At 72.5% G+C, this 56664-nt stretch carries 50 protein-coding genes (2 of these 50 running past the window's edge); 25 read left to right on the plus strand and 25 right to left on the minus strand.

Annotated features, from left to right (window positions below; translation table 11 throughout):
• The 4 genes from ABZY20_RS05610 to ABZY20_RS05625 form a co-directional block, all read right to left on the minus strand.
• Positions 1–433, minus strand: the 5' end (the start) of a protein-coding gene (locus ABZY20_RS05610) for a glycosyltransferase family 2 protein (protein ID WP_356436969.1). It extends 761 nt beyond the left edge of the window; 433 of the gene's 1194 nt are visible here — the first part of the coding sequence; its start codon is at positions 431–433; its stop codon lies off the left edge, out of view.
• Positions 430–2079, minus strand: coding sequence for a phospholipid carrier-dependent glycosyltransferase (locus ABZY20_RS05615; RefSeq protein WP_356436972.1), 1650 nt, complete (start codon positions 2077–2079; stop codon positions 430–432). The genes ABZY20_RS05610 and ABZY20_RS05615 overlap by 4 nt, the downstream gene beginning before the upstream one ends.
• Positions 2076–3359 (minus strand): glycosyltransferase, encoded by a 1284-nt coding sequence (locus ABZY20_RS05620; RefSeq protein WP_356436975.1) that lies wholly within the window; start codon positions 3357–3359, stop codon positions 2076–2078. Before ABZY20_RS05620 ends, ABZY20_RS05615 begins: the two co-directional genes overlap by 4 nt.
• Positions 3360–3505: 146 nt before the next feature.
• Positions 3506–5539 carry a thioredoxin domain-containing protein gene (locus tag ABZY20_RS05625; protein WP_356436978.1) on the minus strand — a complete coding sequence of 678 codons (2034 nt, stop codon included), beginning with the start codon at positions 5537–5539 and terminating at the stop codon, positions 3506–3508.
• A 248-nt stretch (positions 5540–5787) separates the two neighbouring features.
• Between ABZY20_RS05625 and ABZY20_RS05630 the strand changes: the two genes are divergently transcribed.
• Positions 5788–8985, plus strand: a complete 3198-nt coding sequence (locus tag ABZY20_RS05630) for a tetratricopeptide repeat protein (RefSeq protein ID WP_356436981.1) — start codon at positions 5788–5790, stop codon at positions 8983–8985.
• Between the two features lie 122 nt (positions 8986–9107).
• On the opposite strand, the gene ABZY20_RS05635 is transcribed toward ABZY20_RS05630, so the two are convergent.
• Both ABZY20_RS05635 and mca read right to left on the minus strand, forming a co-directional pair.
• Complete coding sequence (locus ABZY20_RS05635) at positions 9108–9356, minus strand: hypothetical protein (protein WP_356436984.1); 249 nt, start codon at positions 9354–9356, stop codon at positions 9108–9110.
• Positions 9349–10230, minus strand: coding sequence for a mycothiol conjugate amidase Mca (gene mca / locus ABZY20_RS05640; protein WP_356436987.1), 882 nt, complete (start codon positions 10228–10230; stop codon positions 9349–9351). The genes ABZY20_RS05635 and mca overlap by 8 nt, the downstream gene beginning before the upstream one ends.
• A gap of 147 nt (positions 10231–10377) precedes the next feature.
• On the opposite strand from mca, the gene ABZY20_RS05645 reads away from it, so the two are divergent.
• Positions 10378–10776: a DUF4307 domain-containing protein gene (locus ABZY20_RS05645; protein WP_356436990.1), complete on the plus strand. Its 399-nt coding sequence runs from the start codon at positions 10378–10380 to the stop codon at positions 10774–10776.
• A gap of 178 nt (positions 10777–10954) precedes the next feature.
• A complete protein-coding gene (gene greA / locus ABZY20_RS05650) occupies positions 10955–11452 on the plus strand; it encodes a transcription elongation factor GreA (protein ID WP_356436993.1) in 498 nt (165 codons plus the stop codon).
• A 58-nt stretch (positions 11453–11510) separates the two neighbouring features.
• On the opposite strand, the gene ABZY20_RS05655 is transcribed toward greA, so the two are convergent.
• The 3 genes from ABZY20_RS05655 to ilvA form a co-directional block, all read right to left on the minus strand.
• The gene (locus ABZY20_RS05655) at positions 11511–12368 is read right to left on the minus strand and encodes an ABC transporter permease (RefSeq protein ID WP_356436996.1); all 858 of its coding nucleotides are present in this window, start codon (positions 12366–12368) and stop codon (positions 11511–11513) included.
• Complete coding sequence (locus ABZY20_RS05660) at positions 12365–13342, minus strand: ATP-binding cassette domain-containing protein (RefSeq protein ID WP_356436999.1); 978 nt, start codon at positions 13340–13342, stop codon at positions 12365–12367. Before ABZY20_RS05660 ends, ABZY20_RS05655 begins: the two co-directional genes overlap by 4 nt.
• Before the next feature lie 150 nt (positions 13343–13492).
• Positions 13493–14722: a threonine ammonia-lyase gene (gene ilvA, locus ABZY20_RS05665; RefSeq protein WP_356437002.1), complete on the minus strand. Its 1230-nt coding sequence runs from the start codon at positions 14720–14722 to the stop codon at positions 13493–13495.
• Positions 14723–14885: 163 nt separating this feature from the next.
• On the opposite strand from ilvA, the gene ABZY20_RS05670 reads away from it, so the two are divergent.
• From ABZY20_RS05670 to ABZY20_RS05680, 3 genes are all read left to right on the plus strand, one after another.
• Positions 14886–15392, plus strand: coding sequence for a MarR family transcriptional regulator (locus ABZY20_RS05670; RefSeq protein ID WP_356437413.1), 507 nt, complete (start codon positions 14886–14888; stop codon positions 15390–15392).
• A gap of 165 nt (positions 15393–15557) precedes the next feature.
• Positions 15558–16061, plus strand: a complete 504-nt coding sequence (locus tag ABZY20_RS05675) for a sigma factor-like helix-turn-helix DNA-binding protein (protein WP_356437005.1) — start codon at positions 15558–15560, stop codon at positions 16059–16061.
• A gap of 267 nt (positions 16062–16328) precedes the next feature.
• The gene (locus ABZY20_RS05680; RefSeq protein WP_356437008.1) at positions 16329–16577 is read left to right on the plus strand and encodes a hypothetical protein; all 249 of its coding nucleotides are present in this window, start codon (positions 16329–16331) and stop codon (positions 16575–16577) included.
• A gap of 12 nt (positions 16578–16589) precedes the next feature.
• Here ABZY20_RS05680 and ABZY20_RS05685 read toward each other — a convergent pair whose 3' ends face one another.
• Positions 16590–17744, minus strand: a complete 1155-nt coding sequence (locus tag ABZY20_RS05685) for a cystathionine gamma-synthase (protein WP_356437011.1) — start codon at positions 17742–17744, stop codon at positions 16590–16592.
• A 199-nt stretch (positions 17745–17943) separates the two neighbouring features.
• Here ABZY20_RS05685 and ABZY20_RS05690 point away from each other — a divergent pair, with 199 nt between their 5' ends.
• From ABZY20_RS05690 to ABZY20_RS05725, 8 genes are all read left to right on the plus strand, one after another.
• Complete coding sequence (locus ABZY20_RS05690; protein ID WP_356437014.1) at positions 17944–19062, plus strand: hypothetical protein; 1119 nt, start codon at positions 17944–17946, stop codon at positions 19060–19062.
• 93 nt (positions 19063–19155) lie between these two features.
• The gene (gene msrA, locus ABZY20_RS05695) at positions 19156–19824 is read left to right on the plus strand and encodes a peptide-methionine (S)-S-oxide reductase MsrA (protein ID WP_356437017.1); all 669 of its coding nucleotides are present in this window, start codon (positions 19156–19158) and stop codon (positions 19822–19824) included.
• Positions 19825–20223: 399 nt separating this feature from the next.
• On the plus strand, positions 20224–21768 hold the full coding sequence (locus ABZY20_RS05700; protein WP_356437019.1) for an MFS transporter: 1545 nt from the start codon (positions 20224–20226) through the stop codon (positions 21766–21768).
• Positions 21769–21895: 127 nt separating this feature from the next.
• The gene (locus tag ABZY20_RS05705) at positions 21896–23362 is read left to right on the plus strand and encodes a hypothetical protein (protein WP_356437021.1); all 1467 of its coding nucleotides are present in this window, start codon (positions 21896–21898) and stop codon (positions 23360–23362) included.
• A 281-nt stretch (positions 23363–23643) separates the two neighbouring features.
• Positions 23644–24768, plus strand: a complete 1125-nt coding sequence (locus ABZY20_RS05710; protein ID WP_356437023.1) for an AI-2E family transporter — start codon at positions 23644–23646, stop codon at positions 24766–24768.
• A gap of 90 nt (positions 24769–24858) precedes the next feature.
• Positions 24859–26043 (plus strand): MFS transporter, encoded by a 1185-nt coding sequence (locus ABZY20_RS05715; protein ID WP_356437025.1) that lies wholly within the window; start codon positions 24859–24861, stop codon positions 26041–26043.
• Positions 26044–26157: 114 nt separating this feature from the next.
• Complete coding sequence (locus tag ABZY20_RS05720) at positions 26158–26865, plus strand: DUF4389 domain-containing protein (protein ID WP_356437028.1); 708 nt, start codon at positions 26158–26160, stop codon at positions 26863–26865.
• Between the two features lie 80 nt (positions 26866–26945).
• Positions 26946–27842: a DUF5829 family protein gene (locus ABZY20_RS05725; RefSeq protein ID WP_356437416.1), complete on the plus strand. Its 897-nt coding sequence runs from the start codon at positions 26946–26948 to the stop codon at positions 27840–27842.
• A 208-nt stretch (positions 27843–28050) separates the two neighbouring features.
• Here the strand turns inward: ABZY20_RS05725 and ABZY20_RS05730 are convergent, their stop codons facing one another.
• Positions 28051–28434, minus strand: a complete 384-nt coding sequence (locus ABZY20_RS05730) for a VOC family protein (RefSeq protein WP_356437031.1) — start codon at positions 28432–28434, stop codon at positions 28051–28053.
• Between the two features lie 143 nt (positions 28435–28577).
• Positions 28578–29618 (minus strand): NAD(P)-dependent alcohol dehydrogenase, encoded by a 1041-nt coding sequence (locus ABZY20_RS05735; protein WP_356437034.1) that lies wholly within the window; start codon positions 29616–29618, stop codon positions 28578–28580.
• Positions 29619–29798: 180 nt separating this feature from the next.
• Between ABZY20_RS05735 and ABZY20_RS05740 the strand changes: the two genes are divergently transcribed.
• A complete protein-coding gene (locus tag ABZY20_RS05740; RefSeq protein ID WP_356437037.1) occupies positions 29799–30710 on the plus strand; it encodes a helix-turn-helix transcriptional regulator in 912 nt (303 codons plus the stop codon).
• Between the two features lie 66 nt (positions 30711–30776).
• Here ABZY20_RS05740 and ABZY20_RS05745 read toward each other — a convergent pair whose 3' ends face one another.
• From ABZY20_RS05745 to ABZY20_RS05765, 5 genes are all read right to left on the minus strand, one after another.
• Positions 30777–34031: a S8 family serine peptidase gene (locus ABZY20_RS05745; RefSeq protein ID WP_356437419.1), complete on the minus strand. Its 3255-nt coding sequence runs from the start codon at positions 34029–34031 to the stop codon at positions 30777–30779.
• A gap of 267 nt (positions 34032–34298) precedes the next feature.
• Complete coding sequence (locus tag ABZY20_RS05750; protein ID WP_356437040.1) at positions 34299–34982, minus strand: ABC transporter ATP-binding protein; 684 nt, start codon at positions 34980–34982, stop codon at positions 34299–34301.
• A 79-nt stretch (positions 34983–35061) separates the two neighbouring features.
• Positions 35062–36510: an ABC transporter permease gene (locus ABZY20_RS05755; protein ID WP_356437043.1), complete on the minus strand. Its 1449-nt coding sequence runs from the start codon at positions 36508–36510 to the stop codon at positions 35062–35064.
• A gap of 135 nt (positions 36511–36645) precedes the next feature.
• The gene (locus tag ABZY20_RS05760) at positions 36646–37896 is read right to left on the minus strand and encodes an Ig-like domain-containing protein (RefSeq protein ID WP_356437046.1); all 1251 of its coding nucleotides are present in this window, start codon (positions 37894–37896) and stop codon (positions 36646–36648) included.
• Positions 37897–38161: 265 nt separating this feature from the next.
• A complete protein-coding gene (locus ABZY20_RS05765) occupies positions 38162–38494 on the minus strand; it encodes a hypothetical protein (RefSeq protein ID WP_356437049.1) in 333 nt (110 codons plus the stop codon).
• A gap of 109 nt (positions 38495–38603) precedes the next feature.
• Here ABZY20_RS05765 and ABZY20_RS05770 point away from each other — a divergent pair, with 109 nt between their 5' ends.
• The gene (locus tag ABZY20_RS05770; RefSeq protein ID WP_356437052.1) at positions 38604–38918 is read left to right on the plus strand and encodes a hypothetical protein; all 315 of its coding nucleotides are present in this window, start codon (positions 38604–38606) and stop codon (positions 38916–38918) included.
• 70 nt (positions 38919–38988) lie between these two features.
• Here the strand turns inward: ABZY20_RS05770 and hutH are convergent, their stop codons facing one another.
• The 3 genes from hutH to ABZY20_RS05785 all read right to left on the minus strand — a co-directional run bounded on the left by hutH (position 38989) and on the right by ABZY20_RS05785 (position 42716).
• The gene (hutH, locus tag ABZY20_RS05775) at positions 38989–40527 is read right to left on the minus strand and encodes a histidine ammonia-lyase (protein ID WP_356437422.1); all 1539 of its coding nucleotides are present in this window, start codon (positions 40525–40527) and stop codon (positions 38989–38991) included.
• A gap of 103 nt (positions 40528–40630) precedes the next feature.
• Positions 40631–41779: a sensor domain-containing diguanylate cyclase gene (locus tag ABZY20_RS05780; RefSeq protein WP_356437054.1), complete on the minus strand. Its 1149-nt coding sequence runs from the start codon at positions 41777–41779 to the stop codon at positions 40631–40633.
• Between the two features lie 136 nt (positions 41780–41915).
• Complete coding sequence (locus tag ABZY20_RS05785) at positions 41916–42716, minus strand: enoyl-CoA hydratase-related protein (protein WP_356437057.1); 801 nt, start codon at positions 42714–42716, stop codon at positions 41916–41918.
• Between the two features lie 215 nt (positions 42717–42931).
• Here ABZY20_RS05785 and ABZY20_RS05790 point away from each other — a divergent pair, with 215 nt between their 5' ends.
• A complete protein-coding gene (locus ABZY20_RS05790) occupies positions 42932–43615 on the plus strand; it encodes a hypothetical protein (protein ID WP_356437059.1) in 684 nt (227 codons plus the stop codon).
• Positions 43616–43651: 36 nt separating this feature from the next.
• On the opposite strand, the gene ABZY20_RS05795 is transcribed toward ABZY20_RS05790, so the two are convergent.
• Positions 43652–44758, minus strand: a complete 1107-nt coding sequence (locus ABZY20_RS05795; RefSeq protein ID WP_356437061.1) for an adenylate/guanylate cyclase domain-containing protein — start codon at positions 44756–44758, stop codon at positions 43652–43654.
• A gap of 304 nt (positions 44759–45062) precedes the next feature.
• Complete coding sequence (locus ABZY20_RS05800; protein WP_356437063.1) at positions 45063–45929, minus strand: biotin--[acetyl-CoA-carboxylase] ligase; 867 nt, start codon at positions 45927–45929, stop codon at positions 45063–45065.
• Positions 45930–46039: 110 nt separating this feature from the next.
• Between ABZY20_RS05800 and ABZY20_RS05805 the strand changes: the two genes are divergently transcribed.
• From ABZY20_RS05805 to ABZY20_RS05820, 4 genes are all read left to right on the plus strand, one after another.
• The gene (locus ABZY20_RS05805; protein WP_356437065.1) at positions 46040–47644 is read left to right on the plus strand and encodes an acyl-CoA carboxylase subunit beta; all 1605 of its coding nucleotides are present in this window, start codon (positions 46040–46042) and stop codon (positions 47642–47644) included.
• A 15-nt stretch (positions 47645–47659) separates the two neighbouring features.
• Positions 47660–47869, plus strand: a complete 210-nt coding sequence (locus ABZY20_RS05810) for an acyl-CoA carboxylase epsilon subunit (RefSeq protein ID WP_356437068.1) — start codon at positions 47660–47662, stop codon at positions 47867–47869.
• Between the two features lie 78 nt (positions 47870–47947).
• Positions 47948–48076 carry a hypothetical protein gene (locus ABZY20_RS05815; protein ID WP_356437071.1) on the plus strand — a complete coding sequence of 43 codons (129 nt, stop codon included), beginning with the start codon at positions 47948–47950 and terminating at the stop codon, positions 48074–48076.
• A gap of 32 nt (positions 48077–48108) precedes the next feature.
• On the plus strand, positions 48109–48729 hold the full coding sequence (locus ABZY20_RS05820; RefSeq protein ID WP_356437074.1) for a nucleoside triphosphate pyrophosphatase: 621 nt from the start codon (positions 48109–48111) through the stop codon (positions 48727–48729).
• On the opposite strand, the gene ABZY20_RS05825 is transcribed toward ABZY20_RS05820, so the two are convergent.
• The gene (locus ABZY20_RS05825; protein ID WP_356437425.1) at positions 48698–49162 is read right to left on the minus strand and encodes a hypothetical protein; all 465 of its coding nucleotides are present in this window, start codon (positions 49160–49162) and stop codon (positions 48698–48700) included. The two genes, ABZY20_RS05820 and ABZY20_RS05825, sit on opposite strands and share 32 nt — an antisense overlap.
• A gap of 337 nt (positions 49163–49499) precedes the next feature.
• On the opposite strand from ABZY20_RS05825, the gene ABZY20_RS05830 reads away from it, so the two are divergent.
• Entirely contained in the window at positions 49500–51275 is a 1776-nt protein-coding gene (locus tag ABZY20_RS05830; RefSeq protein WP_356437077.1) for a biotin carboxylase N-terminal domain-containing protein, read from the plus strand.
• 380 nt (positions 51276–51655) lie between these two features.
• On the opposite strand, the gene ABZY20_RS05835 is transcribed toward ABZY20_RS05830, so the two are convergent.
• Both ABZY20_RS05835 and ABZY20_RS05840 read right to left on the minus strand, forming a co-directional pair.
• The gene (locus tag ABZY20_RS05835) at positions 51656–52633 is read right to left on the minus strand and encodes a DeoR/GlpR family DNA-binding transcription regulator (RefSeq protein ID WP_356437079.1); all 978 of its coding nucleotides are present in this window, start codon (positions 52631–52633) and stop codon (positions 51656–51658) included.
• A 165-nt stretch (positions 52634–52798) separates the two neighbouring features.
• On the minus strand, positions 52799–54244 hold the full coding sequence (locus ABZY20_RS05840) for an NAD(P)H-quinone dehydrogenase (protein ID WP_356437082.1): 1446 nt from the start codon (positions 54242–54244) through the stop codon (positions 52799–52801).
• A 96-nt stretch (positions 54245–54340) separates the two neighbouring features.
• Here ABZY20_RS05840 and ABZY20_RS05845 point away from each other — a divergent pair, with 96 nt between their 5' ends.
• The 3 genes from ABZY20_RS05845 to ABZY20_RS05855 form a co-directional block, all read left to right on the plus strand.
• Positions 54341–54778, plus strand: coding sequence for a gamma-glutamylcyclotransferase (locus tag ABZY20_RS05845; RefSeq protein ID WP_356437085.1), 438 nt, complete (start codon positions 54341–54343; stop codon positions 54776–54778).
• A 95-nt stretch (positions 54779–54873) separates the two neighbouring features.
• Entirely contained in the window at positions 54874–55698 is an 825-nt protein-coding gene (locus ABZY20_RS05850) for a purine-nucleoside phosphorylase (protein ID WP_356437088.1), read from the plus strand.
• 241 nt (positions 55699–55939) lie between these two features.
• Positions 55940–56664, plus strand: partial view of a phospho-sugar mutase gene (locus ABZY20_RS05855; RefSeq protein WP_356437090.1) — the beginning only. 907 nt of this gene lie beyond the right edge of the window; only the first 725 of its 1632 coding nucleotides appear in the window; its start codon is at positions 55940–55942; its stop codon lies off the right edge, out of view.

The raw sequence follows: 56664 nt of genomic DNA on the forward strand, positions 1-56664 counted from the left end.
CCTTGATGTACCGGGAGGCCACGACCAGCCCGGCTCCCGCGCGTTCACCGGTGGCGACCAGGTCGGGCACGAGGGACGGCGGGTGCTGGCAGTCGCCGTCCATGACGACGATCCAGTCCGAGGTGGCCGCCTTCATGCCCTCGACGACCGCGCCGCCGAGCCCTCCCACCGGTTCCTGCCGGTGCAGCACGGTCACGGGGAACGGGCAGTCCTGCGCGGCCTTCTCGATGACCTCGGGCGTGTCGTCGGTGGAGTCGTCCACGAAGACGACCTCGCAGGGCAGCCTGGCCGGCACCGACTCGGTGATCAGGTGCAGCAACCGCCGTACGTTCGCCGACTCGTTGAAGGTCGGTACGACGAGGGTGACGGCGCCCGGTTCGGGGATCTGGGCGGGCTCGACGACCTCGGCGGGGACGGTGGACTCCTGGCTCATCGCGCGCCTCCGGCGGACGTCTGGATCTGGCGGATCTCGATGCGGTCCTCGCCGGTGCCGAAGGTGGCGACGGGGTCGGAATGCTCCATGGCGGCCCTGACGTTGGGCAAGTCGGCCGCGTCCCGCCGCACGGTCGGCGAGGCGACGACGTAGTCGAGGTCCTTCCAGCCGCGCGGCATCGTCTTCGTCACGGCCGGGTCGAGGTCGGCCTTGTAGAACCAGATGACGCCGAGGCCCGGCCGGTAGCCCTGGTGGACCAGGTCGAGCCAGAGCGCGTCGTCGACCAGCACCCGGGTGCGCTCCGGGTGGTCCACCTCGGTGGCCAGCCACCGCGCGGCAGCCCGGTAGGGGGCGTTGGCGTCGGTGGTGACGGCCGTGCGGGCACCGTCGTACCAGCGCGGGACGACCAGGGCGCAGGCCGCCAGGGCGAGGACCGCGACGAGCGCGTACCGGCCCGCGGCGATCCAGCCCCGCTCCGCGTCGGAGCGGCGGCGGCGCAGCACCGCGTGGGCGACGGAGGCGGTGCCGCCGGCGAGCACCAGCGCGAGGAACGGCAGGGCCTGGATGACGTACATCGCGGGCAGGTAGCCGTTCGGGCGCAGGGCGAGCGCGGCGAGGATGGCGACGGCCAGGGCCGGTCCGGCCAGGGCCCGGGCGGTGACCGACCAGCGCCAGGTGAGCAGCAGGAGCAGGGCGCCCGCGAGGCCGCCGAGGGGCAGGATCCGGTCGTAGTAGAGCCACGACTGGAGCACCTCCCAGGAGCCGGAGCCCCGGTCCAGGATGAAGCCCGAACCGGGCCGGGTCATCTGATAGGTGACGCCGTCCCAGAGGGAGACGTGCCCGGCGCCGGGCAGCAGTTCGCCCTTGAGCAGGGCGAACAGCGGGTACGAGAAGCCGATCAGCGCGCAGGCGGTGACGGCTCCGGTGAGGGCGAACTTGCGGGTGTCCCGGTGGCTGTGGCGCCACATGGTGAGGAACAGCGCGGGCAGGACGACGAGCATCGTCTCCTTGGTCAGGACGGCCGTGGCGGCGGCGATCCCCGCGCCGAAGTGGTGCCAGAGGTGGCGGCTCGGGGAGGCGGCCAGGGTGAAGGCCAGCAGCGTCCACATCACCGCGAGGTTGTCGAGGAAGATCTCCCGCTGGAGGATCACCGACAGCGGGGAGAGCCCGAACAGCGCCATGCCGAGTCCGGCCGCCCAGCGGGGCAGCGCCAGGCGGCGGCCCAGCACGAAGACCAGGACCGCGCTGACGCCGCTGATCACCAGCATCGCGGCGCGCATCGTGCCCACCGTCATGGACTCGGGGCTGATCAGCGCCGGGATCCAGGTCAGCAGGGCGATCTGCAGCCAGCCCAGCGGCGGGTGGTCGTACCAGTAGGTGTAGTGCGCCAGGCCGTCGCCCTGCTGGACCGACCAGGCCTGGGCGAGGTAGGTGCCCTCGTCGTCGCTGAGGGTCGGGTAGTCGGCGATGTTCCAGCCCTGGACGACGAGGATCGCCAGCAGGAGCGCGCCGCACAGGAGCAGGTCGGAGCGTGCGGAGCGCAGCCGGCCCGGCGGCTGCGGGCGTTGCCGCGATCCGGTGCCGGGCACGGCTGTGCGCTGCGCGGGGACCTTCGGGCCGGTCACCGCGGGGAGGGTGGAGGTCACGCGGGAACGTCCTCTCGGGTCACGGGAGCGTCCTGCCGGGCCGTGTCGTCGAGGTGCGCGCCCACGTGGGTCGTCAGCTCCCAGTCGTTGCGGCCGCGCTGCTCGCGCCAGACGGCCCGCACGGCCGCCCCGGCGAGCAGGACCTGGTAGAAGGGGCCGCCCAGCACGAGCTTCAGGTAGTGCGCGAACCGCACGCGCAGGCCGTACTGCCTCCCGAAGTCGTGCAGTCCGACGATCTCGAAGACGAAGGTGACCAGGGCGGTGACGGCCGGCAGGAAGGTGATGAACGCGATGCCGACGGGCACGTCGAGGAAGAGCGCGATCGCCACGTTGAGCGGGATGATCAGGCCGGTGAAGGCCTGCATGAACGGCGTCATCAGGGTGTAGCGGGCCAGCAGCCGCTGCCCGAGGGTGGGCAGCTGCTTCCAGTCGCCCTTCCGGTACACCTGGAGGAACCCCTGGTTCCAGCGGGTGCGCTGCTTCAGCAGGGACATCAGCGAGCCCGGGGTCTCCTCCCGGGTGACCATGTCGGAGTCGTAGGCGACGACGACCTTCTTGCCGACGCTGGAGAGCCTGACGCCCAGGTCGCAGTCCTCGGCGAGGCAGTCCGGGTCCCAGCCGTCCGCCTGCCGCAGGACGTCGGTGCGGACGAAGACGGTGTTGCCGCCCAGCGGAATGAAACCTTTCTGCGCGTGCAGGTGGAGCCGCGAGCGGAACCAGAAGAAGTACTCCAGGCAGTTGCGCAGGCTGTACCAGCTGGAGTGGAAGTTGATCAGCTGCACCCCGCCCTGCACGACGTCGGCGCCGGTGGTGCGGAAGGCGTGGTCCACGTGCGCGAGGAGCTCGGGGTGGACCTGGTCCTCCGCGTCGAACACGCCGACGACGTCACCGCGGCAGTGCGGCAGCGCCGTGTTCATGGCCTTCGGCTTGTTTTTCCTCTCGTGGGTGTCGACGACGACCCGGACCCGGGGATCACGCGCCGCGGCCCGCTCGGCCACGGCGGTGGTCTCCGGGTCGTCGTGGCCGACGATCACGATGATCTCGAAGTCGGTGTGGCCGGACTCCAGCAGCCGCTGGATCGTGTGGTCCAGCACCGCCTGTTCGTGCCGGGCGGGCAGCAGCAGCGAGAAGGAGACGTGCTCGTCCCCGTCCGGGCTGCTGAACCGCGTCGAGGCGAGCACTTCCGGCGTGCGCCAGGCGTGCATCTGCCACCACAGGGTGAACGCCGCCATCCAGAACAGGGCCAGTGACACGGCAGCGATGAAGACAGACGTCAGCAAGCAGATCCCCCCAGATCCGAAAACCCCCGGTCGTGACGGAGTGCCGGTGCGGCCCCATCCGTCACGTCACCGTGCAGAGATTAGGGGGGAACTGTGAAGCCCGGGGGCTGTTCCGATAAAGAGCGTGTTTCCGTTGATTTCCGACTTCAGTCGCCCAGCACCGCACGCAACCGTTCAACTTCCGTTGTCGGCGCGTCACATGTGAAGTTACGGCAGACGTACGCGGCTGGTTCACCGCCGACCAGCGGACGGTCCCTGAGCAGCGGGAACTCCTCGCTCTCCGGGGTGCCGGCGGCGACCACGGCACCGGGCGCGGTGCCCAGAAGTGCCGTGCGGTGCAAGGTTTTTGTGCCTTCGTGGTCGAGGGCCGGACCCACGATCGCGACCTCGCGCGGCCCGTCCAGCACGGCCTCGGCGACGGCCAGCCCCCAGCCGATGAAGCGGGGCACGCGCGGCCCGAGCGCCTTCACGACGCCCAGCGCCCGCTCGGCGGCGGTGCGGTGGGGCTCGGAGCCGGTGTGCGCGGCATAGCCCAGCAGGGCACCGGCCGCCGCCGTCCAGCCGGACGGGGCGGCGTTGTCGGTGGGGTCCTGCGGGCGCCGGATCAGCCGCTCGGCGTCGGCGGCGGTGTCGAACAGCGCGCCCGACGCGGGGTCGGTGAAGCGGGCCAGCACGTGGTCGAGCAGGAACCCGGCGAACTCCAGCCAGACGCCCTCCCCGGTGACGGACGCGAGCGCGAGGAAGCCCTCCGCGACGTCGGCGTAGTCCTCCAGCACCCCGGCGTTGGCGCCCGCGTGGCCGTCCTTGCTGGTCCGGGTGAGACGGGCCTGCTCGTCCAGGTGCAGCCGGACCAGCAGGTCGGCGGCGGCGACGGCGGCCTCCACCAGGTCGGGCCGGCCGAAGTAGGCGCCCGTCTCGGCGAGCGCGGCGATCGCCAGCCCGTTCCAGGCGGCCACCACCTTGTCGTCCCGGCCGGGCGCGGGCCGCTCGGACCGCACGCGCAGCAGGCGCTCCCGGATCGACGCGATCCTCTCCGCCTCGAACAGCCCTTCCTGCTGCGGCAGTTGCAGGACGGACGTGCCGTGTTCGAAGGTGCCCTCCTCGGTCACGCCGAAGTACTGCGCGGCGAGCTCGGCGTCCCGCTCGCCCAGCGCCTCGCGCAACTGCCCGGGCGTCCACGCGTAGTACGCGCCCTCGACGTGCCTGCCGGTGCCGTCGTCGCTGTCGGCGTCCAGCGCGGAGGCGAACCCGCCCTCGGCGGTGCGCAGTTCACGCACCATGAAGTCGGCGGTCTCCAGCGCCACCCGGCGCGCGAGCTCCGAGCCCGTGGAGCGCCACAGGTGGGCGTAGACCCGGCACAGCAGGGCGTTGTCGTACAGCATCTTCTCGAAGTGCGGCACGACCCAGTCGCGGTCCACGGAGTAGCGGGCGAAGCCGCCGCCGAGCTGGTCGTAGATGCCGCCGCGGGCCATCCGCTCGCAGGTGTCCCGCGCCATCTGCAGGGCGCCCTCGGCACCGGTGCGGGCGTGGTGGCGCAGCAGGAACTCCAGCACCATCGACGGCGGGAACTTCGGCGCCCCGCCGAACCCGCCGCGCTGCGGGTCGTACTCCCGGGTGAGCGCGAGCAGCGCCTGCGCCAGCTCCTGCTCGCCGGGGGTTTGGTCGTCGCCGTAGGAGATCTCCCGGCCCGCCAGGTCCCGGACGATCTTCCCGGCGACCTCGGTCACCTCGTCCCGCCGCTCCTGCCACGCCTGGTGCACGCCCTGGAGCACCTGCCGGAAGGACGGCATGCCCTGGCGCGGGGCGGGCGGGAAGTACGTGCCGAAGTAGAACGGCTCGGCCTCCGGCGTGAGGAACACGGTCATGGGCCAGCCGCCGTGCCCGGTCGCCGCCTGCACGGCCTCCATGTACACGGCGTCCACGTCGGGACGCTCCTCGCGGTCCACCTTGACGCTGACGAAGTGCGCGTTGAGGTACTCGGCGGTCTCCTGGTCCTCGAAGGACTCGTGGGCCATCACGTGGCACCAGTGGCAGCTGCTGTAACCGATGCTGAGCAGCACGGGCGCGTTCCGCTCGCGGGCCTCCTCGAAGGCCTCCGCCGACCAGGGCCACCAGTCGACGGGGTTGTCGGCGTGCTGAAGGAGGTAGGGGGACGTCTCGTGCGCCAGTCGGTTCGGCATGGTGTCCATCCTGCCGCAGTACCCGCTCCGGTACGCGTCAGGCGCCGCCCGGCACCGCCCGGGACGCACGTCCGCCGCACGCGCGGCACGCCAACGCGCCCTGGTCTTCACACAATCGGGCCGGGCACGCCCCCTCGCCCCGGTGCGCCGTCCGCAGCACACTTGACCAAGGAGACGAACGGGACGACGCGCGGGGGACGGACGAGAAGGCACCGGGGATCGCCGTTGCCGCCAAAGGGGGACATGACATGCGGGACGGTCATCGGGCGGAGGCCGAGCGGCTGTTGGCGCGGGCCGTGGAGGAGGAGGTGCGCCGGACGGGCGGGCGCACCGACGGCAAGGTGCTGCTCGCCCGGGCCCGCGGGGCGCTCGACGCGATGGCCCAGAGCGCGGCCGAGGAGTACCGGGCCTACACCGACGCGCTGGACGAGGCCGCGGCCGGGCAGCTGACCTTCGGGCAGCGCTACGCCCGGGAGGGCGCCGGCACACCGCTGCTGGTGGCGGGGGTCGCGGCGGTCGCGGCCGTGATCGCGGACATGGCGCTGGGCACCGGTACGGGCACGGCGCTGGGCGCGGGCGCCACCGTGGGTGTCGCGGGCGCCGCGGCGACCGTCGTGAAGGTGATGGGCTCCCATCTTCCGGCCGCGCACCACCGTGCCGGGGCGGTGAGCCAGCCGGGCGGGCCCGAGCAGCTGCGGCTGCAGTGGCTGACGGCCCTGGAGGTGCGCGGCATCCGGCCGTTCCTCGATCAGCAGCGGATGCTCGCCGCGTCCACCGGACCGGCCAGGACCGGACCGCGGCTGCGCGGCGCCGACAAGAGCGCGGCGGCCCGCGGGCGCAACGTGCTGACACAGTCCTTCGGGCAGTTGCCGGAGGCGGTGGAGCCGTTCGCGGGCCGACGGCGGGAACTGGCGCGGATCAGGCAGTGGGTGCAGGCGGCGCGCGCGGACACGGAGACCCGGCCCACGGTGGTCGTGCTGCACGGCCCGCCCGGCAGCGGCCGCACCACCCTCGCGGTGCGCGCCACGCACGATCTGCGGGACCACTTCCGCGGTGCCTGCGTCGTCGACCTGCGGGCCGAGAGCGCGGGCGGGTCCCCGCTGTCCACGCGCGACGCCCTGCTGCATCTGCTGAACCGGCTCGGCGCCCCCCGCGAGCAGCTGCTGTTCCGCGAGCGCTCCTCCCCCGACCAGCAGGTCAAGCGGCTCAGCGAGCTGTACCACCAGCATCTGACCGGCCTGCCGGTCACGATCGTCCTGGACGACGCCTCGGACGCCGGGCAGATCCGCGCGCTGGTCCCGGAGCGGTCGGACAGTCTGGTGCTGGTGACCGCGCGGGGTCCGCTCGAGCTGGACGGCCTGCCGGCGCGGGTGCACGAGCTGGCGGTGGACCCGCTGGACGCTGCGGGGGCGGAGGAACTGCTGGGCGCGGCGGCACAGGACCCTTCGGGGCCGTACGACGCCGAGTCCGCGGAGCGGGTGCGGGAGCTGTGCGGCGGGCTGCCGCTGGCGCTGCGGATCGCGGGCTCCTGCCTCGGCCCGCGTTCCCCGCGGGCACTGGCGGCGGATCTCGCGGCCTACGGCCCGGTCGAGCCGGTGGAACGCGCGCTGTGGCTGATGTACACCGACCAGAAGGAGACCGCGCGGCGGCTGCTGCGGCGGCTGGCGCTGGCCGGGCGCGCCTCGCTGGGCGCCGCAGCGGCGGCGGCGCTGCTGGCCACGGACGAGGCGGAGGCCAGGCGGCACCTGGCGGCGCTGGCCCGCTCGGGCCTGATCGACCATGTGCGCGGTGACCGCTACCGGCTGCACGACCTGGTCCGCTCCTTCGCCCACGCCCGGCTCCACGACGAGGAGGAGCCCACCGAGCGCACGGCGGCGCAGGAACGGCTGATCGTGAACTACGCCGAGCTGGCCGACTCGGTGCTGCGCATGGTCGACGGCAACATGTCGACCCGCACCAACCGCTTCAGCCCGTACGGCTTCACCTCGCTCGACGAGGCGCTGCGCTGGCTGGACGACGAGTCGAGCTTCATCACGGCGGCGCTGCGGCACGCCGAGGGTGTGAACCAGGCGGCAGTGCTGAACCTGCTGGGCGCGCTGTGCGACTACTGCCTGCTGCGCGGCGACCTCTACCGCCTCGGTGAGATCAGCGAACTGGCCCAGGCGGTGGACGAGGGCCTGCTGGTCCGCTCGGTGCAGTGGCGCACCGGCATCGCGGCCCGGCAGCTCGGCGAGCTGGACAAGGCCCGGACGACCCTCTCCTCGGTGGTCGACCTCTACCGGGAGGCGCATCACGACGCCGGGGCCGCCCGCGCCCTGTGCTCCCTCGGCATCACCCTGCACCACCAGGGCAATCTCACCGAGGCGTCGGCCAAGCTCCGCGAGGCCCTGGCCCTGCAGTCCTCCCCCGAGCTGGCGACGGACCGGGCCTGGACGATGCACGCCCTGGCGGCGGTGGAGCGGGACCGGGCGCGGCTGGGCGAGGCGCTGGAACTGCTGGGCGAGTCGCTGGTGCTGCACCGGGCGGGCGAGTCGGTGCACGGGCAGGCCTGGGCGCACTTCCAGCTCGGTCAGCTGGCGCTGCGCATGGGCGACGTCCCGCGCGCCGAGTCCGAGCTGCGCGCCGCCCTCGACCTGTACCGCCGCACCCGTGACGCCCGCGGTGAGGCCTGGGCCCTGACCCAGCTGGCCCGGGCGCTGCTGGTGGCCGGTGAGGCGTCAGCGGCGGTGGAGGAGCTGCGCGGCGCGGCGGCCCGCCACCGCGACAACGAGGACGCGCGCGGCGAGGCCTGGACGCTCTACTACCTCGGCCAGGCCCTGGAGGAGACGGGCACCCTGGACCAGGCGGTGCGCGAGCTGGAACGGGCCCGCACGATGTTCTCCCGGATGCGCGACGTCTACGGTCTGGCCTGCGCCCGCCACCACTCGGCCCGCGTCACCCGCGACCAGCGGGCGGCGCAGACGGGCTCCCTGCGCAACTCCGGCTTCGCCCGGCAGCTCCTGGTCGACGCGCGCGCCGACTTCCAGCGCATCGGCGTCGCCCACGGCGAGGCGTGGACCTGCCTGGAACTGGCCGTGGTGGACGCGGGCAACGCCCGCACGCAGCAGGCGCTGGCCCTGTGCGACGAGGCCGTGGACCTGTTCGCCTCCTACGGCGACCGCCGGGGCGAGGACTGGGCCCGCTTCCTGCGCTGCACGCTCCTGCCCTACGCGGCCCCCGGCGGCGCCGAGGTCGGCACCGCCGTGGCCCAGGAGGAGCTGACCCGGCTCGCCCGCGCCGCCCACGCCCTGCGGGACGAGAAGCTCGACGCGTACATCGACGCGTGGGCCCTGCTGCTGGAACGCGGGGTGAGCCTGGAGTCCGGATGGCAGGCCTGGGACCTGGGCATGACACCGAACCGCCACGCCCGCGAGGTGATGGGGGTGCCGGTGGACCCGAAGACGTGACGTCTGCGGGGCCGGGGCCTGCGCGCACGCAGGTGCTCGGGCCCGCCGGGCTCCGGCAGGCCCGCCGGTGGCGGTCCGTGTGGGGACCGCCACCGGCGGGTGCCGGCGGTCCGGCGCGGGCGTCAGCCCTGCTTCTGCTTGTTGTCCTGGGCCGGGTCGGCCTGCTCGGCCCCCGGCTCCGGGTCCTGCGGGAAGTCGACCTTGTTCATGTGCCTGTTCATCGACTTCATCAGGCCCCAGACGGCCAGGGCCATCACCGCGAACACGATGAATCCGAGGACGCCGGGGGTGACCTTGTCCTCGTCGACCTCCTTGGCCAGGGAGACCAGGTGCGTCATTGCCAGGCTTGCGCTTGCGCTCATGTCAGGCATTGTCGCGGATGCCCGCAAAGAGGTCGTCCTCGGGGAGGGAGGTATCGACGAGGGACTTCGCCAGCTCGTACTCCTCCGTCGGCCAGACCTCCTTCTGGATCTCCATCGGCACCCGGAACCAGCCCCCGTCCGGGTCGATCTGCGTGGCGTGCGCGATCAGCGCCTTGTCACGGATCTCGTAGAAGTCGGCGCACGGCACGTGCGTGGTCAGCGTGCGCTCGTTGCGGCCGAACTCGTCCCAGCGCTTGAGCCACTCCCCGTACGGCGATTCCAGGCCCCGGTCGAGCATGGCCTGGTGCAGCGCCTCGGTGCGCGGGCGGTTGAAGCCCTGGTTGTAGTAGAGCTTGAGCGGCTGGTAGGCGGGGCCGTACTCGGCCTCCGGGTAGCGCTGGGTGTCCACCGCCCCCTCGAACGCCACCATCGAGATCTTGTGGGTCATGATGTGGTCGGGGTGCGGGTAGCCGCCGTTCTCGTCGTAGGTGGTGATCACCTGCGGACGGAAGGAGCGGATCTTCCGCACGAGTTCGCCGGCCGCCTCGGCGACGTCCTGCAGGGCGAAGCAGCCCTCCGGCAGCGGCGGCAGCGGGTCGCCCTCGGGCAGGCCCGAGTCGACGAAGCCGAGCCACTCCTGCTTGACGCCGAGGATCTCCCGGGCCTCGTCCATCTCCTTCTTGCGTACCTCGTGGATGTGCTCCTCGATGTACTTGTCGCCCTGCAGCTTGGGATTGAGGATGGAGCCGCGTTCCCCGCCCGTGCAGGTCACGACCAGCACGTCCACCCCCTCGGACACGTACTTCGCCATGGTCGCCGCGCCCTTGCTCGACTCGTCGTCGGGGTGGGCGTGGACGGCCATCAGTCGCAACTGGTCAGTCAAGACTCAATCCTCAGTAAGTCGGCGCCCTGTGTGCGTCGGCGCAATCAGCGGCTTCTATAGTGACCGAATCGGGGGGCGAATAATTCCGGGACCGGGTCCCGGGGCCCCTTTCGGGACGTGTCGTCCCGGCCCTGTCTGGAGGCGATCATGACGACGGCGAGCACGCGACTGCCCGACGGCCGTTACGGCCGTTCCTCGGACGAGCGTGCCGACCGGGGACTCAAGGTCGTCGGTGCCGTCCTCGCGGTCGCCCTGCTCGCCCTGGTCGGCTGGTTCGGCTACCACTACGTCGCGCAGAACGAGATCAGCGCCGAGGTGATCCGCTTCGAGCCGGGCGAGAAGTCCGTGCGGGTGCATCTGGAGGTCCACAAGGACTCCGGCACCACGGGCTACTGCACCGTGCGTTCGCAGGCCGGGGACGGGGCCGAGGTGGGCCGGGCCGACTTCCGCTTCGACGGGGACGCGACCCGCGTCGACGAGGTCGTCACGCTGCGTACGACCTCCCCGGGGACGACCGCCGAGCTGCTGGGCTGCCACGCCGACTGACGGCGGCCGGTGTCACCTGGAATCCGTACCGCGTGACCTGCGTTGACGTGAATCTGGTGGCTTATGTCCTCCCCCTCGCGGCCCTGAATTGTTAGGCTCGTGGTTTCGCCCATCCATGAGGGAACATTCTTCTGGGTAGGGCGATGCTTTGTATTCCCAGTACCTACGAGGAGCACCTGTGACCCAGACCAGCGAGAACGTCACCTGGCTGACCCAGGAGGCGTACAACAAGCTCAAGGCTGAGCTTGAGTACCTTACTGGTCCCGCGCGGGCGGAGATCTCCGCGAAGATCGCCGCCGCGCGCGAGGAGGGCGACCTGCGTGAGAACGGCGGGTACCACGCGGCCAAGGAGGAGCAGGGCAAGCAGGAACTCCGCGTGCGCCAGCTCACCCAGCTCCTCGAGAGCGCCAAGGTGGGCGAGGCCCCCGCGGCGGACGGTGCGGTGGCTCCCGGCATGGTCGTCACGATCGCGTTCGACGGTGACGAGGACGACACCCTGACGTTCCTGCTCGCCTCGCGCGAGTACGCCAGCTCCGACATCGAGACGTACTCGCCGCAGTCCCCGCTGGGCACCGGCGTGATGGGCCACAAGGTCGGCGAGGACGCGGAGTACGAGCTGCCGAACGGCAAGAAGGCGTCGGTGAAGATCCTCAAGGCCGAGCCGTACGAGGGCTGAACGACCCTCGGCCAGACCGTGACGTGCCCCCGGCGTCCACGCGGCGCCGGGGGCATCGTCATGCCGTCGCGGAGCGGTACTTGCGCACCGCCAGTGTCCTGAACACCACCAGGATCACCACGGAGTAGATCAGCGAGGCCCACACGGGGTGCTGCATGGGCCAGGCGTCGGACTGCGACTGCCCGGGGTTGGCGAACAGCACGCGGCAGGCCTGGACCGTGGCACTGAAGGGGTTCCACTCGGCGATGTGGCGCAGCCACGGGGTCATGTTGCTGGTGTCGACGAACGCGTTCGAGATGAACGTGACCGGGAAGAGCCAGATCAGGCCGCTGGAGGTGGCCGCCTCGGGGGTGCGCACGGACATGCCGATCAGGGCGCCGATCCAGGTGAAGGCGTATCCGAGCAGGAGGAGCAGGCCGAAGGCGGCGAGGACCTTGGCGGCGTTGGTGTCGCCGTTCGACCCGACGCGCCAGCCGACCAGCAGGGCGACCACGGCGAGGACCACCAGGGTCAGGGCCGTCTGCACCGAGTCGGCGAGGGTGCGGCCGGTGAGCACCGCGCCGCGTGCCATGGGCAGGGAGCGGAAGCGGTCGATGAGGCCCTTGTGCATGTCGTCGGCGATGCCGGCGCCGGAGCTGGCGGTGGCGAACGTGACGGTCTGCGCGAAGATGCCGGCCATCAGGAAGTTCGTGTAGTCGGTGGCGCTGGTGCTGCCGCCGATCCGCATGGAGCCGCCGAAGACGTAGGTGAACAGCACCACGAACATGATCGGCTGGATCAGTCCGTAGATGATCATCTCGGGGATCCGGGACATGCGGATCAGATTGCGCTTGGCGACGACCAGCGAGTCGCGGACGGACTGGGTGACCGGGTTCGCGGCCGGCGCGACCCGGACGGTGTCGGTGACGGCGCTCACTTGGCGGCCTCCTCGTCGTCGGTCTCGTTCTTCGCCTCGGCGACGTGTCCCGTCAGGGACAGGAAGACGTCGTCGAGGGTCGGGCGGCGCAGGCCGATGTCGTCGATCTCGATGCCGCGGGTGTCCAGCTCCCGGATGACCTCGGCGAGGAGCTTGGCGCCGCCGGTCACGGGCGCGGTGAGCTTGCGCATGTGCTCCTCGACGGTGGTCTCGCCCTTGCCGAAGCCGGCGAGCACCTCGCGGGCCGCCTGGAGGTGCTCGCGTTCGTGGACCACGACCTCGACGCGCTCGCCGCCGGTGCGGGCCTTGAGCTGGTCGGAGGTGCCCTTGGCGATGACCCGGCCCTGGTCGACGACCGCGATGTCGTGCGCCAGGTGGTCGGCCTCCTCCAGGTACTGCGTGGTCAGCAGCAGCGTCGTACCGCCGGAGACCAGTTGCTTGATGACCTCCCACAGCTGCTGGCGGTTGCGCGGGTCGAGGCCGGTCGTCGGCTCGTCCATGAACATCACGGGCGGCGAGACGACCAGGGCGGCGGCGAGGTCGAGCCGGCGGCGCATGCCTCCGGAGTAGGTCTTGGTGGGGCGGTCGGCGGCGTCCGTGAGGTGGAACTGCTCCAGCAGCTCGGCCGCGCGCTGCTTCGCCGCCTTCGCCCGCATCTGGTAGAGCTGGCCCACCATCTGCAGGTTCTCGCGGCCGGTCAGGTATTCGTCGACCGCCGCGAACTGGCCCGACAGGCCGATGGAGCGGCGGACCGCGTCGGGCTGCTTCAGCACGTCGATGCCCGCGACGACCGCGCGTCCGCTGTCGGGCCGCAGCAGGGTGGTCAGGCAGCGGACGGTGGTCGTCTTGCCCGCGCCGTTCGGCCCGAGCAGGCCGAGGACCGTGCCCTCGGGCACGTCGAGGTCGACACCGTCCAAGGCCCTGACGTCACCGAAGGTCTTGACCAGACCTTCGGCGTAGATGGCGCCTGGCATTTGAGTCTCCACGTCTTCGGGGATGGCCGGACAGTCGTCCGGTGAGGCTTCTCACGCACACACCATAACGCGATGTATCGCGTCTCACAACGAGTTTTCCGGCGTCGCGTTCGGTGATCACGAAGGGCGCCCGGACGGCCCGGAGCCCGGTCAGTTCATGACCGTGTAGCCCGCCTCGCGCAGTGCCCGGCCCACCTCGGCACAGTGCGCCACGCCCTTCGTCTCCAGGTGCAGCTCGACCTCCGCCTCCGTGAGCCCGAGCCGTGGGTCGGTCCGTACATGGCTCACATCGAGGACGTTAGCGTCGGCCACTGACAACACCCCCAGAAGAGTGGCGAGAGCGCCCGGCCGGTCCGTCAGCCGCAGCCGGACCGCCAGGTAGCGGCCCTGCGCGGCCATGCCGTGCCGCAGCACCCGCTCCATCAGCACCGGATCGACGTTGCCGCCGGACAGCACCGCCACGACCGGGCCCTCGAAGGCACCCGGATCGCTCAGCAGGGCCGCCACCGGACTCGCCCCGGCCGGCTCCACGACCAGCTTGGCCCGCTCCAGGCACAGCAGCAGCGCGGCGGACAGCTCGTCCTCGCTGACCGTGCGCACCTCGTCGATCAGCTCCCCGATGATCCCGAACGGCACGTCGCCCGGACGTCCGACCTTGATGCCGTCGGCCATCGTCGCCGGGTTCTCGACCGTCACGGGCCGGCCCGCCGCCAGCGAGGGCGGATAGGCCGCCGCACCCGCCGCCTGCACGCCGACGATCCTGACGTCGGGCCGCAGGGCCTTCGCCGCCACCGCGAGCCCGGCGGCCAGCCCGCCCCCGCCGATGCCGACCACGATCGTGCGCACCTCGGGGCACTGCTCCAGGATCTCCAGGCCGACCGTGCCCTGACCGGCGATGATGTCGGGGTGGTCGAAGGGGTGGATGAACACCGCGCCCGTCTCGGCCGCGTACTCCTGCGCGGCGGCCAGGGTCTCGTCGACGACCTGGCCGTGCAGCCGCACCTCGGCCCCGTACTCGCGGGTGGCGCTGACCTTGGGCAGCGGGGCGCCCTTCGGCATGAACACCGTGGACCGCACCCCGAGCAGCGCGGACGCGAGGGCGACGCCCTGCGCGTGGTTCCCGGCGCTCGCGGCGACGACACCGGCCGCGCGCTCCTCCGGCAGCAGACCGGCGATGCGGACGTACGCGCCCCGCAGCTTGAACGAACCCGTCCGCTGGAGGTTCTCGCACTTGAGGTGCACCGGCGCGCCCACCATCTGGGAGAGGTGCCTGCTGCCCTCCATGGCGGTCACCCGTGCCACGCCCGAGAGCATCTTCTGGGCGCCTCGCACATCGTCGAGGGTGACGGGGCGCAAGGAGTCAGCCGTGCGGTAGCTCATGACACCAGCATCGCAGTTCACAGCCGCGACGGACTGTTGTGACCAACCTCCGAGACCCGCTTTGCGCAGCTCCGGTACGACCCGCCCCCGGGCCGCGTACCCTGTCCCCCAATCTGCCAGCCCTCCACGAAGTGAGCCCCCGGCCATGCCCACAACACCTGAAATGTCGATGGACATGTCGACCGTCGGTGACACCGGTCTTCTCGACACGCTGCAGCACGAGGTGGCGCTGTTCGCCCGCCGTGCCGAACAGACCCGGCTCGGCGGGGTCGGGCAGGTGCGCAACTCCATGGACCGCGCCGCGTACCTGCTGCTCAACCGGCTCGACAAAGAGGGGCCGATGGGCGTCAAGGCGCTCGCGGCGAGCATGGGCATCGACTCCTCGACGGTCACCCGGCAGGTGGCTCCACTCGTCGACACCGGCCTCGTCAAGCGCACCTCCCACCCCGAGGACGGGCGGGCCGTGGTGCTCCAGCTGTCCCCGCGCGGGCAGGCCCGGCTGGAGGAAGTGCGCTCCTCGCGGCGGCAGTTGATGGCCGAGCTGACCCACGACTGGGAGCCGGAGGAGCGCGAGGCGTTCTGCTCGCTCCTCACCCGCTTCAACACCGCGCTGTCGGCGCGGATGTCGGCGCACGGCGTGCCGGGCCCGGAAGCGCAGCCCGAGTCCTGAGCCGTCCGAGTGCCACGCGCGCGTGGCGCCGCCCGGGCCGTGCGCGGCTCTTGACCGCGGGGCCGACCCTGGCCTGATATGAGACCGGATCCTGTCGCGTGCGGTCCTCGCGGCCGCCCGGGGCCGGGTCCGTGTCCTCACGGTCGCCCTGAAGCGGGAGGCGCGGTGCGAGATCGGCATGCGTCCCGGGCGGCCCGCCGGGACCGGGAGTTCGAGGCGTTCGTCGCGGGCGCGGCGGGGCGGCTGCTGCACACCGCGACCCTGCTCACCGCGGAGGCGCCCGACGGCAACCCCCGCGCGCGGCGCCTGCTGACGCTGTCGCTGGCCCGCACGTACGCGTGCTGGGACCGGCTGCGCGGCGAGGATCCCTACGACCACACCCGCCAGCATCTGGCCACCCGCTTCGCGCGCGGCGCCTGGCACCACCACGGCGTCCTCGGCCGCTTCCGCCCGCACCCGGCCGGTCCCCTGGCCCCGCTCACCCCGCAGGAGCGGCTGATCCTGGTGCTCAGGCTCTACGAGGGGGTCGCCGAGCAGCAGACGGCGGCCCTGCTCGGCCTGTCCGAGGATCGCGTACGGGCGGTCTGCCACCGGGCGACGTCGGTCCTGCTGCACCGCGCGCGGGGCCCGGCCCCGTCGGTCACGGCCGCGAAGGTGGTGCCGTCGTGAGCGGCGCCTCAGGGGGTCCTGCCGTCGTGAGCCGCGTCTATGGGGGTGCTGCTGTCGTGGGCGGCGCCCCGGGGAGTGGTGCCGTCGTGAGCGGCGCTCCCCTCACGGCTGGTCAGGCCGCGGCGCGGCTAGGAGTCGTGCCGGCGTGGGCGGCGCCCCGGGGAGTGGTGCCGTCGTGAGCCGCGCTGTCAGGACGGGTGTGGTCGTGGGCGGTGCCGTCGGGAGAGGACGGCGGGGCGGGCGTCGGCGCGGCGAGCGGAGCCGGACATGAGAACGGGCGACCGGGAAGAGGCCGTGCGGCGGCTGCTGGAGCAGGCACCGCGGCCCGTGCCGCCGGAGCTGCACACCGAGGCGGTGCGCCGGGGCGCCCGCATGCTGCGGCGCAGGGCGCTGACCCGCCGCGTGCTGTGGCTGCTGCTGCTCACGGCGGCCGCGGCCTTCACGGTGTGGGCCCTGACGGTCCACCCGTGGGTGGAGCCGCCGTCGCGGACGACTCCACCGCTCAGCGGCTGGTAGGCCGGCGCCGGTCTAGCCGAGCGCCTGCTGCAGGTCCTCCAGCAGGTCGTCGGCGTTCTCGATGCCGACGGACAGCCGCACCAGGTCGGCGGGGACCTCCAGGGCCGAGCCGGCCGCGGAGGCGTGCGTCATGCGGCCCGGGTGCTCGATCAGCGACTCGACGCCGCCGAGCGACTCGCCGAGGGTGAACACCTTGGCGCGGTCGCACACCTCGACGGCCGCCTCCTCACCGCCCTCGACCCGGAACGAGACCATGCCGCCGAAGGACTTCATCTGCTTGGCGGCGACCTCGTGGCCGGGGTGCTCCGGCAGGCCCGGGTAGAGCACGCTCGTCACGCGCGCGTGCCGGGTGAGCATGTCGGCGACCTTGGAGGCGTTCTCGCTGTGCCGGTCCATGCGCACCGCGAGCGTCTTGGTGCCGCGCAGCACCAGCCAGGAGTCGAAGGGCCCGGCCACCGCGCCCATCGCGTTCTGGTGGAAGGCCAGTTCCTCGCCCAGGGCGGCGTCGGCGGTGATCAGGGCGCCGCCGACGACGTCGGAGTGGCCGCCCATGTACTTGGTCAGCGAGTGCACCACGACGTCCGCGCCGAGCGAGAGCGGCTGCTGGAGGTAGGGCGTGGCGAAGGTGTTGTCGACGACGAGGCGGGCGCCCGCGTCCCGGGCGACCTGGGCGACGGCGGCGATGTCGGTGATGCCGAGCAGCGGGTTGGAGGGGGTCTCCACCCACACGGCCTTGGTCCTGGGGGTCAGGGCGTCCCGGACGGCGGCCGGATCGGCGGTGTCGGCGACCGACCACTCCACGCCCCAGCGGGAGACGACCTTGGCGAACAGGCGGAACGTGCCGCCGTAGGCGTCGTTGGGGATGACCACGTGGTCGCCGGGGCTGAGCAGCGTGCGCAGCAGGCAGTCCTCGGCCGCCAGCCCGGACGCGAACGCGAGACCGCGGCTGCCGCCCTCCAGGGCGGCGAGGTTCTCCTCCAGCGCGGTCCTGGTCGGGTTGGCGCTGCGGCTGTACTCGTAGCCGCCGCGCAGGCCGCCGACACCGTCCTGCTTGTAGGTCGAGACCTGGTAGATCGGCGGGACGACCGCGCCCGTCAGGGGGTCGGCGGTGTTGCCCGCGTGGATCGCGAGCGTCTCGAAGTGCTGACTGATGTGCCTGTCGCTCATGGGCACCGAGGGTAGTGCGCCGACGCGGCGCGTGCCCCCGTACGGCGGGACGCGGGCCCGGCGGCGCCTCCCCCCGCCGCTCCCCCGGCCGCTCCCCCGGCCGGTCGTCCACAGGGCGGCGGGGGCCGCGCGTCCGGGTTTTCCACAGGTTCGGGGAGCAGGTTGGCCAATTGTCGGCGCGGTCTGGTTCGCTTGGTGCATGGAGATTCTCTGGGTCCTGATCGCACTGGTCATGCTGGGCTTCGTGCTGCTTCCCGTCCTGCGGCGCAGGCGCGGTGCGGTCGGGCTGGTCTCGCCCGACCACCCCGACGCGGCGGACCCGGCGAACTACGGCTTCGTCCGCGAGGAGGAGCTCGACATCCGCATGCCGGGGCCCGACCAGGACCTGCTGGACGTCCTGGACGTGGTGCAGCGCACGCAGGACTACCGCGCGGCGCAGCAGCTCCTCGCGGGTACGGAGACCGAGGGCGAGCGGCGCTGGCAGCGCGTGCAGGCCTTCGCCGGCGCGGCCTCGCTGGAGCTCGCGCAGCGGCCCGGCGGGGTGGGCGAGTCGCCCGGCGGGCAGTGGCTGCGGGTGTGGCGGGCCGAGGCGCCCAAGGACGCGGGCGGTGCGGCGGTGCACGCCGAGTTCCTGGTGCAGCAGGCCTGGCGCACGGCGACGCCCGGCACGGACGAGTTCCGCATCATCATGGAGGAGGCGAGATCGGCGTGCGCGGACGCGGCGCTGCTCGCCCCCGGCGATCCGATCCCGTACATCGTCGAGCTGTCGGTGGCCCGCGGGCTGGACTACTCGCAGAAGGACTTCGAGCAGCTCTGGCTGAAGATCCTGGACCGCGCCCCGGCCCACATGGGAGCCCATCTGGCCGCGCTGCACTACTGGTGCGAGAAGTGGCACGGCTCGCGTGACGAGGCGTACGCGTTCGCGGAGGCTGCCGCGGCCCGGGCCCCGCAGGGCTCCCTGCTGGCCGCGATGCCGCTGTTCGCGGTGTTCGAGCACCTCCCCGAGGTGACGCTGGTCAGCAGCTTCTGGCAGTCCGAGGTGGTCACGAAGGCGGTGCACGGCGCGCTGCACGCGGTGCACTCGGCCCGCCCCGACGACCCGATGCTCGCGCACGTGCGGCACATGCTGGTGTTCTTCCTGGTCCGCGGCGAGCGCTGGTCGGAGGCCATGAGCCAGCTGGTGCACATCGACGGGCACGTGGGCGCCCTGCCCTGGACGCTGTCCCCGGACCCGGCGGCGGAGTTCGCGGTCTTCCGGGCGCTGGCGGTGGCGGGCTACGAGGCGAACGGCGGCAGCCCGGCGAGCCTGCCGCACTGAACCGCGGCCGGAATTCCCGCCGGCCGTCGCGCGTTGTAAGGGGCGTCGCCCGCACATGGGCGCCGCCCCCCGACGGACACCGCTGGAGACCGCATGTTCCTGCACAGCCGTACGCCCCAGCTGCCGACCCCCGAGCAGGCCCTGCGGGGCCGCGCGGAGCCGGCGTTCACGGTCCCCGACCGGCACACCGTCCTGGGCAACCCGCTCATGGGCCCCTACCCCGAGGGCATGGAGATCGCCGACTTCGGCCTGGGCTGCTTCTGGGGCGCCGAGCGCAAGTTCTGGCAGCTCCCGGCGGGCGTCTGGACGACCCTGGCCGGCTACCAGGGCGGTTACACCGAGAACCCCACGTACGAGGAGGTCTGCTCGGGCCTGACCGGCCACACGGAGGTCGTGCGGGTGGTCTACGACCCGGCGCTGGTCTCGTACGAGCGCCTGCTGAAGACGTTCTGGGAGTCCCACGACCCCACGCAGGGCTTCCGCCAGGGCAACGACGTGGGCACGCAGTACCGCTCGGCGATCTACACCCACAGCCCCGAGCAGGAGGCCGCGGCCAAGTCCTCCCGCGAGGCCTACCAGCAGGTCCTCACGTCCGCGGGCCACGGCGGCATCACCACGGAGATCGTCTCCGCCGAGGGCCGCCCCTTCTACCCGGCGGAGGGCTACCACCAGCAGTACCTGGACAAGAACCCGGCGGGCTACTGCGGCATCGGCGGGACGGGCGTGTCCTGCCCGATCGGTGTGGCCCCGGCGGACGGCTGAGCGGCTGCCCGCTCGTGCCGGGGGCGGGCCGGTCGGCCGGCCCACTCCCTGGGCCACTCGGCCGGCCGGGGCGTCACACGGTGGCGACAGTCCGAGCCCGGCTGACCCGACGGTCCGGGCCCGGCTGACCCTGCGGCCCGAGCCCGGCTCACCCGACAACCCCACGCGGCTCACCCGACAATCCGAGCCCGGCTCACCCTGCGGTCCGAGCCCGGCTCACCCGACAACCCGAACCCGGCTCACCCGACAACCCACGCGGCTGACCCTGCGGCCCGAGCCCGAGCCCGGTTGACCCGAACGCCGGGCTTCGGTGCGCGTCGGGCCGGGTGAGGCCGGTGGGCCGTGAGGACCGGGTTAGCCTCGACCGGCACGCGTTCTGGGAGCCCCGGAGGTATCGCCGTGTCGGCAGCTGGGCCACGCACCGCCGCGATCCCCCTGCCGCTCGTCCTCGGGCTCGCCATCGCCTTCACGATCACGGTCCTCGACCCGCTGGTGCTCAGCCTGAACCTGCCGGAGGTGAGCCGGGCCCTCGATATGCCGTCGGAGTTCCTCGGGCTGATGGGGGGAGCGGCGACGCTGGTGATGGCCTCGCTCGTCCTGGCCGCGGGCAGGATCGGGGACTCCTTCGGGCTCAAGCGGCTGCTGATGCTGGGGCTGGCCGTCGTCGCGGCCGCGAACCTGCTGTCCATGCTGTCCCCCGGCTACGGCTTCCTGCTGGCGATGCGTTTCCTGGCCGGGCTGGGGATGACCCCGCTGCTGGGCGTGCCGCTGGCCCTGCTGAAGACGTCCGTGGCGCCCGAAAAGCGGCCTGCGGCCATCGGTGTGCTGATGTCCGTCGACGTGGTCCTGTGCGGCATGGTCCCCTCGGTCACGGGCTGGGTGATGTCGGCCGTGGGCTGGCGGTCGCTCTTCCTGATCACCCCCGTGCTGTCCCTGGTCTCGCTCTGGCTGACCGCCCGTCATGTCCCGGAGCCACCCCTGCGGCAGGGCGGTCGTCTCGACGTGGTCGGCATCTGCCTGATCGGGACGACCATGCTGGCCCTCGTCCTCGGCCTGTCCGCGGCGCAGAACGGCGTCTCGCGGCCCCAGACCTGGGTGCCGCTGGCGGTCGGCGCGGTCGGCGCCCTGCTCTTCGTGCTGCACGCGCGCCGTACCGCCGACCCCGTGCTGGACCTGGCGCTGTTCCGCAGCGCGCCGTTCAGCGTGGCCCTGGTGGCGACGCTCACGGTGAACTTCCTGATCGCCGGGCTCGGCATCGTGCTGGGGCAGTTCGGCAGCCGGGTGCTGTCCCTGTCGCCGGAGGAGATCGGCCTGCTGTACCTGCCCGGCACCGTGCTGATCGCCGGGGCCGTGATCCTGGCCGGGCGCCTGGTCGGGCGGTACACCCCGCGGCCGGTGATGGTGACCGGCCTGCTGGTGATGACGGCCAGCGCACTGCTGCTGGCGGGCACCGCCGGTCCCGCGATGGCGGTGTGGCTGCTGGTGCTGGTGACCTGGCTGTGCAACCTCGGGTCGGTGGTGGCGTCCGCCTCGGTGTCGGAGACGGTCCTCTCCCAGGCGCCGCCGGGGCAGTCCGGCACGGTGGCCTCGGTCCAGATGGGCTTCGCGGTGACCGGCGCCGCGTTCGGGCCCACCGTCTACCTCCTGCTGCTCGACTTCTTCTTCCAGCGGGAGTGGCTGGCCGACGCCGAGTCGCGCGACCTGTCGGCGACCGAGGCGGGGCAGGCCGTGGACGCCGTGCGCAGCGGGCTCGCGCAGAGTCCGGGGGCCGGTGTCTACGACCCGAATCTGCTCCGCCAGGCCTCGGGACTGGACCTCGGGCTGGACTTCGCCGACGGTCTGCGGCTCACCATGCTGATCATCAGCGTCCTGCCGCTCGCCGTGGCCCTGGCGGCTTTCGTGCTGATGCCCCACGGCAGGAAGCACCGGGCACCGGGCTCCTGATCCGCGCGGGGCTGCCCGTTCACCCGAGTGGTGATCCGGCCGCGGCACTCCTACGGTGAGGAGCAAGCCGTCCGCCACCAGCGGCGGGGAGAGGTTGTCCCCGGCCTCCCCGCCTTGCGGAGGACACATGGTCCTGCACCGGAACGCGACACTCTCCGCCCCGGGTCGTACGCTCTCCGCCCGGCCGGAACTCGATGTGGTGGTGCGCGCCTTCGCCCTGGAGGACGATCCCGCCCGGCTCCGCTACCGCGTCGACGTGGGCGGCCTGACCTTCTCGTCCGTCATCTCCTACGCGTCGATCCCGGCCTGGTCCGGCGTCTTCGCCGCGCTGCCCGCGCGGGAGAACGGGGCGCGGCTGGTCGGCGCGCTGATCGCCTGGGACGCCATGCGCTTCCTCGCACTGGGCGGTGAGCATCTCGTGCTGCCGCCCGGGCTGCCCTGCGACGCCGCGGTCGGCGCGACCTGGCGGCGGTGTTTCCTGAGCCAGTTCGGCGAGTGGCGCTACCGCAACCGGATCCGCTACCGCGACGGCACCCCGGCGCTGGTCTCGCCCTCCTCCTCGCCCCCGGCGGAGATGCCCGGGGGAGGCCGGCCCCCGCACGCCGGAGGCCGCGCCCTGCTGACCAACGGCGGCGGGAAGGACACCCTGGCCGGCATGCTGCTCCTCGGCAGGAGCGGGATCGCCCACGACGTGTACGAGGCGTACCTGCCGGTCGGCGGTGACCACGCACTGCAGCGCCGGCTGCTGGAGAACCTCAGAGCGGGTGCGGAGACGCGGAGCACCGAGGTGGTCCGCGTCGACGTCCGTGACGACTTCTACAGCCGCCCCGCCGCCCGGTTCTCCGAAGCCGGGGTGACGGCGGACCACTACCGGACCGACTTCGCCGTCGGGCACACCGCGAGCTACGTCGGTTACATGCCGGTCGTCCTGCACGGCGGCTACGACCGCGTCTGGTTCAACATCGAGCGGTCCGCCGACGACCCCCATGTCGTGTGGGAGGGCGAGGGGATCAGCCACCAGTGGTGCAAGAGCGCGGAGTACCAGGCGATCTCGTCGCGGCTCTTCGCCGAACTCACCGGCTTCGACTGGTTCGAGGGTTTCGACTCCACGCTGCGCGGGCTGTACGACCACACCATCTACCGCATGGTGGCCACCCGCCCTGACCTGCTGCTGCGGACGCACTCGTGCAACTACGGGAAACCGTGGTGCGGCCGGTGCCCCAAGTGCTGCTTCTGCTATCTCATGACGACCGCCTTCCTCGGGGAGGACTTCGCGCGCAGACTGCTGGGCGTGCGGGAGAGCCTGCTGGCCGAGCCGCGGAACCTCCCGGTGTGGGAGGCCCTCATGGACTCCTCCCGGATCGCCTGGGAGTGCGTGCCGTCCCATCTGGAGATCGTCGCCGCGGTGGACCAGTGCCTCGCGCGAGGAGTCGACCACCCGGTGCTGCGCCGGTACGCGCCCGGGCCCGCCACGGCCGCCCGGCTGCGGGCCCGCTTCCTCGACATCGACTGGTCCCGGGTCCCGGCCCCGATCGCACCCGCCGTGCGGGAGCTGGCGGGCGGGTCCGTCCGGGCTGCTTCCCCGGCTGGGTGAAGGTGAGGGTCCTCGGCCGCGGCGGTCGTTCCCCCTGACGGGCGCGGCTGCCGGGACGTGCCGCGTCGCCCGGCCGCCTCGCCGTGCGGTCGCGCGGGGTCCGGCCCGGCGGGGGACGTCCGCCGGCACGACCGTCACGCGGCGGGGTGCACGGGCGGGGCGGACGGGGTGGCCCGTGCGGACGGGGATCCCGTCCCGTGCGGCGCGGCCCGCAGGTGCGGCGGGGCGGGTGAGGTCGTCGGCGCTACCGGGAAGAGTCGGAGTGGCCGTAGGGTGCCTGGGTGACTGCCCCCTTGAGTTCCACGAAGACCCGGGACGCGCTGCGGACCTCCGCGCGGGTGTCCGCCGAGCTGCTGCTGATCATCGCCATGTCAGCCGTGGCGCTGTGGCTGCTGGGCCGGATGTGGTCGGTGGTGTGGCCGCTCGTGGTCGGGTTGCTGCTGACCACGCTGACCTGGCCCGCGGCGAACGTGCTGCGGCGGCGCGGGTGGCCGCCGGCGCTGGCCGCCTCGGTGGTGACCGTGGTGTTCCTGCTGGTCGCCGCGGGGGTCGTGGCGTTGATCGCCGTGCCCGTGGCCTCTCAGTCGGGTGAGCTGTCCGACGGGGTCGTCGAGGGCATCCAGCGGCTGCGCGAGTGGGCCGCCGGACCGCCGCTGAACATCGGGGACGCCCAGATCGACCGGGCCTTCGACAGCGCGGTCGCCAAGGCGCAGGAGGGCCTCGGCAGCATGGTGGGCGCCGTCGTCACGGGGGTGAGCACCGTGGTGAACGGGGTCGTCACCGCCGTGCTGGCGCTCTTCCTGATGTTCTTCTTCCTCAAGGACGGGCCGCGGTTCCTGCCGTGGCTCGCCCGTCAGCTGCCGGGCCGGCTGGCCACCGACGTCCCGACGGTGTTCGCCCGCGGCTGGGAGACGCTGGGCTCGTTCGTGCGGTCGCAGGCGGCGGTCGGGCTGCTCGACGCCGTCCTGATCGGGATCGGCCTGTGGGTCCTCGGTGTTCCGCTGGTGCTGCCCCTGGCGGTGCTGACGTTCGTCTCCGCTTTCGTGCCGATCGTCGGCGCCCTGTTCGCCGGCTTCGTCGCGGTGCTCATCGCGCTCGTCTCCAACGGCCTCACCGACGCGCTGATCGTGCTGGCGATCATCGTGGTGGTGCAGCAGCTCGAGGGCAACGTCTTCCAGCCCATGATCCAGAGCCGCGGTCTGGGTCTGCACGCGGCCGTGGTGCTGCTGGCCGTGACGCTGGGCGGCAGTCTCGCGGGCATCGTGGGCAGCCTGCTCGCCGTCCCCGTCGCCGCGCTGATCGCCGTGGTGTGGAACTACGTGCGTGAGCAGCTCGCCGACCCGGTGGTGCCGGGGCCGGACCCGGACGCCGACGAACCGGATGTGGTCAGTCCGGTCGCGCCGTAGGGCACCCGGCCGCACGGCGCTCCGCAGGGCCGCGCGCCCGCCGGGCACGCCGCGCCGGACGCCCGGCGGCCGGCGGGTTACGGTCGGCGCATGGACGGTGATCACCCCGGGTGGCGCCGGTGCCTGCTCGCGGGAGCCGTGTTCGCCGTGTGCATGGCCGGCACCACGCTGCCCACCCCGCTCTACCCCCTCTACCAGGAGAAACTGCACTTCTCCGAGCTGACCGTCACCGTCGTCTACGCCATGTACGCCTTCGCGGTCATCGGCGTGCTGCTGCTGGCGGGCAACGCCTCGGACGCCGTGGGCCGGCGCCCGGTGCTGCTGTGGGGCCTGGGCTTCGCGGCGGCCAGCGCCGTCTGCTTCCTGAGCGCGACCGGCCTGGCCTGGCTCTACGCGGGGCGGCTGCTGTCGGGGGTCTCCGTCGGCCTGTTCACGGGCGCCGCCACCGCCTACGTCCTGGAGCTGGCGCCCCGGGGCGGCTCCTCGCGGGCCACCTTCGTCGCGACGGCCGCCAACATGGGCGGACTGGGCTGCGGCCCGCTGCTCGCCGGGGTGCTCGCGCAGTACGCGCCCTGGCCGCTGCACCTGCCCTTCGCCGTGCACCTGGCCTTGGTGGCCGTCTCGGCCGCGGTCCTGCTGCAGCTGCCGGAGACCGTGCGGGAGCCGCGGCCGCTGCGCTCGGTGCGGCCCCGGCGGCCCGCCCTGCCCGCGCCGGTGCGGGCGGTGTTCGGTCCGGCGGCGACGGCCGCGTTCGTGGGGTTCGCGCTGCTGGGGGTGTTCACGGCGGTCAGCCCGGCGTTCCTCGCCGAGTCGCTGGACGTGCACGACCACGCCGTGAACGGGCTGATCGTCGCCCTGGCCTTCTTCTCCTCGACCGCCGGGCAGCTCATGGCCGGCCGGCTGGGGGCGGCCCGGTCGCTGCCGGTGGGCTGCGCCGGGCTGCTCGGCGGGCTGCTGCTGCTCGCGGGTGCCCTGTACGGGGAGCTGCCGGCGCTGGTGGTGCTGAGCGCCCTGGTCGGCGGGACCGGGCAGGGGCTGTCGTTCCGCGGGGCGCTGTCGGCGGTGGCGCGGGCGTCTCCCGCGGACCGGCGCGCGGCGGTGATCTCGACGCTGTTCTTGGTGGCCTACACGGGCATCTCCGTGCCGGTGATCGGCGTCGGCGTGCTCACGGAGCCGATCGGCCTGGAGGGGGCGGCGCTGGTGTTCATCGCGTGCATGGGGGTGCTGGTCTCGGCGGCCGCCGGCTATCTGCTGCGGCGGCCGGTGCGGGCGTGAGCGGGCGGCACTCGGCCCCCCGCGAACGGACGAACCGGGCTCGCGGCGCACCCCCGGGCGTGTGAGCCTGGACGGGCCGTGGGGGTGAGGGGGTGCGCGAGAGGAGTTCCCCGGATGGTTCCTGTCACCGCGTCGCCCGTGCGCCTGGAGGCGTACGTCGATCCCCGGCTGTCCCGATGGATGTGGCTGGTGAAGTGGCTGCTCGCCATCCCGCACTACATCGTGCTGTTCTTCCTCTTCATCGCCTTCACCGTCGTGACCGTGATCGCCTTCTTCGCCATCCTGTTCACCGCCCGGTACCCCCGGTCGCTGTTCGACTTCAACGTCGGCGTGCTGCGGTGGAACTGGCGCGTCGGCTACTACGCCCACACCGCGCTCGGCACCGACCGCTACCCGCCCTTCACCCTCGCCGACGTGCCGGACTACCCGGCGCGCTTCGACGTCGCCTACCCCGAGCGGCTGTCGCGCGGTCTGGTCCTGGTGAAGTGGTGGCTGCTGGCGATCCCGCAGTACATCGTCGTCGGGATCCTCGTCGGGGGCTGGGGCTGGGGCGAGGAGGAGAACGAGGGCTGGGGAGGAGGCGGGCTGCTCCCCTTCCTGTCGCTGGTCGCGGTGGTCATCCTGCTGTTCACCGCCCGCTACCCGCGGCACCTGTTCGACTTCCTGATCGGTCTCGCCCGCTGGATCGCGCGGGTCACCGCCTACGCCGCGCTGATGACCGACCAGTACCCGCCGTTCCGGATGGACCAGGGCGGCCGCGAGCCCGAGCAGGGCACCCCGCCCCCGGCTCCCGGCCAGAGCCCGCCGCTGTCCAAGGAGTGACCCCGGGGGCCGGGAATGCCCGGCGGAACCCGTTCCTCCCCGCCTACGCTGCCCGCATGGTTCTCAGACGGGCGTTACAGGTGATCATGGTCATGGCCCTGGCTCTCGCGGGGGCGGTCCAGGGCGCCGCACATGCCGACGACGGCGGCGGCGGACGGCAGTTGCTGCACTACAACCACGCCTACGGCGTGCTCGACCGGGAGACCGCCGACGCGATCGAGCACTCCGCGTACCTCAGGGAGTTCGCGAACTTCCAGGTCCGCACCACGACCGGGTCCGGCGGACAGACCTGGACCGGCCGCTACCTCATGGGCCGCGAGACCTACCTCGAACTGTTCGGCACCGGCGACCTGCCCGGCAAGGACGGCACCCTCGGCGCCGGCGGCCTGGGCGTCTCCACGGAACGGGCGGGCGACCTCGCGACGGTGACCGCCCGGCTGCGCGAACAGGGCAGCGAGGACCCGGTGGAGTTCCAGCAGACCCGCGACTTCGGCGACGGCGTCCCGGTGCCGTGGTTCGACGCCGTCTTCACCACCGACCGCTACGACCTGTTCGGGGCGTGGGGCATGGAGTACCGGCCGGAGTACTTCGCCGACCCGCGGAGCGGCACCGAGCCCGCCGCACACCCCGGTGACGTGGGCCGTGAGCGCTATCTGCCCGACGGCTACCGGGACCGTTCGATGCGGGACGTGACCGGTGTCCGGCTCGCGGTGACCGCCCGGGACCTGGCCAACACCGTGCCGCTGCTGGAGGCCGGCGGGTTCGCCGTGCGGTCCGTGCCGGGCGGGGGCGTCGTCGCGAAGGGCGGCGGCACCACGCTCCGGTTCGACGCCGTGCCCCTCGACCGGGTCGGTCTGCGGCAGGTGGAGATGTCGCTGAACGGGCCGGTGCCGTACCGGCACGTGGAGCGGCTCGGCACGTCGGACCTCGTCGTCGGCCCCGGCCCCCGGGCCGTGTGGACCTTCGGCCGGACCTGACCCGAGGCGCCCGCCGCGCGGGCCGAGTCAGGGACGGGCCAGGGGCGCGAGGTCGTGCCTGCGCGGGCCGGTCGGGTCGGGTGACCGGGACACCGGCAGCGGCTTCCCCATCACCTCGGCCAGGGTGAACGCGACGCCGCCCGCGGCCGGGCGGCCGGGCGGCAGGGCGGCAGGGCGGCAGGGCGCCGCGTGCCCGGGTGCGTGCTGGTCAGCCGCCGCTTCCGTACGGGCGGGTGATGATCTCCAGGCGGTGGCCGTCGGGGTCGTCGAAGTACGCGCCGCGGCCGCCGTCGTGGTGGTTGATCTCTCCGGGGCGGCTGTGGAAGGGGTCCGCCCAGTACGTCAGCCCGGCCGCCCGGATGCGGCCGAAGATCTCGTCGAACTCCTCCTCCGTGACCAGGAAGGCGTAGTGCTGCGGCGTGATCGCGCCGGGGCTGTCCATGTAGTCCAGCGTGACGCCGTTGGGGATCTCGACCGGGAGGAAGGGGCCGTAGGGCGGACTCACCTCGAGGCCCAGGAGGTCGGCGAGGAACCGGGCCGAGGCGCGCTTGTCGCGGGCGGCGACGATCGTGTGGTTCAGCTGCACGGTCATGGTGGGCCTCCCCTGATGTACCGGTGAACCCCCTGGTGCACTCCCCCTGTGTACCCCGCGCGCCCGCCCTCGCGCATCACGAACGCCGCGAGGGCCCCGGCGCGGGTGCGCCGGGGCCCTCGCGTGTGCCGGACCGTCCGGTCTCAGATCGTGGCCGTGTCGATGACGAAGCGGTAGCGCACGTCACTGGCGAGCACCCGCTCGTACGCCTCGTTGATCTGCTCGCCGCGGATCACCTCGATCTCGGCGCCGAGGCCGTGCTCGGCGCAGAAGTCCAGCATCTCCTGGGTCTCCGCGATACCGCCGATCATGGAGCCGGCGAGCGACTTGCCGCCGCCGATCACCGAGAAGAGGTTCAGGGAGATGGGCTCCTCGGGGGCGCCGACGTTGGCCAGCGTGCCCTCGGTCCGCAGCAGCGACAGGTAGGCGCCGAAGTCCAGCGGGGCCGAGACCGTCGAGACGATCAGGTCGAAGGTGCCGGCCAGTTCCTCGAAGGTCTTGGGGTCGCTGGTGGCGTAGTAGTGGTCCGCGCCCAGCCGCAGGCCGTCCTCCTGCTTGCGCAGGGACTGCGACAGCACGGTCACCTCGGCGCCGAGGGCGTGCGCGATCTTGACGCCCATGTGGCCGAGGCCGCCCAGGCCGACGATCGCGACCTTCTTGCCGGGGCCGGCGCCGAAGCGCCTGAGCGGCGAGTAGAGCGTGATGCCGGCGCACAGCAGCGGCGCGGCCACGTCCAGGGACAGGCCGTCGGGGATGCGGACGGCGAAGTTCTCGTCGACGACGACCTTCTCCGAGTAGCCGCCGTAGGTGGGCCGGCCGTCCTTGCCGATGCCGTTGTACGTCGGGATGTTGCCCTTGACGCAGTACTGCTCGCGGCCGGCCTTGCAGTTGTCGCACTCGCGGCAGGAGTCGACCATGCAGCCGACGCCCACGCGGTCGCCCACGGCGAACTTCGTCACGCCGGGACCGACCTCGGAGACGACACCGGCGATCTCGTGGCCGGGGACCATCGGGAAGATCGCCTCGCCCCAGCCCTCGCGGGCCTGGTGGATGTCGGAGTGGCAGATGCCGGCGAACTTGATGTCGATCAGGACGTCGAACTCGCCGACCTGGCGGCGCTCGATGGTGGTGCGCTCCAGGGGAGCCTTGGGAGCGGGTGCGGCGTACGCGGCGACTGTGGTCATGCCGGGGTTCTCCTAAGCGACGGGGTGCGCCCGGCTGCCTTCTGGATCTTCCGGCCGGGCACGCCTCCCACCGTGCCGGAACGGCGAGCCTGCACCCAGACCACCGTTTTGCGTACGTACGGCGTGCGTACCACTGGCGGGGTCAGGCTCGTGTGCGTACGAACGGGTTTACTGGAAGGCATGGACGAACAGCCCGAACCCGCAGCCACGGCCGGTGGCGGCCTGGACCGGCGCGCCGAGCTCAGCGAGTTCCTGCGCACCCGGCGTGCCCGGCTGAAGCCGGAGGACGTGGGGCTGCCCGACTTCGGGCGGCGCCGGGTGCCGGGGCTGCGCCGGGAGGAGCTGGCCCAGCTCGCCGGGGTGTCCGTGGCGTACTACACACGGCTGGAGCAGGGCAACGGCCACAACGTCTCGGCCGAGGTCCTGGACGCGATCGCGCGGGCCCTGCGGCTGAGCGACGCCGAGCACGCGCACCTGACGCACCTGGCGAAGCCGAAGCAGCACAAGAAGAAGCCGGTGGCGCGCAGCCAGCAGGTGCGGCCGCCGCTGCGGCATCTGCTGGACTCGATCGACGACGTCCCGGCGTACATCGTGGGGCGCCGTTCGGACGTGCTCGCCTGGAACCGGATGGCGGCGGCCCTCTTCGGCGACTGGGCGGAGCTGCCGGCGGCGGAGCGCAACTGGGCGCGGCTGGTGTTCCTGCGGCCCGAGTACCGCGAGCTGTTCGTCGAGTGGGACCAGAAGGCGCAGGACATGGTCGGCTATCTGCGCATGGACGCCGGCTGCCACCCGGACGACCCGCAGCTGTCGGCGCTGGTCGGTGAGCTCTCGGTGAAGAGCGAGCGGTTCCGGAAGCTGTGGGCCGCGCACGACGTGAAGGAGAAGGGCTACGGCGTCAAGCGCCTGCGCCACCCGCTGGTCGGCGACCTGACCCTCTACTTCGAGACGTTCCGCCTGGTCGACGCCGAGCAGACCCTGACCACGTACCACGCGGAACCGGGCACCCCGTCGGCCGAGGCCCTGCGCCTGCTGGCGAGCTGGGGGACGGACGCGACGCGCTCCGGCACCAGGGCGTCGGCGCCCACGGACTGAGCCGGAACACGCCGGACCCGCCGGGAGCAGTGCCCCCGGCGGGTCGTGACGCGTCCGTCCTGCGGCTTACTTGCCGTAGTACGCGTTGTAGATCGAGATCGTCGACTTGTTGCCCTTCTTGTCGGCGATCTTGGCGTGGAAGGAGATGGCCTTCCCCTTCGCCGGGTTCGTGACGGTGACCTTGCCCTTCTTGACGGTGAGCTTCTTCCAGGTCTTGCCGTAGTCGTAGGACACGTACACCGACAGCGACTTCAGGTTGGAGCCCTTGGCCGCGCCCTCGACGGTGACCGGGACGGACGCCTTCCGGCCGGCCGGCACCTTGCTGTCCAGGCCCGTGGCCGCGTGGAAGCGGGCGGTGGAGGCGGGCAGCTGCTTGAGGCCGGCGGTCTTCTTGGAGCGGAACGTCCAGGCGGCGTCGACGCGGGTGGAGGCCGCGGCGACCTTGACGCTGCGCTTGACCGACGTCGTCAGCTTGTACTCGGCGTCACCGGCCGGGACCTTGAACGTCTTGTCGCCGAACAGCGGGTCGTCGTTGCTCCCGACCTTCTTGCCGTTGCGGTACAGGGTCGTGGTGACCCCGGAGAACGTCGAGTAGCCCACGTTGCCCTGGCCGTCGGCGAACAGCGGCAGCGAGCCGTGGATCTCGTTGCCCTCGCGGAACAGGCCGAGGTCGGCGTCCAGGCGCGGTCCGAAGACGGCCGTGTTGACGGTCCGGGAGTACGACTTGCCGGCGGCGAACTTGTGCGTGCCCAGCGTGTACGCGGCGTCCTCGACCGGGAAGCCGTCGGCGTCGGCACCGCCGTACTGGGCGAATTCGAGCTGCCACTCCACGCCGCCCTGGGCGGACAGGTGCAGCGTCCGGGTGCCGGGCAGGCTCTGCTCGATGCCGATGGAGGTGGCGCTGGTGCTCCAGGGCAGCCAGCCGACCGCGTTGACCGCGCCCTTCTTGCCGCCGGTGGCGGCGCCGAGGCCGGCCTTCACCGTGGCGAGCTCGCTCGCCTTGTAGTGCTTGGTGAAGCCGGTGGCGAGCTGCTTGACCGGCCCGCCGGCGATGACGTTGTACTCCTCCTTGGCACCCTTGCTCCAGTGGCCGTCCCACTGCTGGGTCACCGAGCCGTCGGTGATCTGCGGGCCGACGTGGGCGCTGCGGATGTCGGCGAAGGAGTCCAGCCACCAGCCGAAGCCGTAGCTGTCGTCCCCTGCCCTCACGGTGTAGTCGGCCGAGGCGAACTCCGACGTGGTGCCCTTGGCCGGGACGGTGATGTCCACCGGCTTGGCCTTGCGGGCGTCCAGCGTGACGGTGGTGTTCTTCGAGACGTTCAGCTTGGGCTGGGCCAGCCAGTCGACGCCCTCGAACGTCTCGGGGTCGTCGCCCACGTAGACGTTGGCGTTGAGGGCGTAGGTGCCCTTGGGGACGCGCACCGTGACCGTGCCGTCCTCGTCGTACGGCAGGAACGACTTCTCCTTGCCGAGGCCGGCGATGCCGTTCAGGTCGGTGCTGTAGTTCCTGGTCGCCTTGCCGTCGCGGCCGAGGACCTTCAGCGTGACGTCGTAGGACTCGACCTCGCGCTGCACCGCCGCGGCGGTACGGACCGTCTGGCCGCCGCCCGTCGCCGTCACGTACGAGGAGTACGCGCCGTCGACCGTGCCGCCGAGCTTGGTGTTGACGGTGAAGGGCACCGTGGCCTTGCCGCCGGCCGGGACCGTCACCGAGGTGGCGCCGAGCTTGAAGAAGCCGGCCGGGGCGGCCTTGCCCTTCGGGCCGGTGGCGGTCGACGTCAGCTTCAGCGTGACGTCCTCGGTGCCGAGGTTGCGGTACGTCAGCTGCTTGGTGACCGGCTTGTCGTCGGTGTGCGGCCACTGCTGGACGCCGAAGCCCACCGAGACCGGCTCGGCGATCACCGACTGCTTGATGGCCTTGTCGACCTGGATGCGGCCCGAGCCCTGCTCGAACGGCGTGTACGCGCCGCCCTTGGTGGAGCCGGTGAGGGCGCCCTTCAGCTCGGCGTACTTCCACTCCGGGTGCTGCTGCTTGAGGATCGCCGCCGCGCCCGCGACATGCGGGGTGGCCATCGACGTACCGGAGATGCTCATGTAGCCGGCGGGCTTCTCGCCGACCTCGTCGGCTATCTGGTTGCCCTTGGCGGAGGCCGCCGTGATGTCCACGCCGGGCGCGGTCACGTCGGGCTTGAGGGCGCCGTCCATGCCGGGGCCGCGGCTGGAGAAGTCGGCCAGCCGGTCCTTGTCGTCGACCGCGCCGACGGTCAGGGCCGCGGCGGCGCTGCCCGGGGAGCCGACGGTCTGGTCGCCGAACTGGCCCTCGTTGCCGGCCGCGATGGCGAACAGGACGCCCTTCTCCTCGGAGAGCTTGTTCACCGCCGCTTCCAGCGGGTCGATGGCGGGCGTGTCGCCGCCGCCCAGGCTCATGTTGATCACGTCGGCGCCCTCGGCGGCGGCCCACTCCATGCCGGCGAGGATCTCGGAGTCGCTGCCGAAACCGTCGTCGCTGAGGACCTTGCCGTTGAGGATCTTCGCGCCGGGTGCGACGCCCTTGTACTTCCCGCCGGACTTCTTGCCGGTGCCGGCCGCGATGGAGGCGACGTGCGTGCCGTGGCCGACCTTGTCGGAGGCGTCGGGCGAGGCGGTGAAGTTCTTGGCGGCGGTCACCTGGCCCTTGAGGTCGTCGTGCGTGGCGTCGACGCCGGTGTCCAGGACGGCGATCTTGACGCCCTTGCCGTCGTAGCCGGCCGCCCACGCCTTGGGCGTGCCGATCTGCGGGACGGACTTGTCGAGGCTGGCCTTGCGGACGCCGTCGAGCCAGACGCGCGCGATGCCGGAGGCCGTGCGGTCGCCGTCGGTGACCGCGTCCCACAGCTCGGGCGTGCCGGTCTGCGCGGTCTGCACCGCGTCGGCGTTCAGGGACTTCAGCGAGCGGCTCAGGGTGCCCGCGTCCCGGACGTCCGCCTTGGCGGCGGCGGCGCTGCCCCGGTAGCCGACGATGACCTTCAGGCCCTTCTTCTGGGCCTTGCGGGTGGTGGACTTGTTCAGCTCGGTGACGTCGAAGAGCCGCTGGTCGAGCTTGCCGGTGGCGACCAGGCGGGCCGCGTCGGCGGGGATCACGAGGGTGTGGCCGTCGATCTTGCGGATCTGGACCGGGATGCCGTCCCGGCCCTCGGCGCGCTCCAGGCCGACGACGCGTCCCTTGGCGTCGAGGGCGACCCGGTCGCCGGTGATCAGAGTGATGTGGTGCCTGGCCGTCAGCGAGGCCGGCTTGGAGGCGGTGGCCCCCGGCTCGCCGTCGGCCGACGCCGGGCTGGTCATGCCCGCCGCCAGGGCCACGGCTGCCGCTGTGGCGACCGTGGCCGCGTACGCCCTTTTCACTTGTCTGCGCAAGTTTCCCCCTTGCAGAAGTACCGGGCGAATTCCCCGTTCACCCGGCCGGGGGTGGTCTCGTACGCATGCGCGTACACCCCCCGGAACACGCAGTATGCCGAGGGGTGATCAGGCGCTCAAGGGAAGGGGGCAGGGCGGGGAATCCGTCGGCCCGCTGTTACACAGTTGCCGGAACTCCGTTACACAGCACGGAAGTTACGCACGCGTGTTCTCCTTGACAGTGATACGTCCCTTGCGGATGGTCGCCACGCGCGGTGCCTTGCCGGCGAGGGCCGAGTCATGGGTGACCATCACGAAGGTGAGACCGAGCTCTTCCCACATGCGGATGAGGACGTCCATGATCTCGTCGCGCGTCGACTCGTCGAGGTTTCCGGTGGGTTCGTCGGCGAGCAGGACCTTCGGCTGCTTCACGAGCGCCCGCGCGATGGCCACGCGCTGCTGCTGACCGCCTGACATCTCGCCGGGCAGATGCGCGAGACGTTCGCCGAGGCCGACCGACTTCAGTGCCTCGGCGGCCTGTTCGCGGCGCTGCCCCGGCCGGACGCCCAGCGGGACGAGGGCGGTCTCGACGTTCTCCTGCGCGGTGAGCGTCGGGATCAGGTTGAAGGACTGGAAGACGAAGCCGATGCTCTCGCTGCGCACGCGGGTGAGCCGTGCTTCCGGCAGGGCGGCGAGGTCGGTGCCGTCCAGGACGATCTCGCCCGAGGTGGGGCGGTCCAGCCCGCCGAGCATCTGCAGCAGGGTCGACTTGCCGCCGCCGGTCGGGCCCTGGATGACCAGCCGGTCGCCGTCCGGGATGGTGAGGTCGATGCCGTCGAGGGCCTGGACGGTGTCCTTGGACCGGCTGTAGTGCTTGGTGACGGCTCTGAGTTCGTACATGCGGTGGGCTCCTGTCGATGGCTTGTCGGGTCGGGCCGCCGGGGGCCGGTCGCGCGGTCCCCGCGCCCCCGTCGGGGCGTCATTCGACGCGGCGCAGCGCGTCCGCCGGGCGGAGCCGCGAGGCCCGCCAGCCGCCGAAGGCACCGGCGGTCAGACCGCCCGCCACGGCCAGGGCCACCGCCAGGGCGATGGTCGTCGGGCTGACCGGCGCGGTGAGGGCGACCTCGAGGGTCCTGGCCGCCGTCTGACGGCCCGGGCCGCCCGCGAAGCCGCCGAAGCCGCCGCCGGCCCCTCCCCCGCCGCCCAGTTGCGCCTGCAGCGTGGGACTCACGGCCGTCACCGCGTACGCGCCCGCCAGGCCCAGCGCGATACCCAGCGCTCCGCCCACCAGGCCGTTGACGAACGCCTCGCCCACCACCTGCCCGGTGACCCGGCCCGACCTCCAGCCCAGGGCCTTGAGCGTGCCGAACTCGCGCACCCGCCGGGACACCGCCGACGACGTGAGCAGGCCCGCGACCAGGAACGCGGCCACGAGCACCACGGCGGACAGCCAGGTGCCGACGCGCGCGGCGAGGGAGGAGGCCGTGGACAGGGACCCGGAGACGGTGTCGGCGAGGTCGGCCGACGTGGTGACGGTGGTGTCCGGGACGTCGCGCTGGATCTGCGCCTTGACGGCGGCGATGCGCTGCGAGTCCGTCGCCTGGACGTAGACGGTGGTGACCTCGTCCTTCGCGCCGGCCAGGGTCTGCGCCCGCTTCAGCGGGATGTACAGGTTGGCCGCCGCGTCGCCGCTGTCGGGCGTGGCGATGCCGACGACCTCGAAGTCGGTGCCCTTGATCGCGACCGTGGAGCCGGTCTTCAGCTTCTTCTCCTTGGCGTACGCCGCGTCCGCCACGGCGACCGCGGCGTCGGCGTCGCCGGCTGCGAAGGCGCGGCCGGCGGTGATCCTGGAGGACGTCAGCGGGCCGAGGTCCGGCTCGGTGACGTCGGTGCCGTAGACGGAGTAGCTGTTGACGTCGAAGTCGGCGCCGCCGCCCTCGACCCGGCCCTGCGGGGAGGGCTGTACGCCGCCGCGGCCCCCGCCGGGCGTCCCGCTCTCGTCCTGCCGGAACTGACCGCGGGTGAACTCGCCGCTCACCTTGACGACCTGCAGGCTCAGACCGCCCACCGCGCCGGCCACGCCGCTCTGCGCCCGCACCTCGCCCACGGTCGAGCTCGGCAGCGTCTGCAGGCCCTGCACCATGACCCGGTCGCTGCTCTGCTCGCCTTCGGAGTCGTCGTCCTGGGCGTCGAAGCGGAAGCGCGGCCGCTCGGAGCCGCTCGCGGCCGGCTCCGCGGCCTTGGTGACGGTCATGTCCGTGCCCAGCCCGTACAGCGACTGCAGGACCTTGTCCTGCGCCCTGCTCATGCCGGCGGACACGGAGGTGACGACGATGACCAGCGCGATGCCCAGCGCCAGTCCGGAGGCGACGACGAGGGCCGCCTTTCTGCGGCGGCGCAACTCGCGCCTCAAGTAGGTGAAGAACATGGCGGCAAGCTAGGGACGGTCCGTGACGATCGCTTGAGCCGCGCATAAGAGCTGGATGAGAAGAAGCACGAAGGCCGCCGCCCACCCCTCGGCGAGGGGTGGGCGGCGGCCTTCGTCAGCGGGGCCGGCGGGCCGTCAGACCGCCGAGCCGGCCTTCCAGTCGGCCCAGTTCATGTTCCAGCCGTTGAGGCCGTTGTCCGGTGCGATGGTCTTGTCGCCGGTGTTCTCGACGACCACCACGTCACCGACCATCGAGTTGTTGAAGAACCACGCGCCCGGCGTGTTGGGGTCGTTCGCGCCCTTGGTGTCCTGCAGGCCGACACAGCCGTGGCTGGTGTTCACACTGCCGAAGATGGACTTGGCGCCCCAGTAGTTGCCGTGGATGAACGTGCCGGAGGTGGACAGGCGCATGGCGTGCGGCACGTCCTTGATGTCGTACTCGCCCTTGCCGTCGTCGTCCGTGAAGCCCACGGTCGCGCCGTTCATCCGGGTCTCCTTGAACTTCTCGGAGATCACCATGCGGCCCTCGTAGGTCTTGTTCTCGGGAGCACCGGCGGAGATCGGGATGGTCCGGACGACCTTGCCGTCCTGCGTGACCTTCATCTGCTTGGTCTTCGCGTCGACGTACGAGACCTGGTTGCGGCCGATCTTGAAGGTGACCGTCTTCTGCTGGACGCCGTAGACGCCCTCGGCGCCCTCGACACCGTCGAGCTCCAGCTTCAGCGTGACGGTGGAGCCCTCCTGCCAGTAGTCCTCGGGACGGCAGTCCATGCGGTTGGCGCTGAACCAGTGGCAGGCGACCTCCTGGCCGCTGGTCGTGCTGACCTCGATGCCCTTCTGGACCTCGGCCTTGTTGGTGATCGCCTTGTCGAAGTTGACCGAGACCGGCATGCCGACGCCCACGGTGGTGCCGTCGTCCGGGGTGAAGGTGCCGATGAAGCTGTTGGCCGGGGAGACCGTCGTGAACGACGCGTTCTCGTGGGCGACGCGGCCGTCGGCGTCCTTGGCCTCGGCGGCGAGCTTGTACCTGGTCGAGCGCTCCAGCTGCGAGCTGGGCTTCCAGCTGGTCTTGTCGGCGGATATCTGGCCGCTGACCTCAGTGCCGTCGGAGGTGGTCATCTTCACGGACGTGAGCGTGCCCTTGCTCACGGTGACGGTCGCGGAGTTGTTGATCGAGGCGTTGTCCGAACCGTCCTCGGGTGTGATCTTGATCTGGGCCTCGGAGGTCTTCTTGGCCGCGGCCTCGTCGACCTTCGACTGGGAGCTGTCGCCGCCGTCGCCGCCGGAGGCGCTGTCGTCACCGCCGGAGCACGCCGAGAGCACCAGAACCCCGCCGAGCAGTGCGGACGCGACCGTGAGGCCCCTGCGCCGCTTACTGACCGTCATCACACGCTTCTCCATCGTTGCCGATCCCCAAAACCCCGGGTGTCCCCGTCGAAATCCAAGTGCCCCCGCCGGGACCCGTGAGTCCTCGTCGAGAACTTTCAACGCTACGACCGGGCCGTGCGGTTCCCCAGGTGGCGCAGGTGTGGGGATCACCACGTCCACGTCGGACGGGACGGGCGAGGCTCATGTGGTCGGTGCGTGGCTTGAGACGCGAAAACCCGGGCGGCGGTTGCCGCCCGGGGCCAGGAATTCTCTTCCGGGCCGGTCAGCCGTCGCTGTCGTCCTCGCCATCATCCTCGTCGAGGTCCCACTCCGGTGCGTCGGGGTCGTAGTCGATCCGCTCGCTGCTCCAGGAGGCCTGGTGCAGCTCCACTCCCGGGACCTCGCTGACCAGGTCGAACGGATCCACCAGATACGCGAGGGCCTCCGCGGTGTCTTCCGTCACAGCGCCCTCGGCGTGCGCCCGTTCCGTCTCCGGCATCCCGGTGTCGCCGGCGATCCGGGTCAGCGCGGCCTTGGTCACCGCGTCGGCGTCCTCGACCTCGAGAACGAGCTCCACGCGAAGCCGTACAAAACGTGATGTCTCAGCTGTGCTCATGGCGGGAGCGTACGGCCAGTGCCTCCTGTGACTTTCCCGTGACCCGCGCCTTTCACTAACATCGCCCCACACGGCCAATTCGCCGACGTCTCAAGGGGATCGATATTCCGTGTCATCCGCTCGCCGTCCGTTGCTGACCGCCACCGCCGCGGCGTCCCTGCTGGGCGCCCTGTGGTTCGTCCCGTCCGCCAACGCGACGTCGGACGCCCCGGTGAGAGACACGGTCCCGGCGAGTCCGTCGCCGCAGGTCACGGAGCAGGCGCGGATGGCGGCCACGTCCGCCGACGCGTCCGTGACGGGGCCCCGCCTCGCCGACACCGGCAGCTTCGACAGCACGCCGTACGTGATCGGCGGGACGTTCTGCCTCACGCTGGGCGCCGGGTTCGTCGTGTACTCCGTGCGCCGGGAACGGCTGGGTCTCTGACCGCACTTGACGAGGGGCCCGGCCGGACGGCAGGGCCCCTTCCGTCCCGCGGGACGTCCCGCGGTCCGTCCTACCGCAGCGGCCCCGTGACCGTCTCCACCGCCGCGAGCAGCCGCCCGTCCCGCACGAACGCCTCGGCGGCGGCCAGGTCGGGCGCCAGGAACCGGTCCGGGCCCGGACCCTGAACTCCCGCCTCCCGTACCGCGTCCACGACCGCCTGCGTGGCGGGCGCCGGGGTCAGCCCCTCGCGCAGCTGGACCGCGCGCGTGGCGGCGTACAGCTCGACGGCGAGGACCCGGGTGAGGTTGTCGACGGCCGTGCGCAGCTTGCGCGCCGCCGACCAGCCCATGGAGACGTGGTCCTCCTGCATGGCGGAGGACGGGATCGAGTCGGCGGACGCCGGTACGGCCAGCCGCTTCAGCTCGCTCACCAGCGCGGCCTGCGTGTACTGGGCGATCATCAGGCCCGAGTCCACCCCGGCGTCGTCGGCGAGGAACGGCGGCAGGCCGTGGCTGCGGTTCTTGTCGAGCAGCCGGTCGGTGCGCCGCTCGGCGATGGAGCCGAGGTCGGCGGCGGCGATGGCGAGGAAGTCGAGGACGTAGGCGACGGGCGCCCCGTGGAAGTTGCCGTTGGACTCCACGCGCCCGTCCGGCAGCACGACGGGGTTGTCCACGGCGGACGCCAGCTCCCGGTCGGCGACCAGCCGGGCGTGGGCCAGGGTGTCCCGCCCGGCGCCGGCGACCTGGGGCGCGCAGCGCACCGAGTAGGCGTCCTGGACGCGCGGGGCGTCGCCCTGGTGATGCCCGGTCAGTCCGGACCCCCTCAGCACGGCCAGCATGTTGGCGGCGCTGGCGGCCTGCCCCGGGTGCGGCCGGATGGCGTGCAGCTCGGGGGCGAGGACCCGGTCGGTGCCGAGCAGCGCCTCCAGCGACAGGGCGGCCGTGACGTCGGCGGAGCGGTAGAGGGTCTCCAGGTCGGCCAGGGCCATGACCAGCATGCCGAGCATGCCGTCGGTGCCGTTGAGCAGGGCGAGGCCCTCCTTCTCGCGCAGTTCGACCGGCTGGATGCCGTGCGCGGCGAGGAGTTCGGCGGCCGGGCGTACGACGCCGTCGGGGCCCTCGGCGTCCCCCTCGCCCATCAGCGCGAGCGCGCAGTGGGACAGCGGGGCGAGGTCGCCGGAGCAGCCGAGGGAGCCGTACTCGTGCACGACCGGGGTGATACCGGCGTTGAGCAGGTCGGCCATGGTCTGCGCGACCTCGGGCCGGACGCCGGTGCGCCCGGAGCAGACCGTCTTCAGCCGCAGGAACATCAGGGCGCGGACGACCTCGCGCTCGACCCGGGGTCCCATGCCGGCGGCGTGCGAGCGGACGATGTTGCGCTGCAGCTGCGCGCGCAGCTCCGGGCTGATGTGCCGGGTCGCCAGGGCTCCGAACCCGGTGCTGACGCCGTAGACGGGGTCCGGCTTGGCCGCCAGCGCGTCGACGATCTCGCGGGCCGCGGCGAGGGCGGCCACGGCCTCCCCGGAGAGTTCGACACGGGCGCCGGCGCGCGCCACGGCGAGCACGTCGGACGCGGTCACCCCGGCTGTCCCCACCACCACAGTGTGCATATCCATATTCAGGAGCGTACGCAGTGAATTCGATGATGTCACCACTGGGGACGCGGTCCGCCCCTTACCGATACGTCACACCGCCCCCGGCACCGCCGGCGGGTCAGGGCGCGTGCCGGCCCCGGAAGCGCCGGCGCTCCCCGTCGGTCTCCCGGGACGGCTCGTCCGCGAGCCGCACGACGGGGTCGTCCGGTCCGGCCCGCCCGGCGACGACCGGCTTGGCCGCCCGCTCGGCCTTGGCCCGGTACTGGGCGGCGTCGGCGAGCCGGAACAGCCGGCGCGCCGAGCGCACGGTCCCGATCGGGTCCTCGGTGGAGGCCACCCCGCAGGCCACGCCGTCGCCGAGCTCCAACTCGGCCGCCCGGCGGCACAGTTCGTCGGCCGCCTGCACGACCTGGTCGGCGGGCGGCCCGACCGCGAGCAGACAGAACTCGTCCCCGCCGAGCCGCGCGGCCAGGGTGCCCGGCAGCATGGCCCCGCACAGCGACAGCACCGAGCCGAACCGCTCCAGCAGCCGGTCGCCGGCGGCGTGCCCGTGGGTGTCGTTGACCCGCTTGAGCCCGTTCAGGTCGCACACCACGAGGCTGACGACCGCCCCGTCACTGCGGTGCCGCTCGATGGCCTGTTCCAGGCGTACGTCCACGGCACGGCGGTTGGCCAGACCCGTCAGGCTGTCGGTGAAGGCGAGGCGCCGGGCCTCCTCCAGGCGCTCGGTCTGGGCGATGCCGGCGGCGACGACGGAGGCCAGGACGGTGGCGAAGTCGGCGTCGGCCCGGGCGAAGACGGGCTCGCCGGCCGGGCGGGCGACGTAGAGCTCGCCCCAGGCCCTGCCGTGCAGCACGATGGGCGCGACCACGCAGCAGCCGCGGCCCCGGCGGCGCAGGGCGGCGACGCGCTGATGGCAGTACCCGGGCTGCCCGGCGGCGGGCCCCTCGGCGGTCTCCACCCAGGCGTCGGGCTCCCCGCCCCCCGCCCACTGCTCGTGCAGGAACTCGGTGATCTCGGCGAACTGGTGCACCGGGTAGGACTCGTCCTCCGGGAACTCCTCCTCCCCCTCGGCCAGCTCACCCACGTTGACGAGGACTTTCAGCCGGCCGAGGTCCCGCTCCCACACCGACAGCGCGGCGAAGCTCCCGCCCAGCGCCCGGCACGCTCCCAGGGCCGCCGCACGCCACGCCTCACGCGACCCGTGCGCGGCCGCCATCCCCTGAGCCAACGCGACAACGGCCGCGAGCCGCCTGTCCTCACCCATCACCCCAGGCTAGGGAGTTTTCAGCCAAACCGTCCGGTTGACGGGGCGAACGGGGAGGCCGGGGGTTCACACCCGCGGGGCGGCGTTCACAGGCCCTGACGTCACCGCTCGGCCGGCCGCCGTCGCGCCGCCGGGCTCACTCGCCGGGCCACTGCGGCCGGCGCCGCTCGTTGAACGCCGCCACGCCTTCCGCCCGGTCCCCGGAGAACGCCGTCGTGCGCCACGCCGCGTCCTCCACCTCCAGCCCGGCCCGCAGGTCCAGCCCCTGCCCCAGCCGCAGCGCCCGCTTCGCCGCCCGCAGCCCGACCGGTGAGTTCCCGGCGATCCGCGCGGCCAGCTCCAGGGCCGCCTCCCGGTCGCGTCCCTCCTCGACGACCTCGTCGACCAGGCCCAGCCGGCCCGCCTCCTCGGCCTCCACCCGGCGCGCCGAGAAGATCAGCTCGGCGGCCCGGGCCGCCCCCACCCGCCGCGGCAGCAGCTGCGTCCCCCCGCCGCCGGGGATCACGCCGACCGACACCTCCGGCAGCCCCACCACGGCCGTGCGGTCCGCCACGATCACGTCGCAGGCCAGGGCCAGCTCGAACCCGCCCCCGAGGGCGAAGCCGTGCACCGCGGCGATCGCCGGGACCGGCAGCTCCAGCACGCCGGTGTACGCCCCGCGCGTCACCGGGCGCTGGCGCCGCAGATCCGCGTCGGTGAACGCGTTCCGCTCCTTCAGGTCCGCCCCCACGCAGAACGCACGCTCGTGGGTCGAGGTCAGGACGACCACGCGCACGTCCCGGTCCTCCCCCAGCGCCGCGCAGGCCCCGGAGAGGGAGCGCGCCATCTCGGTCGACACCGCGTTCATGGCCTTGGGCCGGTCCAGGACGAGCTCCGCCACATGCCCCTGCTCGTGCCGCCGCACCAGCACGAACTCCCCGAACCGTTCCTCACTCATGACACCCTCCGGTTAACGCGGGTTAACAAGTCGACTCCCCGATCATCGCAGCCGCACCCCGCCCACGAAAGACCGGACGCGTCCGGTTCCCGCACCACCCCCGCCCACCCGTTCGAGTGACATCACCCCGACTCCGCCCCAAACCGCCCAGGGGAGCGCATAGCGTGCGTCCACCACGGCGCACAGGGGGCGCATGCGCAGCGGGGAGGACCGTGATGACGACGAACAGGCCGGCCCGTCCACACCGGCACACCGGTAACCCGGCGCCCCGCCGGCCGGACCGGGCCGCGCCCCGCAAACCGGCCCCCGCGCGGCCCGGCCCCCTCACCCACCGCCTCCGCGGCCGCCACCGCAAGCCCCGCCGCCGCAGGATCCTGCTCGCTGCCGGCGGCCTCGCCCTCGCCGCGGGCCTCCTGGGCCTGCTGCGCCTGACCGCGGGCCCCGCCACCGACGACGGCACCGGCACCCTCGAGGCCGGGCGCCACCCCGGCCCTGTCGTCACCGGCACGGACGGCACCTCGAACACGGCCGCGACCTTCCCCACGGCCCCCGGGGCGAACCCTTCGTCCCCCAGCGCCGCGGTCGGCCTCGTCCCTTCCCCGGTGATCCGCAAGGTCCGGCCCGCCCCTTCGGACACCGCCCCCACCGCGGCCACCGTCCCCCGCGACCTGCCGAAGCCCACGACGGCGACCGCGCCCGGCACCACGACCCCGCCCGGCAGGGCGGACACCCCGCCACCGCCCCGGCGCAGCACCCCGGCCCCGGCCCGCCCCGCGCCGCCGAGCCGGACCGCCCCCGCACCGACCCCCCGTCCCGGGGACCCGGAGGAGCCGCACGAGACAGACCTGTGCGTGCCGGTCATCGGCCTGTGCGTGGACTCCCCGGTCGGGCAGCACTGACGGGGGGCACGACGGGCGCGGTGCGTCGGCGGCCGGTTAGGGCGTGCCGTCCCGCCGTGTGAGCAGCCAGGGCTCCACGACGCCCAACCCGCGGACCGGCCGCTGCCACATCGGCTGCAGCCCGAACCGGTACACCGGCGGCTCCTCGCCCTCCTTCTCCGCCGCCGCGGCCTCCTCGGCCGCCTCCGCCTCGGACGCCGGGGCGTCCTGCGTGCGGATCAGCTCCTCGGCGAAGGCGGTGTCGACCAGGACGGCGTCCTTCGGAGCTATCGAGGTGAGCCGGGACGCCAGGTTCACGGTCGTACCGAAGACATCACCCATTCGGGTGGTGACCGTGCCGAACGCCATGCCGACGCGCAGCTCCGGCATCGTCTCGTCGTGCGCCATGGTCTCGATCAGCCGAAGGGCGATCTCGGCGGCCGTGCCCGCGTCGTCGGCGGCGTACAGCACCTCGTCGCCGAGCGTCTTGATCAGCCGTCCGCCGTTGGCGGCGACCAGGTCGGCGGCCGTGGTCTCGAAGGCCTCGACCAGCTCGCCGAGCTCCTCCTCCTCCATCCGGCGGGTCAGCCGGGTGAAGCCGACCAGGTCGGCGAAGCCGACCGCGAGCCGCCGGTCGACCATCTCCTCGTCGTCCGCGGCCTGCACGACCCGCCCGGCCGAGGCGGCGAGCTGGCGGCGCCAGACGTAGACCAGGAACTCCTCCAGCTCGGGCAGGAGCAGCTCGACGATCGGATACGTCACCTCGGTGCGGGTCATGCCCGGCTCGGGCGGCTCGGTCAGGCCCTCCAGGAAGGAGTCGATCTGCCACTCGGCGAGCCGGGCGGTGGTCTGCCCGGTGGACCGGGCCACCTGCACGGCCATCGCCTCGCTCAGCAGCCCCGCCTCGACGAGGCCGGCGAGCCGCCGCAGGGCCAGGACGTCCGCCTCGGTGAGGGCCTTGGCCTGCCCGATGTCGGCGAAGCCCATCGCCCGCCAGAAGCGGGAGGCCAGTTCCATGGAGACACCGGCGCTGCGGGCCGCCTGGAACGGGGTGTAGCGGCGCTCGGCGCCCAGAATGAGTTGTTCCAGCCGCAGGGCGAGCGGATCCTCGCCGGGGTCGGCGCCCTGCGCGTCCGTGCCGGAGCCCGAGTCGTCGACGGTCACGCGTGCTGCCCTTCCGATCTGTCACGGTCATGTATCGACCGGCCTCAACTCTACGGCAGGTGTGCGCCAGCTCACTCCGTCAGGTTGGGCCGGGGGTGGGGCGCCCGGCGTCGGGTGGTGCCCGGCGTCTCCCACCGCCCCCAGGGGCTCCGCCCCCTGGGCCCCGATCGGCCTGTACGGCCTCGTCCTCGCTCGCCGGACGGGCTGGATGCGGCTGATCGACCGCTCGGCCGCTCGGCCACGGGCAGGCGCGCCTCCCCCGAGTTCTTCGTGCGGGGGGGTGCCCCGGGGCCCGGCCTCGGCGTCAGGCCGGGCGCAGGTGCACGATGTCCCCGGCGCCGACAGGCTCCTGCACGCCCTCCCGCGTGGCCAGCACCAGCCGGCCGTCCCCGTCCAGGGCCACCGCTTCGCCCACGACGGCCCGGTTCCCCGGCAGCTCGGCCCGCACGTCCCTCCCGAGCGTCGCGCACCCGGCCGCGTAGGCCGCCTGCAGCCCGCTCACCCCCGGGTCTCCCCCCGCCGCGCGCCACTTCCCGTACCACTCCTCCAGGGAGCGCAGCACGCCCCGGAGCAGCGGGTCGCGGTCCGTGCTGACCGCCTCGGCGAGCAGCAGCGACCCCGCCGTCGGCACCGGCAGCTCGTCCGCCCGCAGGGACACGTTGATGCCGACCCCGATCACCACCCCGCCGTCACCGGCCCGCTCGGCGAGGATCCCGCCCGCCTTGCGCTCCTCGCCGCCCACGGTGACCAGCAGGTCGTTCGGCCACTTCAGGGCCGTGTCGACACCCGCCGCCCGGGACAGGCCCGTCGCCACCGCGACCCCCGTGAGCAGCGGCAGCCATCCCCAGCGCTCCACGGGGACCTCGCCCGGCGTGAGCAGCACGGAGAAGAAGAGGCCGGACCGGGGCGGGGCGGTCCAGCTGCGGTCCAGGCGCCCGCGCCCGGACGTCTGCTCCTCGGCGACCAGCACCGCACCCTCGGCGGCCTCGCCCTTCGCCGCCCGGGCCACGAGGTCGGAGTTGGTGGAGCCGGTGCGCTGCACCACTTCCACCTCGGACCACAGCCCTCCCTCCCGCACCAGGCCCCGGCGCAGGGCGGTGACATTGAGGGGCGGACGGTCGAGGTCCGACCAACGGCTTCCGTGCGGCTCTGATGCATCTCGCGGCGTCATGCAAGCCACCCTAGGTGTGGTAAACGCCGCACTGCCGATGTGGAGGGCCACCACTACTCTACGGATGAGTAACCGTCCCCCCTTTTGAGCAGGCAGGGAGCCGCATCCCGATGTCCGAGCCGGAAGAGCAGCAGCAGCCTGACATTCACACGACCGCGGGCAAACTCGCGGATCTGAAGCGCCGCATCGAGGAAGCGACGCACGCCGGCTCCGCACGCGCCGTCGAGAAGCAGCACGCCAAGGGCAAGCTGACGGCCCGTGAGCGGATCGAGCTCCTGCTCGACGAGGGCTCGTTCGTGGAGCTCGACGAGTTCGCCCGGCACCGCTCCACCAACTTCGGCCTCGACAAGAACCGCCCCTACGGCGACGGCGTGGTCACCGGCTACGGCACGGTCGACGGCCGTCCGGTCGCGGTGTTCTCGCAGGACTTCACCGTCTTCGGCGGTGCCCTCGGCGAGGTCTACGGGCAGAAGATCGTCAAGGTCATGGACTTCGCGCTGAAGACCGGCTGCCCGGTCATCGGCATCAACGACTCCGGCGGCGCCCGCATCCAGGAGGGCGTCGCCTCGCTCGGCGCCTACGGCGAGATCTTCCGCCGCAACACCCATGCCTCCGGCGTCATCCCGCAGATCAGCCTGGTCGTCGGGCCCTGCGCGGGCGGCGCGGTCTACTCGCCCGCGATCACCGACTTCACGGTGATGGTCGACCAGACCTCGCACATGTTCATCACCGGCCCCGACGTCATCAAGACCGTCACCGGCGAGGACGTCGGCTTCGAGGAGCTGGGCGGCGCCCGCACCCACAACGCGACCTCCGGTGTGGCCCACCACATGGCCGGGGACGAGAAGGACGCCATCGAGTACGTCAAGCAGCTGCTGTCGTACCTGCCGTCCAACAACCTCTCCGAGCCGCCGGCCTTCCCCGAGGAGGCGGACCTGGAGGTCACGGACGAGGACCGCGAGCTGGACACGATCGTCCCGGACAGCGCGAACCAGCCGTACGACATGCACGCGGTGATCGAGCACGTCCTGGACGACGCCGAGTTCTTCGAGACGCAGCCGCTGTACGCGCCGAACATCGTCACCGGCTTCGGCCGGGTCGAGGGCCGCCCGGTCGGCATCGTCGCCAACCAGCCGATGCAGTTCGCCGGCTGCCTGGACATCAAGGCCAGCGAGAAGGCGGCCCGCTTCGTGCGGACCTGCGACGCGTTCAACGTCCCGGTGCTCACCTTCGTCGACGTCCCCGGCTTCCTGCCCGGCGTCGACCAGGAGCACGACGGCATCATCCGCCGCGGCGCCAAGCTGATCTACGCCTACGCCGAGGCGACCGTCCCGCTGATCACGGTCATTACGCGCAAGGCCTTCGGCGGCGCCTACGACGTCATGGGCTCCAAGCACCTCGGCGCCGACCTCAACCTGGCCTGGCCCACCGCCCAGATCGCCGTGATGGGCGCCCAGGGCGCGGTCAACATCCTGCACCGCCGCACCCTCGCGGAGGCCGAGGCGAACGGCGAGGACCTCGAAGCCGTCCGGGCCCGGCTGATCCAGGAGTACGAGGACACCCTCCTCAACCCCTACGTCGCGGCCGAGCGCGGCTACGTCGACGCCGTGATCCTGCCGTCCGAGACCCGCCGGCACGTCGTACGGGGTCTGCGTCAGCTGCGCACGAAGCGGGAATCCCTGCCTCCGAAGAAGCACGGCAACATCCCCCTCTAGCCACCAGGAGCCCACATGACGATCAAGGTCGTACGGGGCAACCCGACCCCGGAGGAGCTGGCCGCCGCCCTGGCGGTGGTCAGGGCGCGCGCCGCGGCGGCGGCAGCGGTCCCGCCCGGCGCGCCGGCCCCCCGCGACTCCTGGTCCGACCCGTCCCGCATCGCCGCCCACCGCGTGCCCCAGCCGGGGCCGACGGCATGGGGCCGCACCTACTGGCCGGGGTGAGCGGCGGGGGTGGCCCTGGGGACAAGTTGAGTACCCGTACTCAGGCGCCACCCCACCCCCCGTCCGACCATGGAAGGCATGCTGTGGTCCGACCCCGAGAACGAACCGCCCGAGGAACTGCGCGACATGCAGGGCATGCTGCGGCGGCTGAGCGTTCTCCTGGCCCTGGCCATGGTGCTGACGATGCTCGTGATCGGCGTGAGGTGAGCCGACCCCGTCCGGGTGACTAACCTGACGGCATGACCGCTCAGCGCCGCAGGCGACTCGTCCTCGCCTCCCAGTCCCCCGCCCGGCTCGGCCTGCTCCGCCAGGCCGGTCTCGAACCCGAGGTGATCGTGAGCGGCGTCGACGAGGACGCCGTCACCGCCCCGACCCCCGCCGAGCTGGCGCTCGCGCTGGCCGAGGCGAAGGCATCCGTCGTGGCGGCCCGGCCCGCGGCCAAGGGCGCGCTCGTGATCGGCTGCGACTCCGTGCTCGACCTGGACGGCCGGGCCCTCGGCAAGCCCGCGGACGCCGAGGAGGCCACCGCCCGCTGGAAGGCGATGCGCGGCCGCGCCGGCACCCTGCAGACCGGCCACTGCGTCTACGACACGCTCACCGGCCGCTACGTCTCCGCCACCGCGTCCACCGTCGTCCACTTCGGCGAGCCCACGGACGAGGAGATCGCCGCCTACGTCGCCTCGGGCGAGCCCCTCTACGTCGCCGGGGCCTTCACGCTGGACGGCCGCTCGGGCCCGTTCATCGACGGCATCGACGGCGACCACGGCAACGTCATCGGCATCAGCCTGCCCCTGGTCCGCCGCCTGCTCGCGGAACTGGGCGTCGGCATCACGGAGTTGTGGGCGCCGGCCCAGGGGTGACCGGGGACCCGCCGTCGCCGGGGCCGGCGTCGGCGGGCTCGGCCGGACGGTCGTAGGTCATCAGCAGCAGCACGATCAGGGCGAACACCAGCACCATGAACAGGAACGCCGGCCAGCCGACGAGTCCCCAGGTGAAGGCGCCCAGCAGCGCGTGCACGACCGCCGCGCTGATCAGGACCACGCGCCCCAGGCCGGCCGGCGACCGGTCCCGCAGCGCCACCAGCAGGGCGACCAGGCCGCACAGCGCGAAGTAGAGGCCGAAGACGATCCCGCCGATCTTCGACGACGCGGACATCATGTGCGGGTCGAGCCCGGCCAGCGACATGTCCTGCCGGTCGACGACGACCCCCAGGAACCAGTTCAGCGCCGCGATGCCGAACGCCTCGGCGAACAGCACCACCGCCACGACCCACGCCACCGGCCTGCGCACCACCGCGCCCACCCTCTTCCCCTCGAAGACACGGCGAACGCTACTCACGGGTAAACCAGGGGACAAGGGTCCGGCAGCAGGCAAAGAATCATTGGGCCATTCGTAGGGACTCCACAAAGAAACAGAGTGGCCCGCAGCACGTGATGACAGAGACCTTGACCACAGCGGGCGGCTAGGGTTGCGCGGAGGAGTGCTGCGTAACGCGGTGCGACAAGGGATTTCGCGGGTCGAGCGGGCCTCGCATCACGCTCCGTGTGGGCAAGCTCACCACTGGGGACGGGTCGAAGTGCCGTGTCGGCAGTCCCTAAACTCGGCTTGTTTCAAGGAGGGAGCCTCAATCGTGCGCAAGGTGCTCATCGCCAACCGTGGCGAAATCGCTGTCCGCGTGGCCCGGGCCTGCCGGGACGCCGGGATCGCGAGCGTGGCCGTCTACGCCGACCCGGATCGGGACGCTCTGCATGTCCGCGCCGCGGATGAGGCGTTCGCCCTGGGCGGTGACACCCCGGGCACCAGTTACCTCGACATCGAGAAGGTGCTGAAGGCCGCTCGCGAGTCGGGCGCGGACGCGATCCACCCCGGGTACGGCTTCCTCTCCGAGAACGCGGACTTCGCGCAGGCCGTCCTGGACGCAGGCCTGATCTGGATCGGCCCGCCGCCGCAGGCCATCCGCGACCTCGGCGACAAGGTCGCCGCCCGGCACATCGCGCAGCGCGCGGGCGCCCCGCTGGTGGCGGGCACGCCCGACCCGGTGTCCGGCGCCGACGAGGTCGTCGCCTTCGCCGAGGAGAACGGCCTGCCCATCGCCATCAAGGCGGCGTTCGGCGGCGGCGGCCGCGGCCTGAAGGTCGCCCGCACGCTGGAAGAGGTGCCGGAGCTGTACGACTCGGCCGTCCGCGAGGCCGTCGCCGCCTTCGGCCGGGGCGAGTGCTTCGTCGAGCGCTACCTCGACAAGCCCCGGCACGTCGAGACCCAGTGCCTGGCCGACCAGCACGGCAACGTGGTCGTCGTCTCCACCCGTGACTGCTCGCTGCAGCGCCGCCACCAGAAGCTGGTCGAGGAGGCCCCCGCGCCGTTCCTCTCCGAGCAGCAGGTCGCCGAGCTGTACAGCGCGTCGAAGGCGATCCTGAAGGAGGCCGGCTACGTCGGCGCCGGCACGGTCGAGTTCCTCGTCGGCCTCGACGGCACGATCTCCTTCCTGGAGGTCAACACCCGTCTGCAGGTCGAGCACCCGGTGACCGAGGAGGTCGCCGGCATCGACCTGGTGCGCGAGATGTTCCGCATCGCCGACGGCGAGGAGCTCGGCTACGACGACCCGCCGCTGCGCGGTCACTCCTTCGAGTTCCGCATCAACGGCGAGGACCCCGGCCGCAACTTCCTGCCCGCGCCCGGCACGGTCACCGCGTTCGCCCCGCCGTCCGGCCCGGGCGTCCGCCTGGACGCGGGCGTCGAGTCCGGCTCGGTCATCGGCCCGGCGTGGGACTCCCTGCTCGCCAAGCTGATCGTCACCGGCCGTACGCGCAAGGAGGCCCTGGAGCGGGCCGCGCGTGCGCTGGAGGAGTTCCAGGTCGAGGGCATGGCGACGGCCATCCCGTTCCACCGCGCGGTGGTGCGGGACCCGGCGTTCGCCCCCGAGCTCACCGGCTCGTCGGACCCGTTCACCGTCCACACGCGCTGGATCGAGACGGAGTTCGTCAACGAGATCAAGCCGTTCACCGCGCCCGCGGACGGCGCCGAGACGGACGAGGAGCCGGGCCGCGAGACGGTCGTCGTCGAGGTCGGCGGCAAGCGGCTGGAGGTCTCCCTGCCGTCCTCGCTGGGCATGTCCCTGGCCCGCACGGGCCTCGCGGCGGGCGCCAAGCCCAAGCGCCGCGCGGCGAAGAAGTCGGGCCCGGTGGCCTCAGGCGACACCCTCGCCTCCCCGATGCAGGGCACGATCGTCAAGGTCGCGGTCGAGGAGGGCCAGGAGGTCAAGGAGGGCGACCTGGTCGTCGTCCTGGAGGCCATGAAGATGGAGCAGCCCCTCAACGCCCACAGGTCCGGCACGATCAAGGGCCTGTCGGCCGAGATCGGCGCGTCGGTCACCTCGGGCGCGGCGATCTGCGAGATCAAGGACTGACCGCTTCGGCACATCGCCTCAGGCGCGGCCCCGGGTCGGGGCCGCGCCGGGGGGTGTCCGTCCTCGGAACGGCGCGATGGACCCCCTCATCGACTGACTGGCGTCGAAGCGCCAACCGCTGCGGGCGGACACCCCCCGACACGTCCCCTTCCGTGCGTGCGCGGGTGCGGGTCCGCCCAGCTGCGGGTCGCCGGTCCCGCCTAGCTGCGGGCATGCGGGCCGCCAAGGGCGATGGGGGTCCCCCCTGCTCGAGCGAAGCCGAGAGCTTGGGGGAGGGTGGGCGCAGCGGCACCCCGCATCACCGGGTTGCGCAACGCCCCGGCCTCAGCAGCTACGCCGGTCACCCGGCGACACAGAGCCTCTCAGCCCATCCCCGCCGCTCACCGCCGCCGGAGGTCCGCCACCCGAGCCCCCCGCTCGGTACCGGCCCCCTGCTCCCCGAGCATCGAGGTGGACCGCAACCCGCCCCCGCTCCCCGGCACCTGCCGCCGGGGCCCCGGCAACGGCACATCCCGGCGCTGCTGGCGCGCCGGGACGGCATCACCCCCGGGGCCTGCCGACCCCGCGGAACCCCCTTGCCCACCGGCCACGGCGATCTGTACACCCTGGTCGGCCAGCGCCTGGAGCTCCGTGGCGGCGCGGTCGTCGTGCGCGGGCGGCTCGTCCGTGACGAGGCGCGTGATGAGGTCCGTCGGCACGGTCTGGAACATCGTGTCCGTCCCGAGCTTGGTGTGGTCGGCGAGGACCACGACCTCCGCGGCGGCCTGGACCAGCGCCCGGTCGACGGACGCCGACAGCATGTTGGACGTGGACAGCCCCCGCTCGGCGGTCAGCCCGCTCCCGGAGAGGAACGCCCGCGACACGCGCAGCCCGTGCAGGGACTGCTCGGCACCACTGCCGACCAGGGCGTAGTTCGAACCGCGGAGCGTACCGCCGGTCATCACGACCTCGACCCGGTTGGCGTGGGCCAGCGCCTGCGCCACCAGCAGTGAGTTGGTGACGACGGTCAGACCGGGCACCCGGGCGAGCCGGCGGGCCAGCTCCTGGGTCGTCGTACCCGCCCCGACCACGATCGCCTCGCCCTCTTCCACGAGGTTCGCGGCGAGGTCGGCGATGGCGGTCTTCTCGGCGGTCGCGAGATGAGACTTCTGCGGAAAGCCGGACTCCCGCGTGAAACCGCCCGGCAGTACCGCACCGCCGTGCCGGCGGTCGAGGAGTCCTTCTGCCTCCAGCGCGCGCACGTCCCGCCGTACGGTCACTTCTGAGGTCTGGACGACGCGGGCGAGCTCACGGAGCGACACGGCTCCGTTCGCTCGCACCATTTCGAGGATCAATTGGCGACGTTCTGCAGCGAACACGAAACTGACAGTAACGCCAGCGACCGTCTGCTTTCAGCAGTTTGCGCTGAATAGCAGAAGATGTTCGCACGGGGCGGCGGGAAGTGGTATAGGACCTGGTCCCGCCGCCTATGCCGTACGCAAGGGCGGGCACTCCGCGTGACCGGCGGAGGGCGGGATCCGGCCTCAGCTCTCGCCCATCTTGCGCGTGTGCAGCTGCCGGGCCACCTCGGCGATCGAGCCGGACAGCGACGGGTAGACCGTGAAGGCGTTGGCGATCTGCTCGACCGTCAGATTGTTGTCGACCGCGATCGAGATGGGGTGGATCAGTTCCGAGGCGCGCGGCGCGACGACCACACCACCGACCACGATGCCCGTGCCCGGCCGGCAGAAGATCTTGACGAAGCCGTCGCGGATGCCCTGCATCTTGGCGCGCGGGTTGCGCAGCAGCGGCAGCTTGACGACCCGGGCGTCGATCTTCCCGCCGTCGACGTCGGCCTGGGTGTAGCCGACGGTGGCGATCTCGGGGTCGGTGAAGACGTTCGACGACACGGTCTTCAGGTTCAGCGGGGCCACCGCGTCGCCCAGGAAGTGGTACATGGCGATGCGGCCCTGCATGGCGGCCACGGACGCGAGGGCGAACACGCCCGTCACGTCACCGGCCGCGTAGACGCCCGGAGCGGTCGTGCGCGACACCTTGTCGGTCCAGATGTGACCGGACTCGCGCAGCCGGACACCGGCCTCCTCCAGCCCCATGCCCGCGCTGTTGGGCACGGCGCCGACGGCCATGAGGCAGTGCGAGCCGGTGATGACCCGCCCGTCGGCGAGCGTCACCTCGACCCGGTCCCCGACCCGCTTGGCGGACTGGGCCCGGGAGCGCCCCATGACGTTCATGCCGCGCCGCCGGAAGACGTCCTCCAGCACGGCGGCGGCGTCCGGGTCCTCGCCGGGCAGCACGCGGTCGCGCGACGACACCAGCGTCACCCGCGAACCCAGCGCCTGGTAGGCACCGGCGAACTCGGCGCCGGTCACACCCGACCCGACCACGATCAGCTCCTCGGGGAGCTCGTCGAGGTCGTACACCTGGGTCCAGTTCAGGATCCGCTCGCCGTCCGGCTGGGCGTCGGGCAGCTCCCGGGGGTGCCCGCCGGTGGCGATGAGCACCGCGTCGGCCGTGAGGGTCTCCTCGGTGCCGTCGGCGGCGCGCACCACGACCTTGCGCGACCCGTCGAGCGCCTGCATGCCCTCCAGCCGTCCGCGCCCGCGCAGCACCCGCGCCCCGGCACGTGTCACGGAGGCCGTGATGTCGTGCGACTGGGCGAGCGCGAGCCGCTTCACACGCCGGTTGACCTTGCCCAGGTCGACGCCCACCACCCGGGCGGCCTGCTCCACGTGCGGGGTGTCGTCGGCGACGATGATCCCCAGCTCCTCGTACGAGGAGTCGAAGGTGGTCATCACCTCGGCCGTGGCGATGAGGGTCTTCGACGGCACGCAGTCGGTCAGCACCGACGCACCGCCCAGACCGTCGGCGTCGACGACGGTCACCTCCGCGCCGAGTTGAGCGGCCACCAGCGCCGCTTCGTATCCGCCGGGTCCGCCACCGATGATCACGATCCGAGTCACGTACTCCATTGTCCCGCACCCACCGGCGTGACACCGCCCTGGGGGGCGGCCCGATGCGCCTCCGTTACGCGAGTGACGCGGGACCACCTGCCGTACCCTTCCCCCATGTCGCTCTACGCCGCGTACGCCGGCAACCTCGACGCGCGGCTGATGTCCCGCCGCGCCCCCCATTCGCCGCTGCGCGCCACCGGCTGGCTGAACGGGTGGCGGCTGACCTTCGGCGGTGAGCACATGGGCTGGGAGGGCGCCCTGCCGACCCTCGTGGAGGACCCGCTCTCCCAGGTCTTCGTCGCCCTGTACGACATCGCCCCCATGGACGAGGAGTCACTCGACCGCTGGGAGGGCGTCGGCCTCGGCATCTACCGCCGCACGCGCGTACGGGTGCACACCCTGGACGGTGAGGAGTCCGCCTGGGCCTTCACCCTGAACGCGTACGAGGGCGGCCTGCCCTCCGCCCGCTACCTGGGCGAGATCGCCGACGCGGCCGAGTCCGCGGGCGCCCCGCACGACTACGTCATGGAACTGCGCAAACGCCCCTGCTGACCACCGCTCCTCGTTGGAAACGACAAGACAACGATCGCCACCCCGTGAGCTTCGACATCTACGCGCGTAGGCATTCACCGGCTACCCTCGTCGGCGTGAACGCATCTCTTCTTCCGGACGACATCCAGGGCGACCCGCACGCGGCCGCCGACGCCGCCGCGGCCCGCGTGCGCGAACTCACGGGCGCCGAGACCCACGACGTCGCCCTCGTGATGGGCTCCGGCTGGGCTCCGGCCGTGGACGCCCTGGGCGCCCCCGAGGCCGAGTTCCAGGTCACCGAGCTGCCCGGTTTCCCGCCGCCGGCGGTGGAGGGCCACGGAGGCAAGATCCGCTCGTACCGGATCGGCGACAAGCGCGCCCTGGTCTTCCTGGGCCGTACGCACTACTACGAGGGCCGCGGCGTCGCCGCCGTCGCGCACGGCGTCCGCACCGCCGTGTCGGCCGGCTGCAAGACGATCGTCCTCACCAACGGCTGCGGTGGCCTGCGCGAGGGCATGCGCCCCGGCCAGCCGGTCCTGATCAGCGACCACATCAACCTCACGGCGACGTCCCCCATCATCGGCGCGAACTTCGTCGACCTCACCGACCTCTACTCCCCCCGCCTGCGCGCCCTGTGCAAGGAGGTCGACCCCACGCTGGAGGAGGGCGTCTACGCCCAGTTCCCCGGCCCGCACTACGAGACGCCGGCCGAGATCCGCATGGCCCGCGTCATCGGCGCGGACCTGGTGGGCATGTCGACGGTCCTGGAGGCCATCGCCGCACGCGAGGCGGGCGCCGAGGTCCTGGGCATCTCCCTCGTCACCAACCTGGCCGCGGGCATGACGGGCGAGCCCCTGAACCACGAAGAGGTCCTCCAGGCGGGCCGCGACTCCGCGACCCGCATGGGCTCGCTGCTGGCGCAGGTCCTGGAACGCCTGTAAGCACGCGGCCCGCACTCGCGGTACGACGGAAGGGGACGTGTCGGGGGGTGTCCGCCCGCAGCGGTCGGCGCGTCAACGGACGGTCAGCCGGTAGACAACTCCATCGCGCCGATCCGAGGACGGACACCCCCCGGCGCGGCCCCGCCCCACCACCGCCGCAGGCGCGACGCGCACCCCCACCGAAAAAGCCACAGGCCGCCGCAGGCATCACAACCCACAACGGAGAGGCTGACCCCAAACCGTGCACGACGAACTCATCGCACAGGCCCAGGCGTGGCTCATCGAGGACCCCGACCCGGACACCCGTACCGAGCTCGCCGCCCTCCTGGAGGCCCAGGACCACGCCGAGATCGCCGCCCGCTTCGCCGGCACCCTCCAGTTCGGCACCGCGGGCCTGCGGGGCGAACTCGGCGCCGGTCCCCTGCGCATGAACCGCACGGTCGTCATCCGCGCGGCGGCCGGCCTCGCCGCGTACCTCAGGAAGCAGGGCCACGACAACGGCCTCGTCGTCATCGGCTACGACGCCCGGTACAAGTCGCGTGACTTCGCCCTGGACACCGCCGCCGTCATGACCGGCGCCGGACTCCGCGCGGCGGTCCTGCCCCGGCCCCTCCCCACGCCCGTCCTCGCCTTCGCGATCCGGCACCTCGGCGCGGTCGCCGGCGTGGAGGTCACCGCGAGCCACAACCCGCCCCGCGACAACGGCTACAAGGTGTACCTCGGCGACGGCTCCCAGATCGTCCCCCCGGCGGACACCGGCATCGCCGCGGAGATCGCCGCCGTCCCGTCCCTCACCACGGTCCGCCGCCCCACCGAAGGCTGGGACACCCTCGACGACTCCGTCCTCGACGCCTACCTCGCCCGCACGGACGCGGTCCTGGCCGAGGGCTCCCCCCGCACCGCCCGCACGGTGTACACGGCGATGCACGGCGTCGGCAAGGACGTCCTGCTCGCCGCCTTCGCCCG

Origin of the sequence: Streptomyces sp. NPDC006624 (assembly GCF_040611555.1) — a bacterium.
In the GTDB taxonomy this organism is placed as follows: domain Bacteria; phylum Actinomycetota; class Actinomycetes; order Streptomycetales; family Streptomycetaceae; genus Streptomyces.

What these genes read in the sequence shown, in the direction of transcription:
- ABZY20_RS05820 (WP_356437074.1), top strand. Translation starts at nt 48,109, where the DNA reads ATGACCGCTCAGCGCCGCAGGCGACTCGTCCTCGCCTCCCAGTCCCCC.
- ABZY20_RS05680 (WP_356437008.1), top strand. Translation starts at nt 16,329, where the DNA reads ATGAGAACGGGCGACCGGGAAGAGGCCGTGCGGCGGCTGCTGGAGCAG.
- ABZY20_RS05630 (WP_356436981.1), top strand. Translation starts at nt 5,788, where the DNA reads ATGCGGGACGGTCATCGGGCGGAGGCCGAGCGGCTGTTGGCGCGGGCC.
- ABZY20_RS05705 (WP_356437021.1), top strand. Translation starts at nt 21,896, where the DNA reads ATGGTCCTGCACCGGAACGCGACACTCTCCGCCCCGGGTCGTACGCTC.
- ABZY20_RS05625 (WP_356436978.1), bottom strand. Translation starts at nt 5,539, where the DNA reads ATGCCGAACCGACTGGCGCACGAGACGTCCCCCTACCTCCTTCAGCAC.
- ABZY20_RS05740 (WP_356437037.1), top strand. Translation starts at nt 29,799, where the DNA reads ATGGACGAACAGCCCGAACCCGCAGCCACGGCCGGTGGCGGCCTGGAC.
- ABZY20_RS05790 (WP_356437059.1), top strand. Translation starts at nt 42,932, where the DNA reads ATGACGACGAACAGGCCGGCCCGTCCACACCGGCACACCGGTAACCCG.
- ABZY20_RS05800 (WP_356437063.1), bottom strand. Translation starts at nt 45,929, where the DNA reads ATGACGCCGCGAGATGCATCAGAGCCGCACGGAAGCCGTTGGTCGGAC.
- ABZY20_RS05635 (WP_356436984.1), bottom strand. Translation starts at nt 9,356, where the DNA reads ATGCCTGACATGAGCGCAAGCGCAAGCCTGGCAATGACGCACCTGGTC.
- ABZY20_RS05690 (WP_356437014.1), top strand. Translation starts at nt 17,944, where the DNA reads ATGGAGATTCTCTGGGTCCTGATCGCACTGGTCATGCTGGGCTTCGTG.
- ABZY20_RS05755 (WP_356437043.1), bottom strand. Translation starts at nt 36,510, where the DNA reads ATGTTCTTCACCTACTTGAGGCGCGAGTTGCGCCGCCGCAGAAAGGCG.
- ABZY20_RS05730 (WP_356437031.1), bottom strand. Translation starts at nt 28,434, where the DNA reads ATGACCGTGCAGCTGAACCACACGATCGTCGCCGCCCGCGACAAGCGC.
- ABZY20_RS05645 (WP_356436990.1), top strand. Translation starts at nt 10,378, where the DNA reads ATGACGACGGCGAGCACGCGACTGCCCGACGGCCGTTACGGCCGTTCC.
- ABZY20_RS05750 (WP_356437040.1), bottom strand. Translation starts at nt 34,982, where the DNA reads ATGTACGAACTCAGAGCCGTCACCAAGCACTACAGCCGGTCCAAGGAC.
- hutH (WP_356437422.1), bottom strand. Translation starts at nt 40,527, where the DNA reads ATGCACACTGTGGTGGTGGGGACAGCCGGGGTGACCGCGTCCGACGTG.
- ABZY20_RS05840 (WP_356437082.1), bottom strand. Translation starts at nt 54,244, where the DNA reads ATGGAGTACGTGACTCGGATCGTGATCATCGGTGGCGGACCCGGCGGA.
- ABZY20_RS05660 (WP_356436999.1), bottom strand. Translation starts at nt 13,342, where the DNA reads ATGCCAGGCGCCATCTACGCCGAAGGTCTGGTCAAGACCTTCGGTGAC.
- ABZY20_RS05715 (WP_356437025.1), top strand. Translation starts at nt 24,859, where the DNA reads ATGGACGGTGATCACCCCGGGTGGCGCCGGTGCCTGCTCGCGGGAGCC.
- ABZY20_RS05745 (WP_356437419.1), bottom strand. Translation starts at nt 34,031, where the DNA reads ATGACCAGCCCGGCGTCGGCCGACGGCGAGCCGGGGGCCACCGCCTCC.
- ABZY20_RS05785 (WP_356437057.1), bottom strand. Translation starts at nt 42,716, where the DNA reads ATGAGTGAGGAACGGTTCGGGGAGTTCGTGCTGGTGCGGCGGCACGAG.
- ABZY20_RS05670 (WP_356437413.1), top strand. Translation starts at nt 14,886, where the DNA reads ATGTCGATGGACATGTCGACCGTCGGTGACACCGGTCTTCTCGACACG.
- msrA (WP_356437017.1), top strand. Translation starts at nt 19,156, where the DNA reads ATGTTCCTGCACAGCCGTACGCCCCAGCTGCCGACCCCCGAGCAGGCC.
- ABZY20_RS05760 (WP_356437046.1), bottom strand. Translation starts at nt 37,896, where the DNA reads ATGACGGTCAGTAAGCGGCGCAGGGGCCTCACGGTCGCGTCCGCACTG.
- ABZY20_RS05765 (WP_356437049.1), bottom strand. Translation starts at nt 38,494, where the DNA reads ATGAGCACAGCTGAGACATCACGTTTTGTACGGCTTCGCGTGGAGCTC.
- ABZY20_RS05735 (WP_356437034.1), bottom strand. Translation starts at nt 29,618, where the DNA reads ATGACCACAGTCGCCGCGTACGCCGCACCCGCTCCCAAGGCTCCCCTG.
- ilvA (WP_356437002.1), bottom strand. Translation starts at nt 14,722, where the DNA reads ATGAGCTACCGCACGGCTGACTCCTTGCGCCCCGTCACCCTCGACGAT.
- ABZY20_RS05685 (WP_356437011.1), bottom strand. Translation starts at nt 17,744, where the DNA reads ATGAGCGACAGGCACATCAGTCAGCACTTCGAGACGCTCGCGATCCAC.
- ABZY20_RS05805 (WP_356437065.1), top strand. Translation starts at nt 46,040, where the DNA reads ATGTCCGAGCCGGAAGAGCAGCAGCAGCCTGACATTCACACGACCGCG.
- ABZY20_RS05810 (WP_356437068.1), top strand. Translation starts at nt 47,660, where the DNA reads ATGACGATCAAGGTCGTACGGGGCAACCCGACCCCGGAGGAGCTGGCC.
- ABZY20_RS05845 (WP_356437085.1), top strand. Translation starts at nt 54,341, where the DNA reads ATGTCGCTCTACGCCGCGTACGCCGGCAACCTCGACGCGCGGCTGATG.
- ABZY20_RS05815 (WP_356437071.1), top strand. Translation starts at nt 47,948, where the DNA reads ATGCTGTGGTCCGACCCCGAGAACGAACCGCCCGAGGAACTGCGCGAC.
- ABZY20_RS05720 (WP_356437028.1), top strand. Translation starts at nt 26,158, where the DNA reads ATGGTTCCTGTCACCGCGTCGCCCGTGCGCCTGGAGGCGTACGTCGAT.
- ABZY20_RS05780 (WP_356437054.1), bottom strand. Translation starts at nt 41,779, where the DNA reads ATGGGTGAGGACAGGCGGCTCGCGGCCGTTGTCGCGTTGGCTCAGGGG.